We start from the raw sequence: 57,402 nt of genomic DNA on the forward strand, positions 1-57,402 counted from the left end.
AAAGACAAGGCCACCGGCAAGCAGCAGTCCATCGTGATCAAGGCCAACTCCGGTCTGTCCGAGGAAGAAATTCAGCAGATGGTTCGCGATGCTGAAGTCAACTCCGAAGAAGATCGCAAGTTCGAAGAGCTGGCCTCTGCCCGTAACCAGGGTGATGCGCTGGTCCACTCGACTCGCAAGATGATCGCTGACGCGGGTGACAAGGTCACTGCTGAAGAGAAGACTGCGGTAGAAGCTGCACTGGTTGCTCTGGAAGCCGCTATCAAAGGCGACGACAAGGCCGCCATTGAAGCCAAGGTTGAAGAGCTGTCCAAGGTTTCCGCGCCAATCGCTCAGAAGATGTACGCCGAGCAGGCTGAAAACCCGGACGCTGCGGCCAAGCCAGCTGAAGAAACTGCCAAGGCTGACGATGTTGTCGACGCCGAGTTTGAAGAAGTAAAAGACCACAAGTAAGCGCAGGCTCACTTGAAAGCCGGTTGACCTCTTTCGAGCGCTGACTGGTAGGATGTCGCCGCGCGGGAGCTTGCTCCCGCGTTGGCGTGTCTGGAACAAGCAAAAATTTCGGCGTGCGGAGTTGCTCCGCAAGCCACGTGGCAAGATCGCGACGCTCCTGCGTGGCGAATCATTCTGCCGCTTTCTCGGCCGGATGCATCTGGCTCTGAACGAAGACCAGGATCGTTGAATCGACGTGAGTTGGGTCCGGGCCTGTATGGGGCTCAACGAGTTTGGTGTGGCTCAGGAGAGCTTTCGCCGAACGTCCTCAAGAGTGCGGAAGAATTATGGCAAAGCGTGATTATTACGAAGTGTTGGGAGTGGAGCGAGGCTCCAGCGAGGCGGACCTGAAGAAGGCTTATCGCCGTCTGGCGATGAAGCATCACCCTGACCGCAACCCTGATGACAAAGCATCGGAAGAGCTGTTCAAAGAGGCCAACGAGGCCTACGAAGTGCTTTCCGACGCCAGCAAGCGCGCGGCCTACGATCAGTATGGCCATGCCGGTGTCGACCCGAGCATGGGTGGCGGCGGTGGTTTTGGTGGCGGTGCCGGTGGCGCCAACTTCTCCGATATCTTCGGCGATGTGTTCAGCGACTTCTTTGGCGGCGGCCGTGCCGGTGGCGGCGGTGGTCGTGGCGGCGCTCAGCGCGGCAGCGACCTGCGCTATACGCTGGAGCTGAATCTGGAGGAGGCAGTTCGCGGTACTAACGTGAATATCCGCGTTCCGACGCTGGTCAACTGCAAGCCATGCGACGGCAGCGGTGCCAAGAAGGGTTCTTCGCCTGTCACATGCCCTACGTGCGGTGGTATTGGTCAGGTGCGCATGCAGCAGGGTTTCTTCTCTGTGCAGCAAACCTGCCCGCGCTGTCACGGCCACGGCAAGATCATTTCCGATCCGTGCGATTCCTGCCATGGCGAAGGCCGCGTCGAAGAGTCCAAGACGCTTTCTGTCAAAGTGCCGCCAGGTGTCGATACCGGTGACCGCATTCGTCTGTCTGGCGAAGGCGAGGCGGGTACCCAGGGTGGCCCGACCGGCGACCTGTATGTTGTGATCAATGTGCGCGAACACGCGATCTTCCAGCGTGACGGCAAGCACCTGTTCTGCGAAGTGCCTATCAGCTTCACCGATGCAGCGCTGGGCGGCGAGCTTGAAGTGCCGACGCTCGACGGTCGCGTCAAGCTGAGAATCCCCGAAGGTACCCAGACCGGCAAGCAGTTCCGCTTGCGTGGCAAGGGCGTCGCTCCAGTGCGTGGCGGCGGTGCCGGTGACTTGATGTGCCGTGTTGCAGTCGAAACCCCGGTCAACCTGAGCAAGCGCCAGCGCGAGCTGCTTGAAGAGTTCCGCACCTCGCTTGAAAACGACGAGTCTCACTCTCCGAAAGCCAGTGGCTGGTTTGAGGGTGTGAAGCGTTTCTTCGGCGATCTGTAAGGCTATCAACGGGAGCAGGGCATGCGACGTATTGCTGTAGTAGGCGCCGCCGGGCGTATGGGCAAGACCTTGATCGAGGCGGTTCAGCAGGCGCCGGGCGCCGGCTTGACCGCCGCTATTGATCGTCCTGACAGCACGCTGGTGGGCGCTGATGCGGGCGAACTGGCTGCGCTGGGTCGTATCGGCGTGCCGCTGTCGGGTGATCTGGCAAAGGTGGCGGACGAGTTCGACGTTTTGATCGACTTCACTCATCCTTCGGTGACGCTGAAAAATCTGGCGTTCTGTCGCAAGGCAGGCAAGGCGATGATTATCGGTACCACCGGTTTCAGTGCGGAAGAAAAGCTGCGTCTGGAAGAGGCGGGTAAAGACATTCCGATCGTCTTTGCTGCCAACTTCAGCGTCGGTGTGAATCTGTGTCTGAAGCTGCTCGACACCGCTGCGCGCGTTCTGGGTGATGAGGTTGATATCGAAATCACCGAGGCGCACCATCGGCACAAGGTCGACGCGCCGTCCGGCACCGCCTTGCGCATGGGTGAAGTGGTTGCCAATGCGCTGGGTCGTGATCTGGAAAAGGTTGCGGTCTACGGTCGTGAGGGGCAGACCGGTGCGCGTGATCGCCAGACCATCGGGTTTGCGACCATTCGTGCCGGTGACGTGGTGGGTGATCACACCGTGCTGTTCGCCGCGGACGGTGAGCGGGTCGAGATCACGCACAAGGCATCCAGTCGCATGACCTTCGCCAAGGGTGCCGTTCGGGCTGCAATGTGGCTTGACGGCAAGGCACCTGGGCTTTACGACATGCAGGATGTGTTGGGTCTGCATTGATTTCATACAGGGCCATTCGTGGCCCTGTCGCATTTCCCCGCATTTCAGGCTCATTGGTGGTAGACCAAAATGGGCCTTTTCTGTAAGCTACAGCTTTAGTGTGTCCACTAAAAGCGCGCAGATGATTCCATAAGAAAGCGGGGTGACGTAACTACGTCATTCCGCTTTTTTGCAGCCTGCGATCGCCCTTTCAGGTTTTATTTACGGGAGGTCTTCTTGACTAAGCCAGCCATACTCGCCCTTGCTGATGGCAGCATTTTTCGCGGCGAAGCCATTGGAGCCGACGGTCAGACCGTTGGTGAGGTGGTGTTTAACACCGCAATGACAGGCTATCAGGAAATTCTTACCGATCCTTCCTACGCCCAGCAGATCGTTACCCTGACTTACCCGCATATCGGCAACACCGGCACCACCCCTGAAGACGCAGAGTCGGATCGCGTCTGGTCCGCCGGCCTGGTCATTCGCGACCTGCCTCTGGTAGCCAGCAACTGGCGTAACAAGCTGTCCCTCGGTGATTACCTGAAAGCCAACAACGTCGTTGCCATCGCTGGCATCGACACGCGTCGCCTGACCCGCATCCTGCGTGAGAAAGGCGCCCAGAACGGCTGCATCCTGGCCGGTGATAACATCACCGAAGAGGCGGCCATTGCCGCTGCTCGCAGCTTTCCGGGCCTCAAGGGCATGGATCTGGCCAAGGAAGTCTGCACCAAGGATACCTACGAGTGGCGCTCCAGCGTCTGGGATCTGAAAACTGACAGCCACCCTGAAATCGCCGCGTCCGAGCTGCCTTATCATGTGGTCGCCTACGATTACGGCGTCAAGGTCAACATCCTGCGCATGCTGGTCGAGCGCGGTTGCCGCGTAACCGTGGTGCCTGCACAAATGCCTGCCAGTGAAGTGCTCGCCTACAAGCCGGACGGCGTTTTCCTGTCCAACGGCCCAGGTGACCCGGAGCCGTGCGATTACGCCATCAAGGCGATCAGGGAAGTGCTGGAAACCGACATTCCGGTGTTCGGCATCTGCCTGGGCCACCAGTTGCTGGCGCTGGCCGCGGGTGCCAAGACCGTGAAGATGGGCCACGGCCACCACGGTGCCAACCATCCGGTCCAGGATCTGGACACCGGTGTGGTCATGATCACCAGCCAGAACCACGGTTTTGCGGTGGATGAGGCGACCCTGCCGAGCAACGTTCGCGCCATTCACAAGTCGCTGTTCGACGGAACCCTGCAGGGTATCGAGCTGACCGACAAGAGCGCATTCAGCTTCCAGGGTCACCCTGAAGCGAGCCCGGGCCCGAACGACGTCGCGCCTTTGTTCGATCGCTTTATCGAAGCCATGGCCAAGCGCCGCTGACCGGTTGCCTTGAGACGGTAATACGCAGGTGCCCAGGGCGGCCCCGGACTCAATGTCCGGTCGCTGCCGCCCAGGCCACCTCAGACAAATGTTCAAGACGGCTTGCCGACTGACCTGCGGATTTGAGTGACAACCCATGCCAAAACGTACAGATATTAAAAGCATCCTGATTCTCGGCGCCGGCCCCATCGTGATCGGCCAGGCTTGTGAATTCGACTACTCCGGCGCCCAGGCCTGCAAGGCTCTGCGCGAGGAGGGTTACCGCGTCATCCTGGTGAACTCCAACCCGGCCACCATCATGACTGACCCGGCCATGGCCGACGCCACCTACATCGAGCCGATCAAGTGGCAGACCGTGGCCAAGATCATCGAAAAAGAGCGTCCTGACGCACTGCTGCCAACCATGGGCGGCCAGACGGCTCTGAACTGCGCACTGGATCTGGAGCGCGAAGGCGTTCTGGAGAAGTTCGGCGTCGAAATGATCGGCGCCAACGCCGACACCATCGACAAGGCAGAAGACCGTTCGCGTTTCGATAAGGCGATGAAGTCCATAGGCCTGGCGTGCCCGCGCTCCGGTATCGCGCACAGCATGGAAGAAGCCAACGCGGTGCTTGAAAAGCTCGGCTTCCCTTGCATCATCCGTCCTTCGTTCACCATGGGTGGTACCGGCGGCGGTATCGCTTACAACCGTGAAGAGTTCGAAGAAATCTGCGCCCGTGGTCTGGACCTGTCGCCAACCAAGGAGCTGCTGATCGACGAATCGCTGATCGGCTGGAAAGAGTACGAAATGGAAGTTGTCCGCGACAAAAAGGACAACTGCATCATCGTCTGCTCGATCGAAAACTTCGACCCGATGGGTGTGCACACCGGTGACTCGATCACCGTGGCGCCTGCACAGACCCTGACCGACAAGGAATACCAGATCCTGCGTAATGCCTCGTTGGCAGTGCTGCGCGAGATCGGCGTTGAAACCGGTGGTTCCAACGTTCAGTTCGGCATCTGCCCGAACACCGGCCGTATGGTCGTGATCGAGATGAACCCGCGTGTATCGCGCTCCTCGGCGCTGGCCTCCAAGGCGACCGGCTTCCCGATCGCCCGCGTTGCCGCCAAGCTGGCCGTTGGCTACACCCTCGACGAGCTGTCGAACGAAATCACTGGCGGCAAGACCCCGGCTTCGTTCGAGCCGTCGATCGACTACGTCGTCACCAAGCTGCCGCGCTTTGCCTTCGAGAAATTCGCCAAGGCGGACGCGCGTCTGACCACTCAGATGAAGTCGGTCGGTGAAGTGATGGCCATCGGCCGTACCTTCCAGGAATCCCTGCAGAAAGCCCTGCGCGGTCTGGAAGTCGGTGTGTGCGGTCTTGATCCGAAACTGGATCTGAGCCATCCGGAAAGCATGAGCACGCTCAAGCGCGAGCTGACCGTGCCGGGCGCCGAGCGTATCTGGTACGTCGCCGATGCCTTCCGCGCCGGTATGACGGTCGAAGAAATCTTCGCCATGAACATGATCGACCCGTGGTTCCTGGTGCAGATCGAAGACCTGATCAAGGACGAAGAGAAGATCAAGACCCTGGGTCTGTCGGCGATCGACCGCGACCTGATGTTCCGTCTCAAGCGCAAGGGCTTCTCTGACGCGCGTCTGGCCAAGCTGCTGGGCGTTACCGAGAAAAACCTGCGGACTCATCGTCACAAGCTGGAAGTGTTCCCGGTCTACAAGCGCGTCGACACCTGTGCCGCCGAGTTCGCAACCGACACCGCGTACCTCTACTCGACCTACGAGGAAGAGTGCGAAGCCAACCCTTCGACGCGTGACAAGATCATGATCCTGGGTGGCGGCCCGAACCGTATTGGCCAGGGTATCGAGTTCGACTACTGCTGCGTGCACGCCGCGCTGGCACTGCGTGAAGACGGTTACGAGACCATCATGGTCAACTGCAACCCGGAAACCGTCTCCACTGACTACGACACCTCGGACCGCCTGTACTTCGAGCCTGTTACCCTGGAAGACGTGCTGGAAATCGTCCGTGTCGAGAAGCCGAAAGGTGTGATCGTCCAGTACGGTGGCCAGACGCCTCTGAAACTGGCGCGGGCTCTTGAGGCCGCCGGCGTACCGATCATCGGTACCAGCCCTGATGCCATCGACCGTGCCGAAGACCGCGAGCGTTTCCAGCACATGGTCGAGCGTCTGAACCTGCGTCAGCCGCCAAACGCCACTGTGCGCAGCGAAGACGAAGCGATTCGTGCCGCAGCGAAGATCGGTTATCCACTGGTGGTGCGTCCGTCCTATGTACTGGGTGGCCGTGCGATGGAAATCGTTTACCAGGAAGACGAACTCAAGCGTTACCTGCGCGAAGCGGTTCAGGTGTCCAACGACAGCCCTGTGCTGCTGGACCACTTCCTGAACTGCGCAATCGAGATGGACGTCGATGCGGTCTGCGACGGTACTGATGTGGTGATCGGCGCGATCATGCAGCACATCGAGCAGGCGGGCGTTCACTCCGGTGACTCCGCGTGCTCGCTGCCGCCTTACTCGCTGCCGGCTCACATCCAGGACGAAATGCGTGAGCAGGTCAAGAAGATGGCGCTGGAACTGGGCGTTGTCGGCCTGATGAACGTGCAGCTGGCGCTTCAGGGCGAAGACATCTACGTCATTGAAGTCAACCCGCGCGCATCGCGTACCGTGCCGTTCGTTTCCAAGTGCATTGGTGTTTCCCTGGCGATGGTCGCTGCCCGCGTGATGGCAGGCAAAACCCTGAAAGAGCTGAACTTTACCAAGGAAATCATTCCGAACTTCTACAGCGTGAAAGAGGCAGTGTTCCCGTTTGCCAAATTCCCTGGCGTTGACCCGATCCTCGGCCCGGAAATGAAATCGACCGGTGAAGTGATGGGTGTGGGTGATACCTTCGGTGAAGCGTTTGCCAAGGCCCAGATGGGCGCGAGCGAAGTGCTGCCAACTGGTGGTACCGCGTTTATCAGCGTACGTGACGATGACAAGCCTCTGGTTGAAGCGGTCGCTCGTGACCTCATCAATCTCGGTTTCGAGATCGTTGCCACCGCAGGCACTGCCAAGCTGATCGAAGCGGCAGGCCTGAAAGTGCGTCGCGTCAACAAGGTGACCGAAGGCCGTCCGCATGTGGTCGATATGATCAAGAATGACGAAGTCACCCTGATCATCAACACCACCGAAGGTCGCCAGTCGATCGCGGATTCCTACTCCATCCGTCGCAACGCCCTGCAGCACAAGATTTACTGCACCACTACCATTGCAGCAGGCGAAGCGATTTGTGAAGCGCTCAAGTTTGGTCCGGAGAAGACCGTACGTCGCTTGCAGGATCTCCATGCAGGATTGAAGGCATGATCAAATACCCAATGACCGTCCAGGGCGCTCGCGCCCTGGAAGAAGAACTGACCCACCTGACCAAGGTGGTCCGTCCCAAGTTGAGCCAGGACATCGGTACTGCGCGCGAACTGGGCGACCTCAAGGAAAACGCCGAATACCATGCTGCCCGCGAGCAGCAGGGGATGGTCGAGGCGCGTATACGTGATATCGAAGGCCGCATGCAGAACGCTGTGATCATCGACGTCACGACTATTCCGCACACCGGCAAGGTGATTTTCGGCACGACAGTCGAAATCGCTAACGTCGAGACTGACGAAAGCGTGGTCTATCAGATCGTGGGCGAGGACGAAGCGGATATCAAGAAAGGCAAGATTTCAGTGGGCTCGCCCATTGCCCGTGCCTTGATTGCCAAGGAAGAAGGTGATGTCGTCGTGGTGAAAACGCCGAGTGGCGTTATCGAGTACGAAATCATCGAAGTACGTCACATCTGATGCTGGCGCCCGTTTTACGGGCGCTTTCAGCGGCAAAAAAGAGTCAGGGCGCGCTTTTGGCGGCCCTGACTTCTGTTTTTATCCGTGTGCGCGGTGGACGTTGGACAGTTGCTTGTTTACCTTTGGGTTCTTGCGATAGATCAACGCCATTTTGCCGATGACCTGAACCAGGTCGGCAGAACCGGCCTTGCACAGTTCTGCGATGGCACCGAGACGGCTTTCGCGGTCGAGGATGTTGAGCTTGATCTTGATCAGCTCATGATCGCTCAGTGCGCGTTCAAGCTCTGCAAGTACACCTTCAGTCAAACCATTGTCAGCCACGATCAATACCGGTTTCAGATGGTGGCCAATGGATTTGTATTGTTTCTTCTGCTCTGGAGTGAGCGGCATAATCTGACCTCTGCGTCTGATCTTTTAAAAGCGGCGGCCAGTTTACCCGAGCGAGTCCGGGACCGCCCAGTTAATCACGACTCGTTTATTTTTGAGGTGCCCCGTGGCCCGTTCCAAGACAAGCCATAACTGGCTCAAAGAACACTTCGACGACAAGTACGTCAAAATGGCGCAGAAGGACGGTTACCGTTCGCGTGCCAGTTACAAGCTGCTGGAGATTCAGGAAAAGGACAAGCTCATCCGTCCTGGCATGACCGTGATCGACCTCGGCGCAGCGCCGGGAGGCTGGTCACAGGTGACCAGTCGTCTGATCGGCGGTCAAGGTCGTCTGATCGCTTCCGACATCCTTGAAATGGACAGCATCCCCGATGTGACCTTCATTCAGGGGGATTTTACCGAGGATGCGATTCTTGAGCAGATCCTGGAGGCAGTCGGTAATACGCAGGTAGACCTTGTGATTTCCGATATGGCCCCCAATATGAGTGGATTGAGCGCTGTAGATATGCCGCGTGCAATGTTTCTCTGCGAATTGGCGCTCGATCTTGCTGGTCGGGTACTACGTCCCGGTGGCGATTTTCTGATCAAGGTCTTCCAGGGTGAAGGCTTCGATGTCTACCACAAGGATATTCGCAAGCTGTTCGACAAGGTGCAGATGCGCAAACCGTCGTCGTCCCGCGACAGGTCACGCGAGCAATACCTGCTGGCTCGCGGCTTTCGCGGGATTGATGGCGCAGCCAGCATCGAGCGTTTTTGACAAGGTGCGATAGCTTTTTTCAAATGGCGTTGCCGATGCAGCATGACTGAACATTATGTTGTCAAAGTTTCACAAAGGGTTACAGACGGTGTCTGCCGTATCTGTAGGTTCTGTAGTAAGTTAGGCCGGTGAATATCATGCGAGGCACGCTTGCTGCGTGGAGCTTGCTTCAGAGGGTAGCTAATTGAACGATATGGCAAAGAATTTGATCCTGTGGTTGATCATCGCGGCTGTCCTGGTGACGGTGATGAACAACTTCTCCAGCCCTAACGAGCCGCAGAACCTCAACTATTCCGAGTTCATCCAGCAGGTCAAGGATGGCAAGGTCGAGAAGGTTTCTGTCGACGGCTACGTCATTACGGGCAAGCGCAGCGATGGCGACACCTTCAAGACCATCCGCCCGAACATCCCGGACAATGGCCTGATCGGTGATCTGGTCAGCAACAACGTCGTGATCGAAGGCAAGCAGCCTGAGCAGCAGAGCATCTGGACCCAGTTGCTGGTGGCCAGCTTCCCGATACTGGTGATCATCGCGGTGTTCATGTTCTTCATGCGCCAGATGCAGGGCGGGGCAGGCGGCAAGGGCGGCCCGATGAGCTTCGGCAAGAGCAAGGCGCGTCTGCTGTCCGAAGATCAGGTCAAGACCACCCTGGCTGACGTTGCCGGTTGCGACGAGGCCAAGGAAGAAGTCGGCGAGCTGGTCGAATTCCTCCGTGATCCGGGCAAGTTCCAGCGCCTGGGCGGTCGAATCCCGCGCGGTGTGCTGATGGTCGGCCCTCCGGGTACCGGTAAAACGCTGATCGCCAAGGCCATTGCTGGCGAAGCGAAGGTTCCGTTCTTTACGATTTCCGGTTCCGACTTTGTCGAGATGTTCGTGGGTGTCGGTGCGAGCCGCGTTCGCGACATGTTCGAGCAAGCCAAGAAGCACGCGCCGTGCATCATCTTCATCGACGAAATCGACGCAGTCGGTCGCCATCGTGGTGCCGGCATGGGCGGTGGTCACGACGAGCGCGAGCAAACGCTCAACCAGTTGCTGGTCGAGATGGACGGTTTTGAAATGAATGACGGCATCATCGTCATTGCCGCAACCAACCGTCCTGACGTACTGGACCCGGCGCTGCTGCGTCCAGGTCGTTTCGACCGCCAGGTAGTTGTAGGTCTGCCGGACATTCGTGGCCGCGAGCAGATCCTCAAGGTTCACATGCGCAAGGTTCCGATGGGCGAAGACGTCAACGCAGGCGTTATCGCTCGCGGTACGCCGGGCTTCTCCGGTGCGGATCTGGCCAACCTGGTCAACGAAGCGTCGCTGTTCGCTGCTCGCTCCGGCAAGCGCGTTGTAGAAATGAAAGAGTTCGAACTGGCCAAGGACAAGATCATGATGGGCGCCGAGCGCAAATCGATGGTCATGTCCGATAAGGAAAAGCGCAACACGGCTTACCACGAGGCGGGTCACGCTATCGTTGGGCGCTTGGTGCCAGAGCATGATCCGGTCTACAAGGTCTCCATCATCCCGCGCGGTCGTGCGCTGGGTGTGACGATGTTCCTGCCGGAAGAAGACCGTTACAGCCTGTCCAAGCGTGCGTTGATCAGCCAGATCTGCTCGCTGTACGGTGGTCGTATCGCGGAAGAAATGACCCTTGGTTTCGATGGCGTCACAACCGGTGCCTCCAATGACATCATGCGTGCCAGCCAGATTGCCCGGAACATGGTCACCAAGTGGGGGCTGTCTGAAAAACTCGGCCCGCTGATGTACTCGGAAGACGAAGATGCAGGTTACCTGGGGCGCGGCAGCAGCCAGAACTCCAGTGTTTCCGGCGATACTGCCAAGCTCATCGACTCCGAAGTGCGCAGCATCATCGACCACTGTTACGGCACCGCCAAGCAGTTGTTGACGGATAATCGCGACAAACTGGAAGCGATGGCCGACGCGTTGATGAAGTACGAAACGATTGATGCCGACCAGATCGACGACATCATGACCGGTCGTACTCCGCGTGAGCCGCGTGACTGGGGTGGTGGTTCGGGGACCAACGGTACTCCGATCACGCCTGACCCTCGTCCGGAAACTCCGATTGGCGGCCCTGCTGCCGAGCACTAAGGTCTGACATGACATCTGCGCTGTATCCAACCCGGTTGCCTTGCGGCAACCGGGTTCTTGATTTGGCCCATACGCATGTAATGGGTATCCTCAACGCAACCCCAGACTCATTTTCCGATGGTGGCCGCTATAGCCAGCGCGATGCTGCGTTGCGTCATGCCGAGGCAATGGTGCAGGCCGGCGCCACGCTTATCGATGTCGGTGGCGAGTCAACCCGGCCGGGTGCGCGTGCTGTCTCTGCGTCGGAAGAGGTGGAGCGTGTGGCTCCGGTGGTCGAGGTCATCGCGCGCGAGCTGGATGTGATTATCTCTGTGGATACCTCCACGCCTGAGGTCATGCTGGCGACGGCTGCGCTGGGTGCAGGGCTTATCAACGACGTTCGCTCGCTGCAGCGCCCTGGCGCGCTTGAGGCGGCTGCAAGCACCGGTTTGCCGGTCTGTCTCATGCACATGCTCGGCGAGCCCGGAACCATGCAGAATGACCCGCACTACGAAGACCTGGTGGGCGAGGTTTGTGCCTTCCTGGCTGAGCGGATGAAACAGTGTGTTGCGGCGGGAATTGGTCAGCAGCAGATCATTCTTGATCCGGGCTTTGGCTTTGCCAAGACACTGGAGCACAATCTGAGCCTGTTCAAGCATATGGAAGCGCTGCATGCGCTCGGCCGCCCTTTGCTGGTGGGTGTTTCGCGCAAGAGCATGATCGGTGCTGTGCTGGGGCGTCCCGTCGACCAGCGTCTGTCCGGCGGGCTCGCCCTGGCGGTTCTGGCGATGGCCAAGGGGGCAAGAATTCTGCGTGTGCATGATGTCGCCGAAACGGCTGACGTGGTGCGCATGATCGCAGCTGTCGAAGCAGCTGAATAACAACAGTGGGGCATCCATGACTACCAGAAAATATTTCGGAACCGACGGCATTCGCGGTCGCGTAGGGCAATTTCCGATCACGCCCGAGTTCATGCTGAAACTGGGCTGGGCGGCGGGCATGGCTTTCCGCAAGATGGGCGCCTGCCGGATTCTCGTCGGCAAGGACACGCGCATCTCCGGCTACATGTTCGAGTCCGCTCTCGAGGCTGGTCTCTCCGCTGCGGGTGCTGACGTTCTCTTGCTGGGGCCGATGCCGACACCGGCCATCGCCTACCTGACACGTACCTTCCATGCCGAGGCTGGCATCGTCATCAGCGCCTCGCATAACCCGCACTACGACAACGGCATCAAGTTCTTCTCCGGTCAGGGCACCAAGCTGCCTGACGAGATCGAAATGATGATCGAAGAGTTGCTCGACGCGCCGATGACCGTGGCCGAGTCCGAGAACCTCGGCAAGGTCTCGCGGATCAACGATGCGGCCGGCCGTTACATCGAATTCTGCAAAAGCAGCGTGCCTACCAGCACCGATTTCGCCGGCCTCAAGGTTGTCATCGACTGCGCCCACGGTGCGACCTACAAGGTGGCACCCAACGTATTTCGTGAACTGGGCGCGCAGGTAGTGGTGCTTTCCGCGCAGCCTGACGGGCTCAACATCAACAAGGCCTGTGGCTCCACGCATATGGAAGCCCTGCAGGCGGCCGTGCTTGCCGAGCATGCGGACATGGGCATCGGTTTCGACGGTGATGGCGACCGCGTGTTGATGGTCGATCACACCGGGACCATCGTCGATGGTGATGAATTGCTTTACATCATCGCCCGCGACCTGCACGAGCGGGGACGTTTGCAGGGCGGCGTAGTGGGCACATTGATGAGCAACCTGGGGCTTGAACTGGCCCTGGCTGAACAAGGTATTCCCTTTGTTCGGGCCAATGTCGGTGACCGTTATGTGATCGCCGAGTTGCTCGAGCGCAACTGGCAGATCGGCGGTGAAAACTCCGGTCATATCGTCTGTTTCCAGCACGCCACCACCGGTGATGCGATTATCGCCTCATTGCAGGTGATATTGGCTCTGCGCCGCAGTGGCGTAAGTCTGGCCGAAGCGCGTCTGAAATTGCGCAAATGCCCGCAGATCCTGATCAACGTGCGCTTCGCCGGGTCGGGTGTAGACCCGGTTTCGCATCCGTCGGTCCAGGAAGCCTGCGCCCGCGTAACCGAGCAGATGGCCGGGCGTGGCAGGGTGCTGCTGCGCAAATCGGGTACCGAGCCGCTGGTGCGCGTGATGGTCGAAGGCGAGGACGAAACGCAGGTCAGGGCGTACGCCGAAGAACTCGCAAAACTGGTTACTGAAGTTTGCGCCTGATTTCGGCTTGCCAGTGTCGGAACTGTTGGGTAACATCTGCGCCCACTTTGACCCACGAGGTGTAGCATGCGTCGCCCAATGGTAGCTGGTAACTGGAAAATGCACGGTACCCGCGCCAGCGTCGCTGAGCTGATCGAGGGTTTGTGCAAGCAGTCGTTGCCAGGCAGCGTCGATATCGCCGTGATGCCTGCCAGTCTGTTTACCCATCAGGTGATCGAGGGGCTCAAGGCAACATCGATCATCGTTGGTGCGCAGGATGCAGCCATTCAGGCTGAGCAAGGCGCGCTGACAGGTGAGGTTGCATCGAGTCAGCTGGCTGATGCAGGTTGCAAGCTGGTACTTGTCGGGCACTCCGAGCGTCGTCAGTTGATTGGCGAACAGGATGATGTCTTGAACAAGAAGTTTGCGGCGATCCAGGCGAAAGGTCTGACACCTGTGCTCTGCGTAGGTGAAACGCTTGAAGAGCGCAAGGCGGGGCAAACGCTCGAAGTGGTAGGTCGTCAGCTGGACAGTGTCATCGCCGAGTTTGGTGTCAATGCACTGGTCAATGCTGTCATTGCCTACGAGCCGGTCTGGGCCATTGGCACCGGATTGACTGCTTCGCCTCAGGAAGCGCAGGAAGTGCACGCAGCCATCCGTGCGCAACTGGCAAAAGAGAATGCCGAAGTCGCACAAGGCGTGCGACTTCTCTATGGCGGCAGCGTGAAGGCGGCCAATGCGGTCGAGCTCTTCAGCATGCCGGATATCGATGGGGGGCTCATTGGTGGGGCTTCCCTGAATGCAGATGAGTTCGGTGCGATCTGTCGCGCCGCGGGAAACTGAAAAAATGCTGGAAACAGTCGTAATCGTTTTTCACCTGTTGGGCGCTCTGGGCGTTGTCGCTCTGGTATTGCTGCAGCAGGGTAAAGGTGCTGACGCAGGCGCGTCGTTCGGAGCAGGTGCATCAAATACTGTCTTCGGAGGTCAAGGAACCTCTACCTTTCTCAGTAAGTTTACTGCTATACTTGCCGCATGTTTTTTCATAACCAGCTTGGGGTTAGGTTACTTTGCTAAAGAGAAAGCTCAACAGCTGACTCAAGTAGGTTTGCCAGACCCGGCAGTACTGGAAGTGAAGCAAAAACCGGCAGCAGACGATGTACCGGTTCTCGAAGGGCAAAAGCCAGCCGCTGTTCCAGCTGACGTACCTCAAGCCCCAGAGAAGAAGTAAGACAGAGTTCGGCGATGTTCGTGAGGTCGCCTAAAAGAGTTGTAATGCCGAGGTGGTGGAATTGGTAGACACGCAACCTTGAGGTGGTTGTGCCCATAGGGTGTAGGGGTTCGAGTCCCCTTCTCGGTACCAATTAAGCAGGAGAGCCCGCGCTAGCGGGCTTTCTTGTAGGTGGATGTTGGATTGACCCAGCAATGGATCGGTCGTATACTTCCGCCCCAGCTTTGTCGCGGGGTGGAGCAGTTTGGTAGCTCGTCGGGCTCATAACCCGAAGGTCGTTGGTTCAAATCCAGCCCCCGCAACCAGTTTTAGCGGAGCCCCTTTTAAGGGGCTTTTTGTTAGCTGGACAGTACATGACGTCGATGTTCAGCGGCGTTTTCAGGGATGGGCTTTTGCCCATTTTTTTATTTCTAAAGCATGCACGAGGGGGTTCAGGTGTCGAGCAAGCTAGAACAGTTGCAGGACTTGTTGGCCTCAGTGGTCGTGGCCCTTGGCTATCAGTGCTGGGGAATTGATTTCAGTTCCCAGGGCAAGCATTCGGTGCTGCGCATTTATATCGACAAGGAAGGGGGCGTTCTGGTCGACGACTGCGCAATCGTCAGTCGCCAGATCAGCGGTGTGTTGGACGTAGAAGATCCAATCAGCACCGAGTACACCCTTGAAGTATCTTCTCCTGGCATGGAGCGCCCGCTGTTCACTATTGAGCAGTTTGCTTCGTACGCCGGGGAACAAGTGAAAATAAAGCTGCGTTCACCTTTCGAAGGTCGACGCAACTTTCAAGGCCTTCTCCGCGGGGTGGAGGAGCAGGATGTCGTGGTGCAGGTTGAAGACCATGAGTTCCTGTTGCCGATCGACATGATCGACAAGGCCAACATTATTCCCACGTTTGACTGAGACGTGCCGGTTACTGCGGATCCCGCGGATCCAATGGCTTGCGAAAGGCGAGGCGTACGATGAGCAAAGAAGTACTGCTGGTTGTTGAGTCGGTGTCCAATGAAAAGGGCGTTCCGGCAAGTGTAATTTTTGAAGCGCTGGAGCTGGCTCTTGCCACCGCTACCAAGAAACGTTTTGAAGATGAAGTAGAACTGCGCGTAGAGATCAATCGCCAGACAGGCAACTACGAGACTTTCCGTCGCTGGACAGTTGTCGAAGACGAAGATCTGGACGATCCTGCGCACGAATTTGCTGTGGATCAGGCCCAGGCGAAAAAGCCGGGTGCTGTTGCCGGCGACCTGATCGAAGAAAAAATCGAATCCATCGAATTCGGTCGTATCGCTGCGCAGACCGCCAAGCAAGTCATTGTGCAGAAAGTTCGCGAAGCCGAGCGTGCTCAGGTGGTCGATGCCTACCGTGAGCGTCTGGGTGAAATCATTTCTGGTACTGTTAAAAAGGTTACACGTGACAATGTCATCGTTGACCTGGGTAACAATGCCGAAGCCTTGCTGGCTCGTGAAGACATCATTTCCCGGGAAACTTTCCGGGTCGGTGTTCGCGTCCGTGCTTTGCTGAAGGAAATTCGTACTGAAAACCGTGGTCCTCAGCTGATTCTGTCGCGTACTGCGCCAGAGATGCTGATCGAGCTTTTCCGCATTGAAGTGCCGGAAATTGCCGAAGGTCTCATCGAGGTGATGGCTGCCTCCCGTGACCCGGGTTCTCGTGCGAAAATCGCTGTTCGCTCCAAGGATAAACGAATCGATCCGCAAGGTGCCTGTATCGGCATGCGCGGTTCGCGAGTTCAGGCTGTTTCCGGCGAGCTGGGTGGCGAGCGTGTGGATATCGTTCTTTGGGACGATAACCCGGCGCAGTTCGTGATCAATGCAATGTCTCCTGCAGAAGTAGCGGCAATCATCGTAGATGAAGACGCGCATGCAATGGACATCGCAGTGGGAGCGGACAACCTGGCCCAGGCTATTGGTCGTGGCGGTCAGAACGTGCGTCTGGCGAGCCAGTTGACTGGCTGGACCCTGAACGTAATGACCGAATCGGACATCCAGGCCAAGCAGCAAGCTGAAACCGGTGACATCCTGCGCAATTTCATCGAAGAACTCCAAGTCGAGGAAGAATTGGCGCAGGTGCTGGTTGATGAAGGCTTCACCAGCCTGGAAGAGATTGCCTACGTACCGTTGGAAGAAATGCTCAACATCGACGGCTTTGACGAAGAAATCGTCAACGAGCTTCGCGCTCGTGCCAAGGATTGTTTGTTGACTAAAGCCATCGCTACAGAGGAAAAGCTGGCAGACGCCCATCCGGCCGAAGACCTGCTCTCGCTTGAGGGTATGGACAAGGATTTGGCGATGGAACTGGCGGTGCGCGGCGTAATTACCCGCGAAGACCTGGCCGAGCAGTCTATAGATGACCTGCTCGACATCGACGGCATTGACGATGATCGTGCCGGCAAGTTGATCATGGCCGCCCGAGCCCACTGGTTCGAGTAATTGGGCGCGGCCTGAGGAGAGAAGTGCATGACGCAAGTCACGGTGAAAGAACTGGCCAAAGTGGTCGACACACCGGTAGAGCGCCTGTTACAGCAGATGCGTGAGGCAGGTCTGCCGCACACCGCCGCCGAGCAAGTTGTGACCGATAACGAAAAACAAGCCTTGTTGACGCACCTGAAAAGCGGTCACAAGGCCAAGGTGGAAGAGCCTCGCAAGATTACCTTGCAGCGCAAGACCACCAGCACCCTGCGCGTTGCTGGCAGCAAGAGCATCAGCGTTGAAGTGCGCAAGAAGAAAGTCTTTGTGCAGCGTAGCCCGGAAGAGATCGAAGCCGAGCGCAAGCGCGAGATGGACGAACGCCGTGCGGTAGAAAATGCCGCTCGTCAAAAGGCTGAAGAAGAAGCCAAGCGTCGCGCTGAAGAAGATGCGCGCAATCAGCCTGCTGCAAGCCAGCCCGCTTCGGCTGCTGCCGAGCCTGTTGTTGCCGCCGAGCCTGTGCGTGAAGCATCGCCAGCCGCTGCTCCGGCACCGGCCAGCGCAGCGCCTTCTGCCGATGCTCGCAAGCGTGACGAACAACGTCGCCCTGACAAGCCTCGTGCTGACGACCGCAACGCCCGTGGCGGCGACGGCGAGCGTAAAAACGCTCCGCATCGCGCTTCGGTCAAGGAGAAGGCTCCGGCCCCTCGCGTTGCTCCTCGCACTACCGACGAAGAAAGCGACAGCTTCCGTCGCGGTGGCCGTGGCAAGTCCAAGCTGAAGAAGCGCAATGCTCACGGTTTCCAGAGCCCTACCGGCCCCGTCATCCGTGACGTTGCCATTGGCGAGACCATCACTGTCGGCGAATTGTCGGCACAGATGTCGGTCAAGGCTGCGGAAGTCATCAAGTTCATGTTCAAGATGGGCACCCCGGTGACCATCAATCAGGTACTGGATCAGGAAACTGCCCAGTTGATCGCCGAAGAGCTGGGCCACAAGGTCACGCTGGTCAGCGACAACGCCCTGGAAGATTCCCTGGCCGAATCGCTGAAGTTCGAAGGTGAGTCGTTCTCCCGTGCACCGGTTGTGACCGTAATGGGCCACGTCGACCACGGTAAGACCTCGCTGCTCGACTACATTCGTCGTGCCAAGGTTGCAGCTGGCGAAGCCGGCGGCATCACCCAGCACATCGGTGCCTACCACGTTGAAACCGAACGCGGCATGGTCACGTTCCTCGACACCCCTGGTCACGCCGCGTTTACCGCCATGCGTGCCCGTGGTGCCAAGGCAACGGATATCGTGATTCTGGTGGTTGCAGCTGACGACGGCGTGATGCCGCAGACCATCGAAGCTGTTCAGCACGCTGTTGCGGCTGGCGTTCCGCTGGTTGTTGCGGTGAACAAGATCGACAAGCCTGGTGCTGACCTCGATCGTATCCGCAGCGAGCTGTCGGTCCATGGCGTGACGTCCGAAGAGTGGGGCGGTGATACGCCTTTCGTTTCGGTCTCCGCGAAAATGGGTACTGGCGTCGACGAGCTGCTGGAAGCTGTTCTGCTGCAGGCCGAAGTCCTGGAACTCAAGGCAACCCCGTCGGCCCCGGGTCGTGGTGTTGTTGTCGAGTCCCGTCTGGACAAGGGCCGTGGTCCGGTCGCTACTGTTCTGGTTCAGGACGGTACGCTGCGTCAGGGCGACATGGTGCTGGTCGGTTCGAACTTCGGCCGCATCCGCGCCATGCTCGACGAGAACGGCAAGCCGGTCAAAGAAGCAGGTCCTTCGATTCCGGTCGAAATCCTGGGTCTTGACGGTACTCCGGATGCTGGCGACGAAATGTCGGTGCTGGCTGACGAGAAGAAAGCCCGTGAAGTCGCACTGTTCCGCCAGGGCAAGTTCCGCGAGGTCAAACTGGCTCGCGCTCATGCCGGCAAGCTGGAGAACATCTTCGAGAACATGGGTCAGGAAGAGAAGAAGACGCTTAACATCGTCCTCAAGTCCGACGTCCGCGGTTCTCTGGAAGCATTGCAGGGCGCCCTTGGCGGCCTGGGTAACGACGAAGTGCAAGTGCGCGTAGTGGGCGGCGGTGTCGGTGGTATCACCGAGAGCGACGCCAACCTGGCACTGGCCTCCAACGCTGTACTGTTTGGCTTCAACGTGCGTGCCGATGCTGGCGCGCGCAAGATCGTCGAGCAGGAAGGTCTGGACATGCGTTACTACAACGTGATCTACGACATCATCGAAGACGTCAAGAAAGCCCTTACCGGCATGCTTGGCAGCGACGTCCGGGAGAATATCCTGGGTATCGCCGAAGTCCGCGATGTGTTCCGTTCGCCGAAATTCGGCGCGATCGCAGGGTGTATGGTTCTGGAAGGCACTGTCTACCGTAACCGTCCGATTCGTGTTCTGCGCGAAGACATCGTTATCTTTGAAGGCGAGCTGGAATCCCTGCGCCGCTTCAAGGACGACGCTGCCGAAGTACGTGCAGGCATGGAATGCGGTATCGGCGTCAAGAGCTACAACGACGTCAAGGTTGGTGACAAGATCGAAGTCTTCGAGAAGGTCCAAGTGGCTCGCAGCCTCTAAATCGCGAGCTTCAGGAGTCATGGTGGGAGCCTCGCATGCAAATGCCCTGCTTTCCCCATGGGCTCTAAACGCAACGCCCGGTCTGGCAATTGTCAGGCCGGGCGTTTGCCGCTTTCAGACTGTCAGGGTTTGGTCCCGGATCAGTAACAGGTAACAAGCATGGCAAAAGAATACAGCCGTACCCAACGTATCGGCGATCAGATGCAGCGCGAACTGGCGCAGCTGATCCGTCGCGAAATCAAGGACCCGCGTGTGGGTCTGGTCACCATCACCGCCGTAGACGTCAGCCGTGACGTGGGTCATGCGAAGATTTTCATGACCGTCATGGGCCAGGACAGCGCGGAAGAAATCGCGCAGACCATCAAGGTGCTCAACGCTGCCGCAGGCTTCCTGCGCATGCAGTTGGCCCGCGAAATGAAGCTGCGCAGCGTACCGCAACTGCACTTCCACTATGACGAAAGCGTCGTGCGTGGCGCGCATCTCTCGGCACTGATCGAGCGTGCCGTTGCAGAAGACGGTCAGCATCAGGAAGGCCCCGCATCGACGGATGCAAAGCCTGAAAGTACCGAGGAATAAAGAGTGGCTCAGGTCAAGCGTATACGCCGCAATGTCAGCGGGATCATCCTGCTCGACAAGCCACTGGGTTTCACGTCCAACGCCGCTCTGCAAAAGGTTCGCTGGCTGCTCAATGCCGAGAAAGCCGGGCATACCGGCAGCCTTGATCCTCTGGCAACGGGTGTTCTGCCGTTGTGTTTTGGTGAAGCGACCAAGTTCTCTCAGTACCTGCTCGATTCGGACAAGTCCTACGAGACCCTGGCGCAACTGGGCAAGACCACGACCACTGCCGATTCTGAAGGCGAGGTTTTGCTCACGCGTCCGGTGACCGTTGGTCGCGACGATATCGAAGCGGTTCTGCCGCATTTTCGCGGACAAATCAGCCAGATACCTCCCATGTACTCGGCCCTCAAGCGTGATGGCCAGCCACTTTACAAGCTGGCGCGTGCAGGGGAAGTAGTGGAGCGCGAGCCCCGTTCTGTTACTATTACGCGCCTGGAATTACTTGATTGCGAAGGCGACACTGCACGTCTGTCCGTCGATTGCAGCAAAGGCACCTATATTCGCACGCTGGTCGAGGATATCGGTGAGAAGCTCGGTTGTGGTGCTTATGTCGCAGAATTGCGTCGTACCCAGGCCGGGCCTTTCACGCTGGCTCAGACAGTGACGCTGGAAGAGCTCGAGCAGGTGCATGCCGATGGCGGTAATGAAGCGGTCGACCGTTTCCTGATGCCATCGGACAGCGGTCTGCTGGACTGGCCGCTGTTGAAGTTTTCGGAACACAGTTCGTTTTACTGGTTGCATGGTCAGCCAGTACGCGCGCCGGACGCACCGAAATTCGGTATGGTTCGCGTGCAGGATCACGAAGGTCGCTTCATCGGTATCGGTGAAGTCGCCGAAGACGGGCGCATTGCGCCGCGTCGCTTGATTCGGTCAGAGTGACCGAAACCACTCCAGGCGTCGGCTTGCCGGCGAGTGGGGTGGAACGAGGATGGCTGTCAACAGGCACGGTCATACCTCATTTTTTAATACGAGGATCTGTCCTCGGCCTGTTGGAAACGTTTCTCCGGAAGCGCTTCCTTGCACAAAAGGATTGCCCACATGGCACTCAGCGTTGAAGAAAAAGCTCAGATCGTAACCGACTACCAGCAAGCTGTTGGTGACACTGGTTCGCCAGAAGTGCAAGTTGCACTGCTGACCGCCAACATCAACAAACTGCAAGGCCACTTCAAGGCCAACGGTAAGGACCACCACTCGCGTCGTGGTCTGATCCGTATGGTAAACCAGCGTCGCAAGCTGCTGGATTACCTGAAAGGTAAGGACGTTAGCCGTTACAGCGCCCTGATCGGTCGTCTGGGTCTGCGTCGCTAATAACGACGTTGCTAGAGGTTGGTTGTCTGTCACGATCCGTCGGGTTTGCCCGGTGGTTCTGGCAGGCTCCCAGCCTCAAGTTTTATCTGGGCTGTGGAAGGGGCCGATTCCCCACGCTGCCCAAGAATTCGCAAGAAACCAGTTCCCCAAGAGCCACAAAGAAAGGTAGGAAACCGTGAACCCGGTAATCAAAAAGTTTCAGTTCGGTCAATCGACCGTAACCCTCGAGACAGGCCGTATCGCCCGTCAAGCCTCTGGTGCAGTATTGGTCACCGTTGACGACGACGTCAGCGTACTCGTGACTGTGGTCGGCGCCAAACAGGCTGACGCTGGCAAAGGCTTCTTCCCTCTGTCCGTGCACTATCAGGAAAAAACCTACGCTGCCGGCAAGATCCCTGGCGGTTTCTTCAAGCGTGAAGGCCGTCCTTCCGAGAAAGAAACCCTGACTTCGCGCCTGATCGACCGCCCGATCCGCCCGTTGTTTCCAGAAGGCTTCATGAACGAAGTGCAGGTTGTCTGCACCGTCGTCTCCACCAGCAAGAAAACCGATCCGGACATCGCTGCGATGATCGGTACTTCGGCTGCCCTGGCCATCTCCGGTATCCCGTTTGACGGTCCGGTTGGTGCTGCCCGCGTTGCTTTCCACGAAAGCACCGGCTACCTGTTGAACCCGACTTACGAGCAGCTGCAGGCTTCGAGCCTGGACATGGTCGTTGCCGGTACTTCCGAAGCCGTCCTGATGGTTGAATCGGAAGCCAAAGAGCTGACCGAAGACCAGATGCTGGGCGCTGTGCTGTTCGCGCATGACGAATTCCAAGTCGTGATCAACGCCATCAAGGAACTGGCTGCCGAAGCCGCCAAGCCTACCTGGGCCTGGCAGCCTAAGCCTGAAGCGACTGAACTGCTGAGCGCTATCCGCTCCGAGTTCGGCGAAGCGATCTCCCAGGCTTACACCATCACCGTCAAAGCCGACCGTTATGCGCGTCTGGGCGAGCTGAAAGATCAGATCGTTGCCAAACTGGCTGTGGAAGAAGGCAGCCCGTCTGCCAGCGAAGTCAAAGCCGCTTTCGGTGAAATCGAATACCGCACCGTTCGCGAAAACATCGTTAACGGCAAGCCGCGTATCGATGGCCGTGACACGCGCACCGTACGTCCTCTGAACATCGAAGTCGGTGTTCTGCCAAAGACCCACGGTTCGGCACTGTTCACCCGTGGCGAAACTCAGGCGCTGGTTGTTGCCACGCTGGGTACTGCACGTGACGCACAGCTGCTCGATACGCTCGAAGGCGAGAAAAAAGACCCCTTCATGCTGCACTACAACTTCCCTCCGTTCTCGGTGGGCGAGTGTGGCCGCATGGGCGGCGCAGGTCGTCGTGAAATCGGTCACGGCCGTCTGGCCCGTCGCAGTGTCCAGGCCATGCTGCCAGGCGCAGACGTGTTCCCGTACACCATCCGTGTTGTGTCGGAAATCACCGAGTCCAACGGCTCCAGCTCCATGGCTTCGGTCTGTGGTGCTTCTCTGGCTCTGATGGACGCTGGTGTGCCGATGAAGGCGCCGGTTGCCGGTATCGCCATGGGCCTGGTCAAGGAAGGCGAGAAGTTCGCCATTCTGACCGACATCCTGGGTGACGAAGACCACCTGGGCGACATGGACTTCAAGGTAGCCGGTACCTCCAAAGGTGTTACCGCGCTGCAGATGGACATCAAGATCAAAGGCATCACCGAAGAAATCATGGAGATCGCCCTGGGCCAGGCCCTGGAAGCTCGCCTGAACATCCTCGGTCAGATGAACCAGATCATTGGTCAGTCGCGTAATGAACTGTCGGCCAACGCTCCGACCATGATCGCGATGAAGATCGACACCGACAAGATCCGTGACGTGATCGGCAAGGGTGGCGCAACCATCCGTGCCATCTGCGAAGAGACCAAGGCTTCGATCGACATCGAAGACGACGGCTCGATCAAGATCTTCGGCGAGTCCAAGGAAGCGGCTGAGGCAGCACGTCAGCGCGTTCTGGGTATCACCGCAGAAGCGGAAATCGGCAAGATCTACGTCGGTAAGGTTGAGCGCATCGTCGATTTCGGCGCATTCGTCAACATCCTGCCGGGCAAGGATGGTCTGGTTCACATCTCGATGCTGAGCGATGCTCGCGTAGAGAAAGTGACCGATATCCTCAAGGAAGGTCAGGAAGTCGAAGTACTGGTACTGGACGTGGATAACCGCGGCCGTATCAAGCTGTCGATCAAGGACGTAGCCGCAGCGAAAGCGTCGGGCGTCTGATTGATCTGAGCTGCAGATGAAAAAGGACTCTTCGGAGTCCTTTTTTTATGAGCGCAATTAGAGGCTTACACATGGAGCATGCAAACTGCTCGGTACAAACATGCATCTTGCAAGCCCGGGTTTGGGCGAACGGGCAATCTGCACGACTCAGCAAAACAAAGAAAAACATAAGCAATTGATTTTAAAGGCTATTTTAACTGTCTCGTTTTTGGCACACCGCTTGCGATATACCTGTTAACCCTGCCACCACATGCTGGTGCAGATTTTGAGAAAAACAGGAGTTATCGTATGAAGAAGTTCGCTATTGCCGCTGCTACCGCTACTGCCCTGACTCTGACCATGGCCAACGCTGCTTTCGCACAGACCTCGGCTCAAGCGCCAATGGTTCTGGCAGCTAACACCACTACTCAAGAAGTCAAAGAAGACACTTCTGACACCTGGATCACCACCAAAGTCAAAGCTGATCTGCTGACTGAAAAAGGCATCCCAGGTTCGGACATCAAGGTTGAGACCAACAAAGGCGTGGTTTCCCTGTCCTCCATGGTAAAAGTTACCGAAGCTCAGAAAAACACTGCCGTCGCTATCACCAAGAAAATCAAAGGTGTTAAAGACGTATCGGCTGCTGGCCTGAAAGCCGAGTAATCGAATACTGCTCATGAACACCCGCAGTCATTGATTGATGGAAGGTTCATGCGAGGCTACAAGGATGTAGCCATTAAAGGCCCCGACTGAAGAGTCGGGGCCTTTTCTATGGGCGCTACGAAACACATGAAGGGAAGGGGAGCCGGGGGATCAGTTGCGGCGTTTGCTCTCGATGCCTACCAGGCGACCGCCTTCAAAGCGCAGGTACTGATACATGCCGTTATCAGGACCGTAGATCCATTCCTCGATCTTCACGGCTTCTGACCTTCGATAATTACTACTAAAGGTTTCCCGAGTGCCGAGTACTTCCTGGCTGACCGGTTCGCCGCATTTCTGCTGGACCTCGAACGTCCGGTCGCCGGTGCTGACCAGCTGGCTGCCGCAACGCAGGGTCGAGGTGGCATACGCTGATGCGACAACTGACCCGGCCATGGCGGCGAGGGTCAGGTTGATCAGCCGTTTGATTCGGGTGTGTGCCAATGGCTTCATTCGCTGTCGAGGTGGAGGGGGCTGATGACTTTACCATCCGGTTGGGCCTGACCCAGTTGCGCGTCGACGAAGTACACGCGAGCGTCTTCTAGCTTGCCCTTGTCCACCAGGTAATCCTTGATGCTGCTGGCTCTGCTCTGGCCCAGTTCGCGCAGCAGCACCTCATTGCTGCTCCAGAACTTGAGTACGGCGGCACGCATCTGGGCAGCACGCTGCTCCTTGCCCAGACTGGCCCACTCAGCGGGAGGTTGCTGTTTCAGGCGTGTCCTGTAGATACCTTCGAGCATAGGCGCCTTTTCCTCTTCCGGGACCTCTATCAAACCGGCCCTGGCTGGAACCTTGTCGCCGCGCCGCTGGAGGATCTTGTAGTACGTATACTGGTATTCGCGCTCCAGTCTTTGCTGAGCGATCAATGGACCGTCACTGCTGGCGGCGCTGGTGCCTTCGATCTCCAGCTTCAGGTCCGGACGTTCCTTGAGCGCCACCGAGAGCTTGTCCAGGGCCTTTTGCGCCTCTGCCGACAAGTCACTGGAGCCTGGCGCGAAACTTACGCTGCCGAGGTCCTCGGAGCTTCCACCGGCAACCAGCCCGCCGAGCATCTTGAACGGGGCCTGTGCTGCACGCAGCACCAGGTTACGCAGGGTCTGCCAGACAATCGGCATGACGCTGAACTGCGGGTTGTTCAAGTCGCCTTCGATGGGCAGCTCCAGGGAAATGCGCCCCTGGGTATCCTTGAGCAGCGCGACCGCCAGACGAATAGGCAGGTCCAGCGCATCCGGGCTGTCGACCCGTTCACCCAGCTGTAGCTGCTCCACCAGCACCTTGTTCTGGGCCTTGAGCTGGCCCTTGGTAATCAGGTAGTGCAGGTCGAGATTGAGCCGGCCCTTGCGGATCCGGAAACCTGCGAACTTGCCGGAGTAGGGGGTGAGGTTGGTCAACTCGACGCGCTTGAAGCTGGTGGTGATATCCAGACTGGCCATCGGGTCGAACGGGTTGAGGCTGCCCTTGATGGTGACCGGCGCATAGCGATCGACCTTGCCCTCGATATTCACGGGGGCCGGTGTAGGCTTGCGATTGTCGATGGTGCCGATACGACCGTTGAGCTGCTGCACCGCGGTGGCGAAGTTGGGGGTCAGGGTCATGTCGGCAAAGTTTGCCGAGCCATCGTTGATATTCACTTCACCCACGTAGATCGCCAGCGGGTTTTCCTTCTTGCCTGCCCCTTGGGTTTTGGCTGCCTTTGGCTGGGCGGCGGTCTTGCCAGTAGCTGCGTCGGCTGGCTGCGGGATCAACAGATCGTCGATGTTGGTGGTCCGGTCCTCATTGATCATGAAGCGCGCGTAGGGCTGATCCATGTTCACTTTGGCAATCGACAGGCCCTTGCCATGCTGGTAGTCCAACCCCTCCAGCGCCAATTGCTGCCACTTCAGGAAGTCGCGCTGCTTGAGCGTATCCAGCGTGTGCAACTGATTGACCTGTGCTTTACCGGTGACGCTGAACGCCAGTGGCTCGGTGCTTTTCAGATCGACCGCCAGATCGCTGCCGAGCATGCCACTGCGCAGCTCCAGACGAATGAACGGGCTGATGTAGGCCTGAGCGAGGCGCAGGTCGATGTCGCGGGTGGTTACGTTGAGTCGTGCGCTGACCGGGTTGAGGTTCACGTCACCGGCGGCAGTGAGATTGCCCTGTTTGCCCAGCCCGGTATCCAGCTTGAGCGTGAAGGGCGCCTTGTTCAGGCTGTCGAAGTTCTGGATGTCCAGATTCAGTGGGCCAACGTCCAGCGCGACCGGCTCTTGAGGTACGCGATCTGCCAGATGGACCATGTAGTTGCGCAACTGCACATCCCGCAACAGGACTTGCCAGGGTTTGCTCTGCGCCACGGGTTGATCGCTGGCTTTGGCTGAGGCCTCGGTGGCAGGCGCCGGCTCGGCGGCTTTTTCGTCCACCGCTGGCGTGTGCGTTGCTGCGGGCTTGCCAGGTTGGCTGGCAAACAGTTTTTGCCAGTCCAGTTGCCCGTCGGTTTCACGTGCGGCCCAGGTTTCCAGCTTCTGGCTGCGGACCTTGCCTACGGTAACCAGCTGCTTTGCGAGGTCGACCGATGTTTCGCTGACGTCCAGGCGTTGCAGGCGTACCAACGGGCGACCGTCGGGAGCGTTGAGCGCGAAAGGCGCGACACTGGCCGAGACGTTGGTCAACTTGAGCTCGGTCTTCTTGGACAGGTTCAGTGTGTAGGCCGTGCTGAAATTCAGCACGCCGTCCTCAAGCGCCAGCGGCAAGGCATCACGTACGTAAGGCCACCACAGTTTCATCTTGCTGTCGGTGACCTTCAGCGTGCCCTCGGAGGTGATCGGGATCAGGCTGATGCGGCCGACCCAGTCGATCTGCCCACCGTCCGGACCCGCCGCGACCAGGGTCATGTCGGCATTGTCTTCAGGCAGTGTGCTGAGGTTCTTGAGCTCGAAATCCAGCGCGTCGTAGAGAAACTCGATGGGCTGGCTGGGGCGCAGGTCCTGGAAGTGAACGTAGCCTCCCGCCAATTTGATTTCGTCGATACGCAGCGGGAATGGCTTGGTGGCGGGTTCGTCCTTTGTCGGTTCGCTGGCGGGCAGCTTGAACAGCTGTGCCAGATTGAGCTTGCCCTGTTTGTCGAACAGCAACTCGGTGCGTGGTTTGATCAGCTCGACGCGTTGCAGATGCAGGGCCCGCGTCCACAGGCTGTTGATTTGCAGATTGGCATAAAGCTTTTCAAACGCCACCTGCTCCTTGCCTGGCGTGCCGATGTTCAGGCCCCAGAGCGTCAGCTCCAGCGTGAAGGGGTTGAATTCCAGGCGTTCGAGCTTTGCCGGCACTGTGGCGTAATTGGCCAGTTGCTGGTTCGCGATCCGCAGAGCGACGCCGGGAAGAATGAAAAAACCCAGCAAACTGTAGAGCGCGATCACAGCCAGCAGGGAGCCAAGTGTGCGTTTCAATCCTCTGGACATGGGCAGCGGCGTCTCTCTCTTTTGGAAGCCCTTGGAGTATGGCATGCCTGTTCGGTTCCGAAGGCACTGCCGTCGCGGCTTGTAGGAACTTTCCGGTTGTACGTTAAGCTATCAAGCGCCGGATCAGAGTTGCAGAATCAGCGTTTTCAGCGGCGGTTGATTGTCCTGAGACGGGAAGTCTGCAGCGGGACGCATCTCCTGGCAGTCGCGCACCGGACGCCCGGCCTTGGTGGCACAGCGCAGTACCTGTTCACGCCAGTCCTGCATGCTGACTTTCGCCAGATTGTTGCAGCAGATCAGCACGCCATCGTCTGCCGTGGTCAACAGCGCAGGTTTGAGCAGGCTTTGATAGTCGCGCAGCAGGTCAACGGTGCCGAACGCGCTCTTGGCCCAGGCGGGTGGATCAAGCAGGACCAGATCATATTGGCGCTGTTGCAGTTTCACGTAGCTGGGCAATTGCTGGCTGCGGCGTGCGGCAATGGGCAGCCCGGCCAACTGACGGATTGCCGGAAAATAATCCGACTGGATGAATTGCATCGGCGGCAGTTGCGGATTGAGCGCGCCATTCTCGCGACCCACCGCCAGATTGCCTTCGGCGAAGTCCAGATTGCACACTTCACTCGCGCCACCGGCCGCAGCACTGAGGCCGACGCCGCAGGTGTAGGCGAACAGATTCAGCACGCTTTTCCCGGCGCTGTGCCGCTTGACCCAGCCGCGGGCGTTGCGCAGGTCGAGAAACAACAGCGGGTCCTGGCCTGCATGCCGGCCGCGGACCCGGTAATTGAGCCCCCATTCGTGGCCGACATGATCGGCCAGAGCCGCTTCTTCAGCCTTGTACACGGTGTCATGGCGATCCACGCGCGAGTTGCCTTGCGAGCGATCGTTATAGACCAGCAGGGTATCCAGGCCCAGACGCGTGTTGGCCTGTTCATGCAGTGCCAGCAGGGCATCGCGATCCAGGCGGGTATGAAAGCTCTGCACCAGCAATTGCGGGCCGTAGCGGTCGATGGTCAGCCCGCTGGCGCCCTCCTGGCTGCCGTGAAACAGTCGATAGCAGTCCGTCCCCTGCCCATGCAATTGGTCAAGCAACGCCTGGCGATTATCGAGGGCGACGCTGAGCGCCTGATTCAAGGAAGACATGCTGAGCGCCTCGGGCTGGAATAAGGCGCGGGAGTTTACCAGTTACCGGACGCCGGGGGTTTTTGAAGTCTGCCATGCGCTTGATCTCCTGCGTTGTCATACAGCGCCAATATTCCCCTGCTACGGTGCTTTTTTGCCTGTCAGCGAGGGGATAACCGTGAGCCAGTTCGATCTCAAGCGTCGCCGTGTCATCCAGGCCGTTGGAACGGTAGGTGCCGGTCTGCTGTTACCGGGTGTTGCGCCGGCGGTCATCGCCTCGGTGCAGGATCGTCCGAAGATGATGGATGGCGTGCAGTCCGGCAATGTGTTCGGCGACAAGGCGATCGTCTGGAGCCGAAGCGACCGGCCTTCGCGCATGGTCGTCGAGTGGGACACGCGCAGCATGTTCACCCAGCCACGCCGCGTGGTGTCGGCGCTGGCCGATCAGCGTAGCGACTTTACCGCGCGGGTCGAGTTGAGCGGGCTGCCGGTCGATCAGGCGATTTTCTACCGGGTGTCTTTCGAGGATGCGCAGAGCGGTGTCGTCAGTGAACCGTGGTTCGGCCATTTGCGCAGCACACCGCAGCAGCGCCGCGACATCCGCTTCGTCTGGAGCGGCGACACGGTCGGGCAGGGCTTTGGCATCAACCCCGATATTGGCGGCATGCGTATTTATGAAGCCATGCGTTTGCGCTTGCCGGACTTTTTTATCCACAGCGGTGACACCATCTACGCCGACAGCCCGGTGCCGGAGCAGCTCAACACGGAGGACGGGCGTATCTGGCGCAACATCACCACCGAGGCGAAGAGCAAGGTGGCGGAGACCCTTGACGAATACCGGGGCAATTACCGCTACAACCTGATGGATGAAAACCTGCGTCGCTTCAACGCCGAAGTACCGCAGATCTGGCAGTGGGATGATCACGAAGTCACCAACAACTGGTCGCCCAGCAAACAGCTCGATGATCGCTACAAGGTCAAGGACATCAGCCTGCTGTCCTCGCGTGCCCGCCAGGCTTATCTGGAATACGCGCCATTACGCTTGCAGGAAGCCGACAACGGCGGACGCATTTATCGCAAGATCCCTTACGGTCCGATGCTCGACGTCTTCGTCCTCGACATGCGCAGCTATCGCGCCGGCAACGATGCCAACCTGGCTGACAAACCGGGTCCGACCACTGCGTTTCTGGGCCGTGAGCAACTGGACTGGCTCAAGCGCGAGCTCAATGCGTCGCGCGCGCAGTGGAAAGTCATCGCGGCGGACATGCCCATCGGCCTGGGCGTTCCGGATGGTGAGGTCAGCCCCGGCGTACAGCGTTGGGAGGCCATCGCCAACGGCAATGACGGGCCGGCCTCGGGGCGCGAGCTGGAGGTCGCCGAATTGCTGGCGTACCTGCGCGCGCAGAAGATTCGCGATTGTGTCTGGCTGACGGCCGACGTGCATTACTGCGCTGCGCATCATTACCAGCCGGATCTGGCCGTGTTTCAGGACTTCGACCCGTTTTGGGAGTTCGTCGCCGGGCCTTTGAATGCCGGTAGCTATGGTCCCAATGTGCTGGACAAGACCTTTGGCCCCGAGCTGGTGTTCCAGAAGGCGCCTCCTGCGCAGAACACCTCGCCATTTGCGGGTTTTCAGTTCTTTGGTGAAGTGAATATCGACGGACAGACCGGTGAGATGACCGTGACGCTGCGCGATCTCGACGGGGTGTCGGTCTTCGAGCGCAGGCTCCAGCCTGAGAAGGCAGTCAGCCGCATCGTCTGATAAACAACCGCTGTGGCGGGTTGATCAGGGCTTCGGAAATTCCGTGCAACATGCTTGTCGTCGGTGGCCTATCATGAGCTACCTAACGACGGGACCGGATGCGTTGCATGCTGGCTATTTTTCTCGAAACCCTGAACATCACCGCCCCGGTGTTTGCCATGCTGTTTCTGGGCGTGTTTCTCAGGCGTATCGGCGCGATCAATGATGGTTTCATCGTTGCGGCTTCCGGGCTGGTGTTCAACGTCACCATGCCTGCGCTGCTGTTTCTGGGCATTATTCACGCCGACCTGCGCACCGCATTGCAGCCTAAACTGCTGATTTTTTTCAGCGTTGCGACGCTCCTGAGTTTCGCGTTCGCCTGGGGATGGGCGATCTGGCGTTGCCCGTACGAAGAGCGCGGGATCTACGTTCAGGGCGCGTTTCGTGGCAATAACGGGGTCATCGGTCTGGCCCTGGCGGCCAGCATGTACGGGCCTGATGGCATTTCACTGGGCGCCATTCTCGCCGCGTTGGTCATCGTCTTTTACAACACGTTATCGACGGTGGTATTGGCGGTTTACAGCCCGGTGATCAAGTCCGACCCCTGGAGCATCTTCAAAAGCGTGCTGGCCAACCCGCTGATCATCAGTGTGATCATCGCCTCGCCCTTCGCTTACTTCGCCATCGGCTTGCCCAAATGGCTGGAAACCTCCGGCAGCTATCTTGCCCAGATGACCCTGCCGCTGGCACTGATCTGCATCGGTGGCACGCTGTCGCTGGCGTCGTTGCGCAAGAGTGGAAAACTGGCTGTCAGCGCCAGCGTCATGAAGATGATCACGCTGCCAGTGCTGTGCACGCTGGCCGCTTGGCTGGCCGGTTTTCGCGGCGCTGAACTGGGGATTCTGTTCCTGTATTTCGGCAGCCCGACAGCGGCTGCCAGCTACATCATGGCGCGTACGGCCAACGGCAATTACGAGCTGGCCGCTGCGATCATCGTCATCACCACGCTGGCTGCCGCGGTCACGACCAACGTGGGGATTTTCATCCTGCAATGGGGCGGCTGGATCTAATCGGTTTTGACGTAGCTGTCGATCACTTCCTGGGCCGCCCGAAACGCATCGATGGCCGCTGGCACGCCGGCGTACACCGCGCAGTGCAGCAGGGCTTCGCGAATCTCCTCGACCGTGCAGCCATTGTTCAGTGCGCCACGAACGTGGCCCTTCAGTTCTTGCGGGCATTTCAGGGCGGTGAGGGCGGCCAGGGTGATCAGGCTGCGGGTTTTCAGCGGCAGACCTTCGCGACTCCAGACGCTGCCCCAGGCGTGCTCGTTGACGAAATCCTGCAGCGGCTGGCTGAAATCGGTGGCGTTCGCCAGCGCACGGTCGACGAAGACATCGCCCATCACCTGGCGACGGATCTGTTCGCCATCGCTGATCGTTTTGTCTGTCATGGCCTTGCTCCTTGTATCGATGCGGGTTGGAGGTCAGTGCTGGCGTCGCCACGCGCGAATCGTGCCCCAGACAACCACGGCACCCAGCACAGGCAACACCAGCGTGAGCATTTTGCTTTCAAGCCGTTCGGCCAGCGCCATGCCGGTGCTGATCGACAGGATATGCAGCCCGTAGGTCAGGTACAACGACAGCAGAAACAGGCCTTCCAGACGGTCTATCCGGTATCCGGAATAGAACAGCGGCACGCACAACAGCGAGACGCCGAGCATGATCGGCAGGTCGAACACCAGCGCATTTGGCGAGATCGTCAGCGGCACCGGGGCGATCAGTGCGGTCAGCCCCAGTACGCCCAGCAGGTTGAACAGGTTGCTGCCGATGACGTTACCCACGGCAATATCGCGTTCACCACGGAACGCTGCGATCAGCGAGGTCATCAGTGCCGGCAATGATGTACCGATGGCAATGATGGTCAGGCCGACGATGCGTTCGGAAAGCCCCAGGTGGATGGCAATCACCACTGAAGCGTCGACCAGCAGGTGTCCGCCAGCGGTCAGCAGCAGCAAGCCCGTGGCAAGCATGAGCATGCGTGTGAAGGTACGAGGTTTTTCGGCTGTCTCGGCATGCCCGTGGCGCGGCGCATGGCCACCCTGACGGATGATGATAATCAGGCAGGCCAGCAACCCGGCAAGCAGCAGTGCGCCGTCCAGTTTGCTGAATTCGCCGTTCCACGAAAGACCGATAGCCAGCAGGCAGGCACCGATCATCAACGGAATATCGATGTGCAGTACCTGACGGGCAACGCGTAGCGGAATGATCAGCGCGCAGAGGCCAAGGATCACCAGTACATTGAAAATGTTGCCGCCGATGACACTGCCCACGGCGATGTCGGTGTTATCGGCAAACGCGGCTTGCAGGCTGACCGCCATCTGCGGCGCACTGGTGCCCATCGCCACGACGGTCAGACCGACGATCAGTGGCCGGACCTTGAAAATCGCCGCCAGATGTACCGCTGCACGCACTGACAGTTCCGCCCCGATCAGCAGCAATAACAAGCCGCTGAGCATTTGGATAAGCGCGGGGGCGGGCAGGGCCGATAGCTGGAGAATACGAGTGTCCTTGTCGGAGGTGATCGGAGGTTGGGGTTAATCCAGGGCCTGCACGCGGACTGGCGCTGTCCCGCTGCGCAGCATACCCAGTTGTTCGGCCGCTTCGCGAGAGACATCGATCAGACGGCCGCGCGTGTGAGGGCCGCGATCATTGACGCGTACGACTACCGACCTATCGTTGTCCAGGTTGGTGACCTTGACGCGCGTGCCGAAAGGCAGTTGTCGGTGCGCAGCGGTCAGCGCATTCTGATTGAACGGCTCGCCGCTGGCAGTGCGGTTGCCATGATGGCGGGCGCCGTAATAGGCGGCGGTGCCGGTCTCGTCGTAACCATGGGGGTCGATGATGTGGTTGGCGCACCCTGCCAGTAAGGTCAGCAGGCTGCAGGCAAAAATAAGGCGGCGCATGGGGTGGGTTCCTGAGTGCCGGAGTAGTTGTGGTTGACGCTCGTGCCAATCCTCCATGCTGGCATGCATTTCGTGACGTTCCGAGTACTCAACAGCGGACGCAGAGCGTCCGGAACTGCATTCCCACGCGGAGCGCTCAGCGTTATACATAAGTCATGAAGAGCCCAGAAGGCGGGGTCTTTGACCGCAATCGCGATGTGAATAAAGATCTCCGTGGGAGTGAGCTTGCTCACGAAGACCTTGGTCCAAACGCCCTGTCTCTAGAGGCTGTACCGGCCTATTCGCGAGCAAACTCGCTCCCACAAGACTCGTGTATAACGCTGATCGCATAGCATGGGAACGTGAGTGACGAGGATCAGCCCTCCAGCTTGGTCTTCAGCAATTCGTTGACCTGCTGCGGGTTGGCTTTGCCTTTGGAAGCTTTCATCGCCTGACCAACGAAGAAACCGAACATCTTGCCGCGCTTGGCTTCATCGGCGGCGCGATATTGTTCGACCTGCTCCGCGTTGGCTGCCAGCACCTCGTCGAGCATCGATTCAATGGCACCGCTGTCGGTGACCTGCTTCAGGCCGCGCTTTTCGATGATTTCATCGGCGCTGCCTTCACCATTGGCCATCGCCTCGAAGACCATTTTCGCGATCTTGCCGGAAATGGTGTTGTCAGTGATGCGCTTGAGCATGCCGCCCAACTGCTCGGCACTGACCGGCGACTGGTCGATCTCCAGGCCCTGCTTGTTGAGCAGGCTGCCCAGCTCGACCATGACCCAGTTGGCTGCCAGTTTGGCGTCACCACTGATGCTCACCACCTGTTCGAAGTAGTCAGCCTGCTCGCGGCTCGAAGCCAGCACGCTGGCGTCGTAGGTCGAGAGGCCGAACTGGCTCTGGAAGCGTTCGCGTTTCTGTGGTGGCAGCTCCGGCAAGGTGGCGCGGGTTTCTTCGAGGAAAGAATCCTCGATGATCACCGGCAACAGATCCGGGTCGGGGAAGTAACGGTAGTCGTTGGCTTCCTCCTTGCTGCGCATGGCGCGGGTTTCGTTGGTGTTCGGGTCATACAGGCGCGTTTGCTGGATAACCTTGCCACCGTCTTCGATCAGATCGATCTGGCGCTGAATCTCGCTGTTGATCGCCTTTTCGATAAAGCGGAACGAGTTGACGTTCTTGATCTCGCAGCGCGTGCCGAACTCGACCTGGCCCTTCGGACGAATCGATACGTTGCAGTCGCAGCGCAGCGAACCTTCGGCCATGTTGCCATCACAGATGCCCAGGTAGCGCACGATCGCGTGGATGGCCTTGACGTAAGCCACGGCTTCCTTGGCGCTGCGCATGTCCGGCTCGGAAACGATCTCCAGCAGCGGCGTGCCAGCACGGTTCAGGTCGATACCGGTCATGCCCTGGAAGTCTTCGTGCAGGCTCTTGCCTGCATCCTCTTCCAGGTGCGCACGGGTGATGCCGATGCGCTTGACCGTGCCGTCTTCAAGGGGGATGTCCAGGTGGCCCTTGCCGACGATCGGCAGCTCCATCTGGCTGATCTGATAGCCCTTGGGCAGGTCCGGGTAAAAGTAGTTCTTGCGGGCGAACACGTTGTGCTGGCCGATTTCGGCGTTGACGGCCAGGCCGAACTTGACGGCCATGCGCACGGCTTCCTTGTTCAGCACCGGCAATACGCCAGGCATGCCCAGATCGACGAGGCTGGCCTGCGTGTTGGGCTCGGAGCCGAACGTGGTCGCGCTACCGGAAAAAATCTTTGATTGGGTCGAAAGCTGGGTATGAATCTCCAGCCCGATGACGACTTCCCATTGCATGTGTTTCTCCTCAGAAGCCTTCAGGTGCGCGAGTGTGCCAGTCGGTGACTTGCTGATACTGATGCGCCACATTCAAGAGACGGCCTTCCTGGAAATACGGAGCGAGCAGCTGCACGCCGACCGGTAGCCCGTCGACGAAGCCTGCAGGCATGGACAAGCCGGGCAGGCCCGCCAGGTTGGCGGTGATGGTGTAGAAGTCTTCCAGGTATTCGGCAATCGGATCGTTGGTCTTGGCGCCGATCTTCCAGGCCGGGTTGGGCGTGGTCGGACCGAGAATCACGTCGACATCGGCGAACGCGCTCATGAAGTCGTTCTTGATCAGGCGACGGATTTTCTGCGCCTGCAGGTAATAGGCGTCGTAGTAACCCGCCGACAGCGCGTAGGCGCCGACCATGATGCGTCGCTGGACTTCCGGGCCGAAGCCTTCGGCGCGCGAGCGCTTGTACAGGTCGGTCAGGTCTTTCGGGTCTTCGCAGCGGTAGCCGAAACGCACACCGTCAAAGCGCGACAGGTTGGACGAGGCTTCAGCCGGGGCGATGACGTAGTAGGCCGGGATCGCGTGCTGAAGGTTCGGCAGGCTGATTTCCTTGACGATCGCGCCGAGCTTTTCCAGCTCCTTGACGCTTTCATGCACCAGCTGCGCGATGCGCGGGTCCAGACCTGCGCTGAAATACTCTTTCGGCACACCGATACGCAGGCCCTTGAGCGAGGTATTGAGGCTGGCGGAGTAGTCCGGAACCGGCTCGTCGATACTGGTCGAGTCCTGCGGATCGAAACCGGCCATGCCTTGCAGCAGCAGTGCGCAGTCTTCGGCCGTGCGTGCCATCGGACCCGCCTGATCGAGGCTGGAGGCGTAGGCAATCATGCCCCAGCGCGATACGCGGCCGTAGGTCGGCTTGAGGCCCGTGAGGTTGGTCAGTGCCGCAGGCTGGCGAATCGAGCCGCCCGTGTCGGTGCCGGTCGCGGCGGGCAACAGGCGTGCAGCGACAGCGGCTGCCGAACCACCCGAAGAACCGCCAGGGACGCATTCCAGGTTCCACGGGTTTTTCACCGCGCCGTAATGGCTGGATTCGTTGGCCGAACCCATGGCGAATTCGTCCATGTTGGTCTTGCCCAGTGTCACAGTACCGGCCGATGCCAGACGCGAAACAACCGTGGCGTCGTACGGTGCCTTGAAATTGTCGAGCATCAGCGAGCCGCAACTGGTGCGGATGCCCTGGGTGCAGAACAGGTCCTTGTGCGCCAGCGGAGCGCCGAGCAGCGGGCCGTTTTCACCAGCGGCGCGGCGCGCGTCTGCCGCCTGCGCCTGGGTGATGGCCAGGTCTTCGGTGAGGCTGATGAAGCTGTTGAGCTGCGGGTCGAGCGTCGCGATGCGCGACAGCAGAACGCGAGTCAGCTCTTCGGAAGAAAACTTTTTATCGGCGAGTCCGCGAGCGATCTCGGCCAGAGTCATTTGATGCATGCAGGCGCTTTCCCTTACTCGATGACTTTCGGAACCAGATAGAGGCCGTCTTGGACCGCTGGTGCGATGGCTTGGTAAGTGTCACGACGATTTCGCTCGGTGACGGCGTCTTCGCGCAGGCGCTGGGTGGCTTCCAGCGGGTGAGCCAGCGGCTCGATGCCAGTGGTGTCGACTGCTTGCATCTGATCGACCAGCCCAAGAATGCTGTTAAGTGCTTCGGTGGTACGCGGGATATCGGCGTCATTGAGACCCAGTCGGGCCAGATGAGCGATCTTTTCCACGTCGGAGCGTTCAAGCGCCATGGGGTATCTCCAGTGGAATGCTTATGGATTTGCTTTGTTGCCAATTGCGGAACACTATCGCGTTATTACTGTCTCAAGCCGCTAACGTCGAGGGTGGTGTTCGGAAAACCGCCAATTTAGCATATTGGCTCCTTGCCCAAAATCCCTGTCGTTGTTAGAGTTTGCCGCACTTTTTTTACCACGCGTTCCCTAGGGTCCCTTTCCCATGTTCAAGAAACTGCGTGGCATGTTTTCCAGTGATCTATCCATCGACCTGGGCACTGCCAACACCCTTATTTACGTGCGTGAGCGCGGTATCGTTCTGAATGAACCCTCTGTCGTTGCCATTCGTACTCACGGCAACCAGAAGAGTGTCGTGGCCGTCGGTACCGAAGCCAAGCGCATGCTGGGCCGTACTCCAGGCAACATCGCAGCCATTCGTCCAATGAAAGACGGCGTTATCGCCGACTTCAGCGTCTGCGAAAAAATGTTGCAGTACTTCATCAACAAGGTTCATGAAAACAGCTTTCTGCAGCCCAGCCCTCGTGTGCTGATCTGCGTTCCGTGCAAATCCACCCAGGTTGAGCGTCGCGCGATTCGCGAGTCGGCCCTGGGTGCAGGCGCACGCGAAGTCTTCCTGATCGAAGAGCCGATGGCCGCAGCAATCGGTGCCGGTCTGCCGGTGGAAGAAGCTCGCGGCTCGATGGTTGTCGACATCGGCGGCGGCACCACCGAAATCGCCCTGATCTCCCTGAACGGTGTGGTGTATGCCGAATCCGTACGGGTTGGCGGTGACCGTTTCGACGAAGCGATCATCACCTATGTGCGCCGCAACTACGGCAGCCTGATCGGCGAATCCACTGCCGAGCGCATCAAGCAGGAAATCGGTACTGCCTATCCGGGCGGTGAAGTGCGTGAAGTCGACGTCCGTGGCCGTAACCTGGCTGAAGGCGTTCCGCGTGCGTTCACGCTGAACTCCAACGAAGTTCTCGAAGCACTGCAGGAGTCGCTGGCGACCATCGTTCAGGCGGTCAAGAGCGCTCTGGAGCAATCGCCTCCGGAACTGGCCTCGGACATCGCCGAGCGTGGTCTGGTCCTGACCGGTGGTGGTGCGTTGCTGCGTGATCTGGACAAGTTGCTGGCGCAGGAAACCGGCCTGCCGGTCATCGTTGCCGAAGATCCGCTGACCTGTGTAGCGCGTGGCGGTGGCCGTGCGCTGGAAATGATGGATAAGCACACCATGGATCTGCTCTCCAGCGAATAATTCGCCGGGGTGCCTTTCACGGAGTCTTTTGTATGCAGGTAGCGGATATGCTACCTGTATGCTTCAGGCTGACGCCGAAACAGGGTGCCTATCTCTTTCATTTGTCCGGGCCGGTTACATACCGCATGAATAATTGCCAATCGAAGTTCGATCCAACGATCGCATGCCCCGGAGGAGCGGCCCATTAAACCGCTTTTCTCAAAAGGCCCTTCGCTGGGCGTACGTCTGCTGGTGCTCGCCGTTCTGTCGGTTGCGTTGATGGTTGTCGACGCCCGCTTTACGATCCTCAAGCCCGTGCGCAGCCAGATGTCGATGGTGCTCATGCAGTCCTACTGGATCGTCGACCTGCCACAGCGTCTGTATCAAGGCGTCGCCAGTCAGTTCGGCAGCCGCACAGAGCTGATCGCCGAAAACGAAAAACTCAAGACCGAAGCCCTGCTCCTGCAAGGTCGCCTGCAAAAGCTGGCGGCACTGACCGAGCAGAACGTCCGGCTGCGTGAGTTGCTGAACTCCTCGGCGCTGGTCAACGAAAAGGTCGAGGTCGCCGAGCTGATCGGCATGGACCCGAACCCCTTCACCCATCGCATCATCATCAACAAGGGCGAACGCGACGGCGTGGTGCTCGGTCAGCCTGTGCTCGATGCACGCGGCCTGATGGGGCAGGTGGTCGAGTTGATGCCCTATACCTCACGCGTCTTGTTGCTGACCGACACCACCCACAGCATCCCGGTGCAGGTCAACCGCAACGGTCTGCGTGCCATCGCCAGCGGCACCGGTAATCCGGAACGTCTGGAGCTTCGGCATGTGGCGGACACCGCAGACATCAAGGAAGGCGACCTGCTGGTTAGCTCGGGCCTTGGCCAGCGATTCCCGGCCGGCTACCCGGTGGCAACGGTCAAGGAAGTGATTCACGACTCCGGCCAGCCGTTCGCGATCGTTCGGGCAGTGCCCACCGCTGCGTTGAATCGCAGTCGCTATCTGTTGCTGGTGTTCTCTGACGGCCGCTCGCCGGAAGAGCGCGCTGCCGATGCGGCGCAAGCGCAGGAATCCCTCGACAAGGGCATCGAGCCTTCCGTGATGGCGACGTTGCCTCCGCCGACACCCGCCTTCCCGATGTGGCCACAGGCAGTCGTTCCGGTCTTTCCGGGCAGTACGCTGACGCACAAGCCGGCGTCGCAATCGACAACCCCTGCACCGGCGGCAACGCCTGCGACACCGGCAAGACCTGCCTCCCGGCCTGCGGCGTCACAGCCGCCTGCCTCAAGATCTTCCACCGCTCGGGAGCCTATCGATGGTTAGTCATGTTTCCGGGCGCAATGGCTGGGTGGTCTGGCTGACGTTTGCGATCGGTCTGTTGCTGAGCGTTTCGCCGCTGCCGCAATTCATGGAAATTTTCCGCCCGCTGTGGCTGGCCCTGCTGCTGACCTTCTGGGTTCTGGCGCTGCCGCACAAATACGGTATGACCACCGCGTGGATACTGGGCCTGATGGAGGATGTGCTGTACGGCACACTGCTCGGCCAGAATGCCCTGATCCTCAGCCTGATTACCTTTTTGGTGATGTCCCTGCAGCAGCGCCTGCGCATGTTTCCCATGTGGCAACAGTGCCTGGTGCTGTTGGTGGTATTCGGTCTGGCGCAGCTTGCGCAACTCTGGCTGAGCGCATTGACCGGCAACCGTCAGCCTACGCTGGCGCTGGTGCTGCCCGCGTTGGTCAGCGCTCTGTTGTGGCCCTGGATCAGTTATGGCCTGCGTGGATTGCGCAAACGTTTGAAAATCAATTAAGCGCAAGGTGAGCGCGACGCCCCGCTGCGTCCCTCGCGCTCACCCGCACAGACACGGAGATGTCCTTATGCCCTCGCTTTATCTGGCTTCTGGCTCGCCGCGCCGCCGCGAACTTCTGACTCAGATCGGTGTGCCGTTTACCGTACTGAGCGCTCAGATCGACGAAACCCCCTTCGACCATGAAACCCCCGCTGCCTATGTCGAGCGTCTTGCGCTGGGCAAGGCTCAGGCCGGGCTGTCCGTGCTGCCAGCCGAACACCAGGCCTGCGTGATGGGGGCCGACACGGCGGTGGTGCTCGATGGACGCATTCTTGGCAAGCCGGTCGATGAGTCAGATGCCTTGGCGATGTTGATGGCCCTGTCCGGGCGCGAGCATGACGTGCTGACGGCTGTCGCGCTCAGTGATCGGCAACGCAGCGAAACCCGTATTGTTACCAGTCGTGTGCGCTTTCGCCCGATTCAAACCCATGAAGCCCACGCCTACTGGACCAGTGGCGAGCCCGCCGACAAGGCCGGCGGCTATGCCATCCAGGGGTTGGCAGCGATTTTCGTCGAGGGTCTGCAAGGCAGCTATTCTGGGGTGGTGGGGCTGCCCCTGTGCGAAACCGCAGAACTGCTCGGCCATTTCGGCATACCCTGCTGGCAATGCCTGGAAGGTGACAAGTCATGAGTGAAGAGATTCTGATCAACATCACGCCGATGGAATCGCGCGTGGCAGTGGTGGAAAACGGGGTTCTGCAAGAGGTGCACGTCGAGCGCACCCAACGTCGCGGCATTGTCGGCAATATCTACAAAGGCAAGGTTGTGCGGGTGCTTCCCGGCATGCAGGCGGCGTTCATCGACATTGGTCTGGACCGCGCGGCGTTCATTCATGCGTCGGAAATCTCCATGCGGGAAGGGCCAGCGGTCGAGAGCATTGCGTCGCTGGTACATGATGGCCAGAGCCTTGTCGTGCAAGTCACCAAAGACCCGATCGGCAGCAAGGGCGCACGGCTGACCACGCAACTCTCCATTCCGTCACGTTATCTGGTGTACATGCCGCGCACTGCGCATGTGGGCATCTCGCTGAAAATCGAGGACGAAGCCGAGCGCGAACGACTCAAGAAAGTGGTCAGCGATTGTGTTGCCCAGGAAGGTATCAAGGAAGCCGGAGGTTTCATTCTGCGCACCGCTGCGGAAGGCGCCGGTGCCGACGAAATCCTCATGGACATCCGCTATCTGCGCAGGCTCTGGGATCAGATCGGCGAGCAGATCAAGACCGTCAGTCCGCCCACGGTGATTTACGAAGACCTGGGCCTGGCGCTGCGCACCTTGCGCGATCTGGTCAGCCCGCGCATCGAGAAGATCCGTATCGACTCGCGGGAGACCTTTCAGAAAACCACCCAGTTCGTGGCCGAGCTGATGCCGGAAATTGCCGACAGGCTTGAGCACTATCCGGGCGAGCGGCCGATCTTCGACCTCTATGGGGTCGAGGACGAAATCCAGAAGGCCCTCGAGCGCAAGGTGCCGCTCAAGTCGGGTGGCTATCTGGTAATCGACCCGGCCGAAGCGATGAGCACCATCGACGTCAATACCGGCGCGTTCGTGGGGCATCGCAACCTCGAAGAAACCATCTTCAAGACCAATCTGGAAGCCGCCACGGCCATCGCCCGGCAGCTGCGCCTGCGCAATCTGGGCGGCATCATCATCATTGATTTCATCGACATGGAAGACGGTGAGCATCAGCGTCAGGTGCTGCGCACGCTGGAGAAACAACTGGAACGCGATCACGCCAAGACCAACATCATCGGTATCACTGAGCTGGGTCTGGTGCAGATGACGCGCAAGCGCACCCGCGAAAGCCTCGAGCAGGTGCTGTGCGAACCGTGTCATTGCTGCGCAGGGCGGGGCAAGCTGAAGACCCCCGAGACCATCTGCTACGAAATCTTCCGGGAAATCCTGCGCGAGGCCAGGGCCTATCAGGCAGTGGGCTATCGCGTTCTGGCCAATCAGCGCGTGGTGGATCGCCTGCTTGACGAAGAGTCCGGCAACGTGGCTGAGCTGGAGAGCTTTATTGGCCGCACTATCCGTTTTCAGGTAGAAACCATGTACTCGCAGGAACAATACGACGTGGTGCTGCTCTGAGGGTGCTGATCGTTTGAAATATATGAAAAGTGCCCTACGGGTTTCTGGCAGGTATGCCGTTTTATCGAGAATGATGCGTGGCGAATGAGCAAAACCTGTACCTGACCGCACCTGCACCTCCGAGCCGGAATCCGTTCGCCGATTCCGCTCCTCGCACCCCGCAGTGGAGGGCTTCCTGAGATGGGACGTCTTCCTCGCCTTGTCGCAACCCTGACCCGCTGGGGGCTGAGCCTGTGCGCACTGATTCTGGTGCTTGCGGCGCTGTACGTGAGTCTCGGCCGTCAATTGACGCCGCTGGTTGCCGAATACCGTGTTGATGTGGAAACCCGTGCCAGCAGCGCGTTGGGTATACCGTTGAGCATCGGCAGCCTGGAAGGCAGCTGGAGCCGCTTTGCTCCGGTGTTGCTGGCCAACGATGTGATGGTCGGCGAGGGCACCAGTGCCCTGCGTCTGGATCGTGTAAGGGTTGTTCCCGACCTTTGGGAAAGCCTGCTGGCGCGTGACGTGCGCATCGCTCATCTTGAAGTGGACGGCCTGCAGTTCAGCCTCAGGCAGGACAAGGACGGCGCATGGTCGGTTCAGGGCTTGCCGGTGCACAACGACAGCCCCTTCGACCCCGAGCAGGTGCTCAGGCAGATGCAGATGGTCGCGCATTTGTCGCTGCTCGACAGCCAGGTCACGGTGCAACCGTTTGACGCCGCGCCGCTGACCCTCACCTATGTAAACCTCAGCCTGGACACCGGCAGCTATGCCCAGCGACTTGACGCACGCCTGACCCTGCCGGATGGTCAGCCGGTCGCGCTCAACGTGCGTTCGCGCATTCAGGCCAGTCAGTGGAAGGACGGCGAGGCCGATGTCTACGCCAGCCTGCCGCAAAGCGACTGGGCCAAGTGGCTGCCGAAAAGTCTCACGCGCGAATGGACACTGTCGAAGCTGCAGGCCGGGGGCGAGGTCTGGTTGAATTGGGGCAAGGGCACCGTGCAAAGCGCGACGACGCGCCTCAATGCACCGCAGGTCAAAGGCGTTTATGCCGGTCGCAAACCGGCGACGATCGATAATCTCGCGCTGAACGCATGGTTTGCACGGACTGAAACAGGTTTCGACCTGAACCTCGATTCACTGGCGATGAGCCTTGGCGACACGCGCTGGGAAAGCCGTGTGCAACTGACGCAAACCGCCGCGACGCCCGACAGCGAAGAGCTCTGGCACGTACAGGCTGATCGTCTGGACCTGACTCCCGTCACGCCGCTGATCGACTCCCTCGCGCCCCTGCCTGACAAGGCCATGGCAGTGGTCGATGGCCTCAAAGTGACAGGCGGGCTGCATAACGTGCTGCTCGACTACCGGCCACAGGCAGTGGGCGACAAGCGCCTGAGCTTTGCCGCCAATCTGGACAAGGTGGGTTTCAACGCGTATCGCGGCGCTCCGGCGGCCGGAAACGTCACCGGTGCCATCAGCGGCGATCTGGGGCAGGGCGAGCTGCGCCTCGACACCGATGATTTCATGCTGCACCTGGACCCGATCTTCGCCAAACCCTGGCGTTACCAGAAGGCCAATGCCCGTCTGACCTGGAAACTGGATGATCAGGCGTTCACGCTGATCGCCCCGTATATCAAGGTGCTTGGCGACGAAGGCAAGATTGCGGCGGACTTTCTGATCAAGATTCATCTCAGTCATGATCAGGAAGATTACATGGACCTGCGGGTCGGCATGGTTGACGGCGATGGCCGTTACACCAGCAAGTACCTGCCGACAGCGCTCAGTCCGGAGCTTGATCACTGGTTGCGCACCGCGGTGGTAAGTGGCGCGGTCAAGCAGGGGTTCTTCCAGTATCAAGGGTCGCTGAACAAGAATTCGCCCGATACGGCGCGTGTCATCAGTCTGTTCTTCGATGTCAGTAACGCAACGCTGGCGTTCCAGCCGGGCTGGCCGTCGCTGACCGGGGTGGATGGCAAGGTCTACGTCGAAAACAGCGGTGTACGTGTCAAGGCGAGCAAAGGCCAGTTGCTCGATACCAAGGTCAGCAACGTGCTGGTCAATATTCCTCATGTGCCGTCAGGTCAGGACAGTCACCTGCTGGTGGACGGTAATTTCTCCGGAAACCTGATCGACGGCCTGAAGATTCTCCAGCAGGCGCCCATTGGCACGGGCAGCACATTTGCCGGATGGCAGGGCGAAGGCCCGCTGGACGGCAAACTGAAGCTGGATATCCCGCTGGCCAAGGGCGTCGAGCCAAAGGTCGTGGTGGATTTCAGCACCGACAATGCGCGTCTGAAACTGGCTGACCCGGTGCTGGAGCTGACTCGCCTGAAGGGCGATTTCCGTTTCGACAGCGCCAGTGGCCTGAGTGGCAAAGGCATCAAGGCCCAGGCATTCGATCGTCCTGTGACCGCAGAAATCGCCGCCGAGGGCAAGCCAGGCGACAACGTGACACGCATTGTGGCGAACGGGCAAATCACCGTGAAGCGGCTGACCGACTGGCTGAACGTGACCCAGCCGCTGCCGGTCTCCGGTGACCTGCCGTATCAGTTGCAGTTGATTCTGGACAGCAAGGACAGCCCGCTGGTAATCAACTCCACGCTCAAGGGCGTGGCGATCGATTTGCCCGCACCGTTTGGCAAAACCGCCGAACAGGAGCGTCCCAGCGAGTTCCGCATGACTCTGCAAGGCGCGGAGCGCAGGCTCGGCGCGGCGTATAACGATCAGGCCAACTTTGCTTTCGCTGCACCGAATGGCAAGTTTGCCGAAGGTCGAGGCGAACTCTATCTGGGGCGCGGCGGGGCGATCGTGCCGGACGCCAAAGGCTTGCGGATCCGTGGCGAGTTGTCCGAGCTGGATATCGCGCCCTGGCAGGAACTGGCCGCGCGTTACACCGGGAATGATCCGGGCGGCAACGCGAAGCAACTGCTTAACAGCGTTGACCTGCAGATCGGCAAGCTGACCGCGATGGGCACCACACTCAATGACGTGCGTGTTCAATTGCAGCGCAACGCGGCAGCCTGGGCCCTGTCGCTGGACAGCGCGCTGGCCAAGGGCACGGCAACGCTGCCCGACGCCAAGTCTGCCCCGATCGGCATCAACATGCTCTACGTTCGACTGCCTGCATCCGATCCGACAGCGACCGTGGTGGAAAACGCACCTGACCCTCTGGCGGATATCGACCCGCACAATATCCCTGCGCTGGACGTGAAGATCTCCCAACTGTTTCAGGGCGATCAGTTGCTGGGGGCCTGGGCGTTGAAATCCCGGCCGACGCCTGCCGGCATGCGCATGTCGGACATGAGCCTGGGGCTCAAAGGCATCCTGCTGGAGGGTGACGCTACCTGGGAGGGCACGCCCGGGGCCAGCAGCAGTTCGTTCAAAGGCCGCCTGGCGGGCAAGAACCTGGCGGATGTGCTCAAGGCGTGGAACTTCGCCCCCACCGTCACCAGTGAACGCTTCGAGATGAACGTGGACGGACGCTGGCCGGGTTCGCCTGCCTGGGTCGGTCTGAAGCGCTATTCCGGCAGTCTGGATGCCACGCTCAACAGAGGCCAGTTTGTCGAAGTCGAGGGCGGTGCTCAGGCGTTGCGGGTATTCGGGCTGTTGAACTTCAACTCCATCGGCCGGCGTCTGCGCCTGGACTTCTCCGACCTGCTGGGCAAAGGCCTGAGTTACGACCGGGTCAAAGGGCTGCTGGTCGCCAGCGACGGTGTCTATGTGACGCGCAACCCGATCACCCTGACCGGGCCTTCGAGTAATCTGGAGCTCAACGGTACCCTGGACATGGTTCGTGATCGCGTCGATGCGAAGCTGCTGGTGACCTTGCCGGTCACCAACAACCTGCCTATCGCTGCTTTGATTGTCGGCGCACCCGCCATTGGCGGGGCGCTGTTTCTGGTCGACAAGCTGCTGGGCGACCGGGTTGCGCGTTTCGCCAGCGTTCAATACAAGGTCGAAGGGCCTTGGAAAGAGCCGAAGATCACGTTCGACAAGCCATTTGAAAAGCCTCAATAGCGTCTCATGGAGTACAGTGGTGGCCATGTCATTCAGGAGCGGGTTGCCATGTCTTTCGCGGTGATTCAGATGGTCAGCCAAAGCGATGTAATGGCTAATCTGGGCAGTGCTCGGCGTTTGCTGGAACAGGCGGCTGAAGGTGGCGCGCGGTTGGCGGTACTGCCCGAAAACTTCGTCGCGATGGGGCGCCGTGACGTTGCCGATATCGGTCGTGCCGAGGCTCAGGGGCACGGACCGATCCTGCCATGGTTGAAACTGGCCGCTCGCGACCTCAAGTTATGGATTGTTGCCGGAACCTTGCCACTGCCGCCGGATGATCGGCCGGATGGCAAGGTGACGGCGTGTTCGCTGTTGATCGACGAGCACGGTGAGCAGGTGGCCCGTTATGACAAACTGCATCTGTTCGATGTAGACGTCGCTGACAACCGTGGCCGCTATCGTGAATCGGATGACTATGCTCATGGGAGCAGCGTGGTGGTAGCCGATACGCCCGTGGGGCGTCTGGGGCTGACCGTCTGCTACGACCTGCGCTTTCCCGAGCTGTACACCGCGTTGCGTGAAGCCGGTGCTGAACTGATAACCGCGCCGTCAGCGTTCACTGCGGTAACGGGGGCTGCGCACTGGGACATTCTGATCCGCGCGCGTGCCATCGAAACCCAGTGTTACGTGCTGGCGGCAGCACAGGGCGGGGTCCATCCGGGGCCTCGCGAGACTTACGGACACGCGGCCATCGTTGATCCATGGGGACGCGTACTGGCCGAGCAGGCACAGGGTGAAGCGGTGCTGCTGGCCACACGAGACAGTCAAGAACAGGCGTCCATACGGGCGCGGATGCCGGTGTCCAGTCACCGGCGCTTTTTTTCGCAGGACGCCATGCGGCCTGCTTCGGAGTGAATATGAGTGATCTGTCCTCAGTCAGCGAACACCTTCTGGCACCCGGCGGCCTGAACCTCGACAGCCTGCAGTCCGTGCTGGGCGATCTGGCCGGGCCAGGAATCGACGCGGCCGATCTGTATTTTCAGGGCATGATCTCCGAGTCCTGGTCGCTCGAAGACGGGATCGTCAAGGAAGGCAGTTTCAATCTCGATCAAGGCGTGGGCGTGCGTGCCCAGTCGGGTGAGAAAACCGGCTTTGCGTACAGCAACGCGATCACCGCCGAGGCACTGCGCACCGCCGCGCAGGCCGCGCGTTCCATCTCCCGCGCTGGCCAGAATGGTCGCGTGCAGGCTTTCACCTCGCAGGACGTGGCGCAGTTGTACGCCCCGGATAACCCGCTGGAAGTGTTGAGCCGCGCCGAGAAGGTCGAGTTGCTCAAGCGCATCGACGTTGCGACGCGTGCGCTGGACTCGCGTATCCAGCAGGTTTCGGTGAGCATGGCCGGCGTCTGGGAGCGCATTCTGGTGGCCGCCGCGGATGGCAGCCTTGCCGCCGATGTGCGCCCGCTGGTGCGCTTCAATGTCAGTGTCATCGTCGAGCAGAATGGCCGTCGCGAGCGGGGCGGGCATGGCGGCGGGGGGCGTACCGACTACCGTTATTTCCTGACCGACGATCGCGCCATGGGCTATGCCCGTGAGGCCCTGCGTCAGGCACTGGTCAACCTGGAAGCGATTCCCGCCCCGGCAGGCACCTTGCCGGTAGTACTTGGCTCTGGCTGGTCTGGCGTGCTGCTGCACGAAGCAGTGGGTCACGGCCTTGAGGGCGACTTCAACCGCAAGGGCAGTTCGGCCTACAGCGGGCGCATGGGCGAGATGGTTGCGTCGAAACTCTGCACCATCGTCGACGACGGCACCCTGGCGGGGCGTCGTGGCTCGCTGAGTGTCGATGACGAGGGCACACCGACCGAATGCACCACGCTGATCGAGAATGGCGTGCTCAAGGGCTACATGCAGGACAAGCTCAATGCGCGCCTGATGGGCGTGGCACGTACCGGCAACGGCCGTCGCGAGTCCTATGCCCACCTGCCGATGCCGCGCATGACCAACACCTACATGCTGGGCGGGCAGAGCGATCCGCAGGAAATCATCGCCTCAGTGAAGCGCGGCATCTACTGCGCCAATCTGGGCGGTGGCCAGGTGGATATCACCAGCGGCAAGTTCGTGTTTTCAACCAGTGAGGCCTATCTGATCGAAGACGGCAAGATCACCGCGCCGGTCAAAGGCGCGACCTTGATCGGTAACGGGCCGGAAGCCATGAGCAGGGTGTCGATGGTGGGTAACGATCTGTCGCTGGACAGCGGCGTCGGTACGTGCGGGAAAGATGGCCAGTCGCTGCCGGTCGGTGTGGGTCAGCCTACGTTGAAAATCGACGCGATCACCGTGGGTGGCACCGGTAGCTGAATGTGAGTCGGGGCCGGCTGCCTCTGCTGCCGGCCCCGAGGGCGAAATCAACGCAGACCGCGTTGAAGTTCGTCCAGCTCACGGATGTATTTGAAGATTTTGCGGCTGGTGGCCGGCGGTTTGTTGCGTGCAACTTCGTGTTGCGCCTGACGGATCAGCGAACGCAGCTGCTGACGGTCAGCATCGGGGTATTCGACCACGAATTTCTCGAGGTCGGCGTCATCGCCCGCAATCAGGCGATCACGCCAGCGCTCCAGATTGTGGAAACGTTCATTGTATTGGCGAGTGGAGGCATCGAGTTGGTCCAGCAACACCAGAATGGCTTCCTGGTCCTGATCGCGCATCAGCTTGCCGATGAACAGAATGTGCCGCTTTCGCGCGATGTTCGCCGTGTGCTTGGGCGCTTCGGCCAGGGCCTTGCGCAAAGCGTCGGTCAGCGGCAGCTTGGCCAGCACATCGGCTTTGAGTGTTGTCAGTCGCTCGCCGAGGTCGACCAGAGCATGCAGCTCTCGTTTGACCTGGGTTTTGCTTTTCTCCCCGTCGAGGGAGTCGTCGTAAGAATCAACCATGGGGGCAGTCCGCAAAGAAACGCCGCCATGATAACCAGTCGTGGGCCGCTTGTCCGGCCCGGTCGGTATTCGGCCTGTGCTGAAAGAAGAATTTGATGGAGAAAGTCATGAGTGCAACCCAAAGCGTCGGCCCACAAGCCTTGCCCGAACTGCAGGAACAGGTCGAGCAGATCATCGCCGAAGCCCGGCGTCAGGGTGCCAGCGCCTGCGAAGTCGCGGTGTCGGTGGACCAGGGGCTGTCGACATCGGTCCGTCAGCGTGAAGTCGAAACCGTCGAGTTCAACCGCGATCAGGGCTTTGGTATCACCCTGTATGTCGGGCAGCGCAAGGGCTCGGCCAGCACGTCGGCAACCGGCGCCGATGCGATTCGTGAAACGGTCGCCGCTGCACTGGCGATTGCCGAACACACCTCCGAGGATGAAAGCTCCGGGCTGGCCGACGCTGCGCTGATGGCCAAAGAGGTCATGGATTTTGACCTTTATCACACCTGGGACATCACGCCCGAGCAGGCCATCGAGAAAGCGCTGATCTGCGAAGCGGCGGCCTTCGATGCCGACAGCCGCATCAAGAACGCCGATGGCACTACGCTCAATACCCATCAGGGCTGCCGCGTGTATGGCAACAGCAATGGCTTCATCGGTGGCTATGCCTCAACGCGTCACAGCCTCAGCTGTGTGATGATTGCCGAGGGTGAAGGCCAGATGCAGCGCGATTACTGGTATGACGTCAACCGCCAGGGCGAGCTGCTGGCCGATGCGCAGAGCATTGGCCGCAAGGCCGCGTTGCGTGCGGCAAGCCGTCTGGGTGCGCGTCCGGTGCCGACCTGTGAAGTGCCAGTGCTGTTTGCTGCGGAACTGGCGGGCGGCCTGTTCGGCAGCTTTCTCGGCGCCATTTCCGGTGGCACGCTGTACCGCAAATCGTCGTTCCTCGAAGGCGCGCTGGGTCAGCGCCTGTTCCCTGAGTGGATGACCATCGATGAGCGCCCGCACCTGAAGCATGCGATGGGCAGTTCGGCGTTCGACAGCGACGGTCTGGCGACCTTCGCCAAGCCATTCGTGGCAGGTGGGGATCTGGTTTCCTATGTGCTGAGCACGTATTCCGGCCGCAAGCTGGGCATGCCGAGCACCGCCAACGCGGGCGGTGTACATAACCTGTTCGTCACCCATGGTTCGGACGACCAGGCTGCGCTGATTCGGCGCATGGGGCGCGCCTTGCTGGTCACCGAGCTGATGGGCAGCGGTTTGAACATGGTCACCGGCGACTATTCGCGTGGCGCGGCAGGCTTCTGGGTCGAGAATGGCGAGATTCAGTTCCCGGTTCAGGAAGTGACCATCGCCGGCAACATGCGCGACATGTTCAAGCAGATCGTCGCCGTTGGCAGCGATCTTGAGCTGCGCAGCAACATCCGCACCGGCTCGGTACTGATCGAGCGAATGACCGTAGCGGGTAGCTGACAGGCCCCCGATTTCGGCTATCGTGCCCATAAATGCAGAGCGTGGGCACGATAGTTGCGATCATCGTTCCCTACGCTCCAGCGTGGGAATGCAGTTCACGACGCTCTGCGTCGTCAAAAGGACGCAGAGCGTCCGGAACGGCATGCGACGCGGAGCGCCGCACGATAGTTGAGGTTATCTTTCCCTACGCTCCAGCGTGGGAATGCAGTTCACGACGCTCTGCGTCGTCAAGAGGACGCAGAGCGTCCGGAACGGCATGCGACGCGGAGCGCCGCACGATAGTTGAGGTTATCGTTCCCTACGCTCCAGCGTGGGAATGCAGTTCACGACGCTCTGCGTCGTCAAAAGGACGCAGAGCGTCCGGAACGGCATGCGACGCGGAGCGCCGCACGATAGTTGAGGTTATTGTTCCCTACGCTCCAGCGTGGGAATGCAGTTCACGACGCTCTGCGTCACCCATCCGCTTGCGGCTTTGACAGCCAATAACCTCCCTCCGAACCCGCGTTTTACGTTTCCCTCAAAGCATGTTCACGCTCACCGGCGCAAGGCGGTGAAGCGATTGGGCTTGTGTTGATTCTGTATCTCATTTAATAATGAATATCATTTATAAAATGAGCTGCGATCATGGGGTCTGCCCTGAACGAGTTGTCTTCGCTGGAAACCAGCGTGGCTTGAGTCTGCGGATTCGTTGTGCGCTTTAAACCGACGAGCCTCTGCTGATCGAGCATTACCTCGTCAAGAGGCGTTCCTGACGCGATTGACCGCCACGCCCTGGCCCATGATCGCTGCCTAGCCAACGTTCCTGGAGGTATGTCATGCAGCATTGGAAACGCACCATTGAGCAGGCCAATCGCTGTTTCAATCTCGGCGAGTGGGTCGAGGCCCGCGAGTTGTACCTTCAGGCGCTGGCGTTGGCGCAAGTCCTGTTCGAACGCTGGGCGGATGCCGACGAAGCGGTCGCGGCCTGTGTGATTTCTCACCATAACCTGGCGGATCTGCACCTGAGTCTGGGCCAGCCGGAGGAGAGCGCCGAGTACCTGTGTGCCATCCACCAGCACCTGTTGCGGACCCTACAGGATCAGCGCCTCCCGCCCGCCCTGCGCGAGGCGGCCTTGCGTCATAGCAGCAAAACCTACGCCGAGCTGCTGAGTTTCATCAGCGAACATGGCGAATACCCGCGCACCCATCGGTTGCTGAACAGCAGCGGTGAGCATACGCGCTCAGCGCTGCAACGCCATTCGGGAGCCCCTTCCGGACTTTTCTACGGAGCACACTGACATGCCATACACCTTGCCCGCACTGCCTTACGCATACGATGCCCTTGAACCGCATATCGATGCGCAAACCATGGAAATCCACTACACCAAGCATCACCAGACGTACATCAACAATCTCAATGCAGCGGTGGAAGGCACGGAGTTTGCGGACTGGTCTGTCGAGAAACTCGTCGCCAGTGTCCAGCAATTGCCTGAAAACCTGCGTCCAGCGGTGATCAATCAGGGTGGCGGCCATGCCAATCATTCGTTGTTCTGGGAAGTCATGGTGCCGGGCGGGGGAGGCTTGCCCACAGGCGCTGTCGCGTTGGCGATTGACGAACAACTGGGCGGCTACGAAAGCTTCAAGGAGGCGTTCACCAAGGCCGCGTTGACCCGATTCGGCAGTGGCTGGGCATGGCTGAGCGTCACGCCTGACAAGAAGCTGGTGGTGGAAAGCAGCGGTAATCAGGACAGCCCGCTGATGAACGGCAACACGCCGATTCTAGGGCTGGACGTGTGGGAGCACGCTTACTACCTGCGCTATCAGAACCGTCGTCCCGAATACATCAACGCGTTCTACAACGTGATCAACTGGGATGAGGTGTCCCGCCGTTATCAGGCCGCCCTGGCCTGAGCCTGGCAACCGGACCCAAGGCAGCCCATGCGCTTCGGATTCCTTACGCTCAGTACTGCGCGGTTATTTCGGCTGGTAGTGGGTAGCGTGCTGTTGTTGGCGGGTATGGCGCTACTGGTTGCCCATGGGCTGAGCTGGATGCACTTGCAAGGCTGGTGGTGACGTATACCGCGTTTGTCCGAGGGCTTATTCGCCCTCATCAAACCGGTTGTTGATCAGCTCGACCAGGCCATCGAGCGCTTCCTGTTCGAATTCGCCTTCAGTGTGCAGGTGGATCTCGGTGCCCTTGCCGGCAGCCAGCATCATCACGGCCATGATGCTTTTGCCGTCAACCATGCTCTCCGGAGTGCGGCCGACCCTGATCTTGCAGGGGAACTTGCCTGCGACGCCGACGAATTTGGCGGCAGCGCGGGCATGCAGGCCCAGTTTGTTGATGATGGTGATTTGACGAGCGGGCATCGCAGTGAAAATCCTTCAGCTGAGGTCGCGGTGGCGGACCTGAACGTTCTTGAGTGATTGTTGCAAAACCTGACCAAGCCGCTCGGTCAGGTAGACCGAACGGTGGTGTCCGCCGGTGCAGCCGATGGCAATGGTAACGTAGGAACGGTTACTGGCTGCAAACCGGGGTAGCCATTTGTTCAGGTAGGCAAAGATGTCCTGAAACATTTCTTCGACATCAGGCTGCACCGACAGGTAGTCGATAACAGGCTGTTCAAGCCCTGAATGGTCGCGCAGTTCTGGTTTCCAGTAGGGATTGGGCAGGCAGCGCACATCGAATACCAGGTCTGCATCGATGGGCATGCCACGCTTGAAACCAAATGACTCGATCAGAAACGCCGTGCCTGGCTCGGGCTTGTTCAGCAGGCGAAGCTTGAGCGCGTCGCGCAACTGATAGAGGTTCAGGTGGGTGGTGTTGATCTTCAGGTCGGCCAGATCGATGATCGGGCCAAGCAGTGCGGTCTCGTCGCGTATCGCTTCGGCCAGCGAACGATCGGCCGTGCTCAGGGGGTGGCGGCGCCGGGTTTCCGAGAAGCGCTTGAGCAGTGTGGTTTCGTCTGCATCCAAGTAGAGCACGTCGCACTGAATATTGCGCGCGCGGACTTCATTCAGCATCTGCGGAAAACGGGTCAGATGGCTGGGCAGGTTGCGCGCATCTATCGAAACCGCCAGCAGCGGTTCGGCGAGTTCGGTGTTGATCAGCGCGCGTTCCGCCAGCTCTGGCAACAGACCTGCCGGCAGGTTATCGACACAGTAAAAACCGTTGTCTTCCAGCACATCGAGCGCCGTACTCTTGCCTGAGCCGGAGCGACCGCTGACGATGATCATGCGCATGGTCAGTTTCCGTTCTGCACGTCCAGCACCACTTGATAAAGCGCCTGAGCGCTTTCGGCACTGCGCAGGCGCTTACGCACATCTTTGTCGTCGAGCATGCTGGCGATCTGGCGCAGCAGCTCCAGGTGCTCATCGGTAGCGGCTTGCGGGACCAGCAGGACGAACAGCAGGTCAACCGGCGCGCCATCGATGGCGTCGAAATCCACGGGTGTAGCGAGGTGAATGACTGCACTGACAGGCTCGCTGCAGTCAGCAAGGCGGCAGTGGGGAATGGCAATACCGTTGCCAAAACCGGTCGAGCCCAGTTTTTCCCGGGCAACGAGGCTTGCGAATACTGTATCCGAGACCATGCCCGGCACTTCACGGCCGATCAGGTTGGCAATTTCTTCGAGTACACGCTTTTTGCTGCCACCCGGCACGTTCACGAGGGAGCGGCCGGGGGTCAGGATATTTTCGATTCGGATCATTAAATGGGCGTTAGCGAGCGGCCGCACCTTTGAGGATGCTTTGCTGCTTTTCCTTATGCTTGAGCAATTGTCGGTCTAGCTTGTCAGTGAGCAGGTCGATGGCAGCGTACATGTCATCATGTTCAGCATTGGCAACGACCTCTCCACCATGGATGTGCAACGTGGCTTCGATCTTTTGCTTGAGCTTTTCGACCGTCATCGTGACCTGCACGTTGGTAATCTTGTCAAAATGCCCTTCGAGCTTCTTGAGCTTGAGCTCAACGTATTCACGAAGGGGTTTGGTCACTTCCAGTTGGTGTCCACTGATGTTGACTTGCATACAGCTTTCTCCTTTGCCAGTGCATAAAGAGGCAGGCATGGCGCCTGCCACTGGGACGCTGTGGCTCGGCCTGCATCACATCAGTCGCTTACGCTCACTGGAAGGGGCGATCCCGAGAGACTCACGGTACTTGGCGACTGTGCGACGGGCTACTTGAATGCCTTGTGCCTCCAGTAAACCAGCGATCTTACTATCACTCAACGGCTTTTTCTGATTTTCCGCCGCAACCAGTTTTTTGATGATTGCGCGAATTGCCGTGGACGAGCATTCTCCGCCCTCGGAGGTGCTCACATGGCTTGAGAAGAAGTATTTCAGCTCGTAAATGCCACGTGGGGTGTGCATGAATTTCTGCGTGGTCACCCGCGAGATAGTCGATTCGTGCATGCCAACTGCCTCGGCAATGTCGTGCAGGACGAGCGGCTTCATGGCCTCGTCGCCGTACTCGAGGAAACCGCGCTGGTGTTCGACGATCTGCGTGGCGACCTTCATCAGTGTTTCGTTGCGGCTTTGCAGGCTTTTGATGAACCAGCGCGCTTCCTGCAACTGATTGCGCATGAAGGTGTTGTCTGCGCTGGTGTCAGCGCGCCGCACGAAGCCCGCGTATTGCGGATTGACCCGCAGGCGTGGCACCGACTCCTGATTGAGTTCGACCAGCCAGCGTTCGTTGTCCTTGCGCACGATCACGTCCGGAATGACGTATTCGGCTTCGGTGGATTCGATCTGCGAGCCTGGACGCGGGTTGAGGCTTTGCACCAGCTCGATGACCTGGCGCAGCTCGTCTTCCTTGAGCTTCATGCGCCGCATCAGCTGGCCGTAGTCGCGGCTTCCGAGCAGATCGATGTAGTCGCTGACCAGGCGCTGTGCTTCTGTCAGCCACGGCGTTTTCGCTGGCAGCTGGCGCAGTTGCAGCAGCAGGCATTCGCTCAGATTGCGAGCACCGATGCCGGCAGGTTCGAACTGCTGGATGCGATGCAGTACGGCTTCGATCTCGTCGAGCTCGATGTCCAGCTCAGGGTCGAACGACTCGAGAATCTCATCGAGCGTCTCGTCGAGGTAGCCCTGATTGTTGATGCAGTCGATCAGCGTGACCGCTACCAAACGGTCCTTGTCGGACATCGGCGCAACATTCAGTTGCCACAGCAGGTGGCTTTGCAGGCTTTCACCGGCGGAGGTGCGTGTGGTGAAGTCCCACTCGTCGTCATCGTTGCTTGGCAGGCTGCTGGCGCTGGTCTGGTAGATGTCTTCCCATGCAGTATCCACGGGCAGCTCGTTGGGAATGCGCTCGTTCCATTCACCGTCTTCAAGATTGTCCACGGTAGGCGCGGATTCCTGATAGGTCGGTTCCTGAACGTCGGGGTTGGGCTTTTGTTCGATGTTGTCGGCAAGCGGGTCGGAGTTGTCGAAGTCGTCGCCTTCTTCCTGCCGCTCCAGCATAGGGTTTGACTCCAGCGCTTCCTGGATCTCCTGCTGAAGATCCAGAGTTGAAAGCTGAAGTAAGCGGATTGCCTGTTGCAGCTGCGGTGTCATCGTCAGCTGCTGGCCCATTCTCAAGACTAGCGATGGTTTCATGGCAGGGGCTAAACACCTTATTCGCCGGCGCGCATGCGCCATCTACTACAGGCGCCGTGGCGCCAACTTAAGCAAATTATATGCCTGAAACCTGTGCATTTGCCTAGAGTGATATGACAAATAAAATGTTGTCAATACACTGCGTAGGCATCAATCGGCTGCGAAGCGCAAAGGGGCAGTCGATTAAAGGCGGAACTCGTGGCCGAGGTAGACCTCTTTCACCAGCTGGTTCGCCAGAATGGTCTCGGAGTCGCCTTCCGCAATCAGCTGTCCATCGTTGACGATGTAGGCCGTTTCGCAGATATCCAGTGTTTCCCGGACGTTGTGGTCGGTGATCAGTACACCGATGCCCTTGGCCTTGAGATGGTGAATGATCTGCTTGATGTCGCCTACCGAAATAGGGTCGACACCTGCGAATGGTTCATCCAGCAGGATGAATTTCGGCGCGGTGGCCAGGGCTCGGGCGATTTCCACACGGCGACGTTCACCACCCGACAGGCTCATGCCCAGGTTGTCGCGGATATGGGTGATGTGGAACTCCTGCAGAAGGCTTTCCAGTTCCTTGCGGCGTGCACCGGCGTCGAGCTCCTTGCGGGTCTCGAGAATCGCCATGATGTTGTCGGACACCGAGAGCTTGCGGAAGATCGAGGCTTCCTGTGGCAGGTAGCCGATACCCGCGCGGGCGCGACCGTGCATGGGTTGATGGCTGACATCCAGATCGTCAATCAGCACACGACCCTGATCAGCCTGCACCAGACCCACGATCATGTAGAAGCAGGTGGTCTTGCCGGCGCCGTTCGGGCCCAGCAGGCCGACGATCTGGCCGCTGTCGATGGAGATGCTCACATCGCGCACGACCTGCCGGCTTTTGTAGCTTTTAGCCAGATGCTGGGCTTTGAGCGTCGCCATTTACTGGGCCTTCTGAGGTTGATCGGTTTTCTTTTTCGGCTGGATGACCATGTCGATACGCGGACGTGGTGTAGTCACCTTGGCACCGCCATTGGCCCGACCGGCACTGACGACCTG

At 59.3% G+C, this 57,402-nt stretch carries 52 protein-coding genes and 2 tRNA genes (2 of these 54 only partly in view); 36 read left to right on the top strand and 18 right to left on the bottom strand.

Annotation, left to right across the window (positions count from 1 at the left end):
- From dnaK to greA, 6 genes are all read left to right on the top strand, one after another.
- A protein-coding gene (dnaK, locus tag LCH65_RS01950) for a molecular chaperone DnaK (RefSeq protein WP_003431542.1) crosses the window boundary here: on the top strand, window positions 1-453 show its 3' end. 1,464 nt of this gene lie to the left of the window's left edge; 453 of the gene's 1,917 nt are visible here — the last part of the coding sequence; its start codon lies beyond the left edge, outside the window; its stop codon occupies window positions 451-453.
- A 326-nt stretch (window positions 454-779) separates the two neighbouring features.
- Entirely contained in the window at window positions 780-1,922 is a 1,143-nt protein-coding gene (gene dnaJ / locus LCH65_RS01955; protein WP_226439096.1) for a molecular chaperone DnaJ, read from the top strand.
- 21 nt (window positions 1,923-1,943) lie between these two features.
- Window positions 1,944-2,747 (top strand): 4-hydroxy-tetrahydrodipicolinate reductase, encoded by an 804-nt coding sequence (gene dapB / locus LCH65_RS01960; protein WP_003431540.1) that lies wholly within the window; start codon window positions 1,944-1,946, stop codon window positions 2,745-2,747.
- A 216-nt stretch (window positions 2,748-2,963) separates the two neighbouring features.
- Entirely contained in the window at window positions 2,964-4,100 is a 1,137-nt protein-coding gene (carA, locus tag LCH65_RS01965; RefSeq protein WP_003418841.1) for a glutamine-hydrolyzing carbamoyl-phosphate synthase small subunit, read from the top strand.
- A gap of 136 nt (window positions 4,101-4,236) precedes the next feature.
- Window positions 4,237-7,458 carry a carbamoyl-phosphate synthase large subunit gene (gene carB, locus LCH65_RS01970; RefSeq protein ID WP_003431538.1) on the top strand — a complete coding sequence of 1,074 codons (3,222 nt, stop codon included), beginning with the start codon at window positions 4,237-4,239 and terminating at the stop codon, window positions 7,456-7,458.
- A complete protein-coding gene (greA, locus tag LCH65_RS01975; RefSeq protein WP_003400161.1) occupies window positions 7,455-7,931 on the top strand; it encodes a transcription elongation factor GreA in 477 nt (158 codons plus the stop codon). Before carB ends, greA begins: the two co-directional genes overlap by 4 nt.
- 78 nt (window positions 7,932-8,009) lie before the next feature.
- Here the strand turns inward: greA and LCH65_RS01980 are convergent, their stop codons facing one another.
- On the bottom strand, window positions 8,010-8,321 hold the full coding sequence (locus LCH65_RS01980) for a YhbY family RNA-binding protein (protein ID WP_003340569.1): 312 nt from the start codon (window positions 8,319-8,321) through the stop codon (window positions 8,010-8,012).
- A 103-nt stretch (window positions 8,322-8,424) separates the two neighbouring features.
- Between LCH65_RS01980 and rlmE the strand changes: the two genes are divergently transcribed.
- The 16 genes from rlmE to LCH65_RS02060 all read left to right on the top strand — a co-directional run bounded on the left by rlmE (window position 8,425) and on the right by LCH65_RS02060 (window position 24,437).
- Window positions 8,425-9,075, top strand: coding sequence for a 23S rRNA (uridine(2552)-2'-O)-methyltransferase RlmE (gene rlmE / locus LCH65_RS01985; RefSeq protein WP_003313635.1), 651 nt, complete (start codon window positions 8,425-8,427; stop codon window positions 9,073-9,075).
- Between the two features lie 193 nt (window positions 9,076-9,268).
- Window positions 9,269-11,173 (top strand): ATP-dependent zinc metalloprotease FtsH, encoded by a 1,905-nt coding sequence (gene ftsH, locus LCH65_RS01990; protein ID WP_003364143.1) that lies wholly within the window; start codon window positions 9,269-9,271, stop codon window positions 11,171-11,173.
- A gap of 8 nt (window positions 11,174-11,181) precedes the next feature.
- The gene (gene folP, locus LCH65_RS01995; RefSeq protein ID WP_003364141.1) at window positions 11,182-12,033 is read left to right on the top strand and encodes a dihydropteroate synthase; all 852 of its coding nucleotides are present in this window, start codon (window positions 11,182-11,184) and stop codon (window positions 12,031-12,033) included.
- 16 nt (window positions 12,034-12,049) lie between these two features.
- The gene (gene glmM, locus LCH65_RS02000) at window positions 12,050-13,393 is read left to right on the top strand and encodes a phosphoglucosamine mutase (protein ID WP_003431534.1); all 1,344 of its coding nucleotides are present in this window, start codon (window positions 12,050-12,052) and stop codon (window positions 13,391-13,393) included.
- A gap of 66 nt (window positions 13,394-13,459) precedes the next feature.
- Entirely contained in the window at window positions 13,460-14,215 is a 756-nt protein-coding gene (gene tpiA, locus LCH65_RS02005; protein WP_003364135.1) for a triose-phosphate isomerase, read from the top strand.
- 4 nt (window positions 14,216-14,219) lie between these two features.
- A complete protein-coding gene (secG, locus tag LCH65_RS02010; protein WP_003313628.1) occupies window positions 14,220-14,600 on the top strand; it encodes a preprotein translocase subunit SecG in 381 nt (126 codons plus the stop codon).
- Window positions 14,601-14,646: 46 nt separating this feature from the next.
- A tRNA-Leu gene (locus LCH65_RS02015) sits at window positions 14,647-14,732 on the top strand.
- A 96-nt stretch (window positions 14,733-14,828) separates the two neighbouring features.
- A tRNA-Met gene (locus LCH65_RS02020) sits at window positions 14,829-14,905 on the top strand.
- A gap of 130 nt (window positions 14,906-15,035) precedes the next feature.
- Window positions 15,036-15,494, top strand: a complete 459-nt coding sequence (rimP, locus tag LCH65_RS02025; protein WP_226439097.1) for a ribosome maturation factor RimP — start codon at window positions 15,036-15,038, stop codon at window positions 15,492-15,494.
- Between the two features lie 59 nt (window positions 15,495-15,553).
- Window positions 15,554-17,035 carry a transcription termination factor NusA gene (gene nusA / locus LCH65_RS02030; RefSeq protein ID WP_003364132.1) on the top strand — a complete coding sequence of 494 codons (1,482 nt, stop codon included), beginning with the start codon at window positions 15,554-15,556 and terminating at the stop codon, window positions 17,033-17,035.
- 27 nt (window positions 17,036-17,062) lie between these two features.
- The gene (infB, locus tag LCH65_RS02035) at window positions 17,063-19,588 is read left to right on the top strand and encodes a translation initiation factor IF-2 (protein WP_003431531.1); all 2,526 of its coding nucleotides are present in this window, start codon (window positions 17,063-17,065) and stop codon (window positions 19,586-19,588) included.
- Window positions 19,589-19,747: 159 nt separating this feature from the next.
- Window positions 19,748-20,164 (top strand): 30S ribosome-binding factor RbfA, encoded by a 417-nt coding sequence (rbfA, locus tag LCH65_RS02040; protein WP_003364128.1) that lies wholly within the window; start codon window positions 19,748-19,750, stop codon window positions 20,162-20,164.
- A 3-nt stretch (window positions 20,165-20,167) separates the two neighbouring features.
- A complete protein-coding gene (truB, locus tag LCH65_RS02045; RefSeq protein ID WP_054082032.1) occupies window positions 20,168-21,085 on the top strand; it encodes a tRNA pseudouridine(55) synthase TruB in 918 nt (305 codons plus the stop codon).
- A gap of 159 nt (window positions 21,086-21,244) precedes the next feature.
- Entirely contained in the window at window positions 21,245-21,514 is a 270-nt protein-coding gene (gene rpsO / locus LCH65_RS02050) for a 30S ribosomal protein S15 (protein ID WP_002555121.1), read from the top strand.
- Window positions 21,515-21,689: 175 nt separating this feature from the next.
- A complete protein-coding gene (gene pnp / locus LCH65_RS02055; RefSeq protein WP_003431526.1) occupies window positions 21,690-23,795 on the top strand; it encodes a polyribonucleotide nucleotidyltransferase in 2,106 nt (701 codons plus the stop codon).
- Window positions 23,796-24,083: 288 nt separating this feature from the next.
- Window positions 24,084-24,437, top strand: coding sequence for a BON domain-containing protein (locus LCH65_RS02060; protein ID WP_002555119.1), 354 nt, complete (start codon window positions 24,084-24,086; stop codon window positions 24,435-24,437).
- Between the two features lie 150 nt (window positions 24,438-24,587).
- Here the strand turns inward: LCH65_RS02060 and LCH65_RS02065 are convergent, their stop codons facing one another.
- The 3 genes from LCH65_RS02065 to LCH65_RS02075 all read right to left on the bottom strand — a co-directional run bounded on the left by LCH65_RS02065 (window position 24,588) and on the right by LCH65_RS02075 (window position 29,047).
- Window positions 24,588-24,926, bottom strand: coding sequence for a DUF2845 domain-containing protein (locus tag LCH65_RS02065; RefSeq protein ID WP_003364124.1), 339 nt, complete (start codon window positions 24,924-24,926; stop codon window positions 24,588-24,590).
- Entirely contained in the window at window positions 24,923-27,907 is a 2,985-nt protein-coding gene (locus tag LCH65_RS02070) for a DUF748 domain-containing protein (RefSeq protein ID WP_226439098.1), read from the bottom strand. Before LCH65_RS02070 ends, LCH65_RS02065 begins: the two co-directional genes overlap by 4 nt.
- A 123-nt stretch (window positions 27,908-28,030) precedes the next feature.
- Complete coding sequence (locus tag LCH65_RS02075; protein WP_003364119.1) at window positions 28,031-29,047, bottom strand: class I SAM-dependent methyltransferase; 1,017 nt, start codon at window positions 29,045-29,047, stop codon at window positions 28,031-28,033.
- 157 nt (window positions 29,048-29,204) lie between these two features.
- Between LCH65_RS02075 and LCH65_RS02080 the strand changes: the two genes are divergently transcribed.
- Complete coding sequence (locus tag LCH65_RS02080) at window positions 29,205-30,788, top strand: alkaline phosphatase D family protein (RefSeq protein WP_226439099.1); 1,584 nt, start codon at window positions 29,205-29,207, stop codon at window positions 30,786-30,788.
- Between the two features lie 107 nt (window positions 30,789-30,895).
- Window positions 30,896-31,837, top strand: coding sequence for an AEC family transporter (locus LCH65_RS02085; protein ID WP_003431519.1), 942 nt, complete (start codon window positions 30,896-30,898; stop codon window positions 31,835-31,837).
- Here the strand turns inward: LCH65_RS02085 and LCH65_RS02090 are convergent.
- The 6 genes from LCH65_RS02090 to gatC form a co-directional block, all read right to left on the bottom strand.
- The gene (locus tag LCH65_RS02090; protein WP_003431517.1) at window positions 31,834-32,217 is read right to left on the bottom strand and encodes a carboxymuconolactone decarboxylase family protein; all 384 of its coding nucleotides are present in this window, start codon (window positions 32,215-32,217) and stop codon (window positions 31,834-31,836) included. The genes LCH65_RS02085 and LCH65_RS02090 overlap by 4 nt on opposite strands.
- 33 nt (window positions 32,218-32,250) lie before the next feature.
- A complete protein-coding gene (locus LCH65_RS02095; protein ID WP_003431514.1) occupies window positions 32,251-33,282 on the bottom strand; it encodes a calcium/sodium antiporter in 1,032 nt (343 codons plus the stop codon).
- A gap of 78 nt (window positions 33,283-33,360) precedes the next feature.
- Window positions 33,361-33,729 (bottom strand): septal ring lytic transglycosylase RlpA family protein, encoded by a 369-nt coding sequence (locus LCH65_RS02100; protein ID WP_003307318.1) that lies wholly within the window; start codon window positions 33,727-33,729, stop codon window positions 33,361-33,363.
- A 355-nt stretch (window positions 33,730-34,084) separates the two neighbouring features.
- Window positions 34,085-35,530, bottom strand: a complete 1,446-nt coding sequence (gatB, locus tag LCH65_RS02105; RefSeq protein WP_058398014.1) for an Asp-tRNA(Asn)/Glu-tRNA(Gln) amidotransferase subunit GatB — start codon at window positions 35,528-35,530, stop codon at window positions 34,085-34,087.
- A 10-nt stretch (window positions 35,531-35,540) separates the two neighbouring features.
- The gene (gatA, locus tag LCH65_RS02110; RefSeq protein WP_004411689.1) at window positions 35,541-36,992 is read right to left on the bottom strand and encodes an Asp-tRNA(Asn)/Glu-tRNA(Gln) amidotransferase subunit GatA; all 1,452 of its coding nucleotides are present in this window, start codon (window positions 36,990-36,992) and stop codon (window positions 35,541-35,543) included.
- A gap of 14 nt (window positions 36,993-37,006) precedes the next feature.
- Window positions 37,007-37,294 carry an Asp-tRNA(Asn)/Glu-tRNA(Gln) amidotransferase subunit GatC gene (gene gatC / locus LCH65_RS02115; protein ID WP_002555109.1) on the bottom strand — a complete coding sequence of 96 codons (288 nt, stop codon included), beginning with the start codon at window positions 37,292-37,294 and terminating at the stop codon, window positions 37,007-37,009.
- A 205-nt stretch (window positions 37,295-37,499) separates the two neighbouring features.
- Between gatC and mreB the strand changes: the two genes are divergently transcribed.
- The 8 genes from mreB to tldD all read left to right on the top strand — a co-directional run bounded on the left by mreB (window position 37,500) and on the right by tldD (window position 48,776).
- Window positions 37,500-38,537 carry a rod shape-determining protein MreB gene (mreB, locus tag LCH65_RS02120; RefSeq protein ID WP_002555108.1) on the top strand — a complete coding sequence of 346 codons (1,038 nt, stop codon included), beginning with the start codon at window positions 37,500-37,502 and terminating at the stop codon, window positions 38,535-38,537.
- Window positions 38,538-38,720: 183 nt separating this feature from the next.
- Window positions 38,721-39,836 carry a rod shape-determining protein MreC gene (mreC, locus tag LCH65_RS02125; protein WP_083515774.1) on the top strand — a complete coding sequence of 372 codons (1,116 nt, stop codon included), beginning with the start codon at window positions 38,721-38,723 and terminating at the stop codon, window positions 39,834-39,836.
- A complete protein-coding gene (gene mreD, locus LCH65_RS02130; RefSeq protein ID WP_003364106.1) occupies window positions 39,829-40,320 on the top strand; it encodes a rod shape-determining protein MreD in 492 nt (163 codons plus the stop codon). Before mreC ends, mreD begins: the two co-directional genes overlap by 8 nt.
- A 67-nt stretch (window positions 40,321-40,387) precedes the next feature.
- Window positions 40,388-40,990: a Maf family protein gene (locus LCH65_RS02135; protein ID WP_003431505.1), complete on the top strand. Its 603-nt coding sequence runs from the start codon at window positions 40,388-40,390 to the stop codon at window positions 40,988-40,990.
- Complete coding sequence (gene rng, locus LCH65_RS02140; protein WP_003364105.1) at window positions 40,987-42,444, top strand: ribonuclease G; 1,458 nt, start codon at window positions 40,987-40,989, stop codon at window positions 42,442-42,444. The genes LCH65_RS02135 and rng overlap by 4 nt, the downstream gene beginning before the upstream one ends.
- A 180-nt stretch (window positions 42,445-42,624) precedes the next feature.
- The gene (locus tag LCH65_RS02145; protein WP_058416189.1) at window positions 42,625-46,440 is read left to right on the top strand and encodes a YhdP family protein; all 3,816 of its coding nucleotides are present in this window, start codon (window positions 42,625-42,627) and stop codon (window positions 46,438-46,440) included.
- 48 nt (window positions 46,441-46,488) lie between these two features.
- Window positions 46,489-47,334: a carbon-nitrogen hydrolase family protein gene (locus LCH65_RS02150; protein ID WP_058398011.1), complete on the top strand. Its 846-nt coding sequence runs from the start codon at window positions 46,489-46,491 to the stop codon at window positions 47,332-47,334.
- A gap of 2 nt (window positions 47,335-47,336) precedes the next feature.
- Window positions 47,337-48,776 carry a metalloprotease TldD gene (gene tldD, locus LCH65_RS02155; protein ID WP_003400228.1) on the top strand — a complete coding sequence of 480 codons (1,440 nt, stop codon included), beginning with the start codon at window positions 47,337-47,339 and terminating at the stop codon, window positions 48,774-48,776.
- A gap of 47 nt (window positions 48,777-48,823) precedes the next feature.
- Here the strand turns inward: tldD and yjgA are convergent, their stop codons facing one another.
- Window positions 48,824-49,345 carry a ribosome biogenesis factor YjgA gene (yjgA, locus tag LCH65_RS02160; protein ID WP_003364101.1) on the bottom strand — a complete coding sequence of 174 codons (522 nt, stop codon included), beginning with the start codon at window positions 49,343-49,345 and terminating at the stop codon, window positions 48,824-48,826.
- A 107-nt stretch (window positions 49,346-49,452) separates the two neighbouring features.
- Between yjgA and pmbA the strand changes: the two genes are divergently transcribed.
- From pmbA to LCH65_RS26170, 4 genes are all read left to right on the top strand, one after another.
- Window positions 49,453-50,799 (top strand): metalloprotease PmbA, encoded by a 1,347-nt coding sequence (gene pmbA / locus LCH65_RS02165; RefSeq protein ID WP_226439100.1) that lies wholly within the window; start codon window positions 49,453-49,455, stop codon window positions 50,797-50,799.
- A gap of 815 nt (window positions 50,800-51,614) precedes the next feature.
- Window positions 51,615-52,076 carry a tetratricopeptide repeat protein gene (locus tag LCH65_RS02170; protein WP_054082039.1) on the top strand — a complete coding sequence of 154 codons (462 nt, stop codon included), beginning with the start codon at window positions 51,615-51,617 and terminating at the stop codon, window positions 52,074-52,076.
- A gap of 1 nt (window position 52,077) precedes the next feature.
- Window positions 52,078-52,689: a superoxide dismutase gene (locus LCH65_RS02175; protein WP_003364098.1), complete on the top strand. Its 612-nt coding sequence runs from the start codon at window positions 52,078-52,080 to the stop codon at window positions 52,687-52,689.
- Window positions 52,690-52,716: 27 nt separating this feature from the next.
- Window positions 52,717-52,851, top strand: coding sequence for a hypothetical protein (locus tag LCH65_RS26170; RefSeq protein ID WP_255301235.1), 135 nt, complete (start codon window positions 52,717-52,719; stop codon window positions 52,849-52,851).
- Between the two features lie 24 nt (window positions 52,852-52,875).
- Here the strand turns inward: LCH65_RS26170 and LCH65_RS02180 are convergent, their stop codons facing one another.
- From LCH65_RS02180 to lptA, 7 genes are all read right to left on the bottom strand, one after another.
- The gene (locus LCH65_RS02180) at window positions 52,876-53,148 is read right to left on the bottom strand and encodes an HPr family phosphocarrier protein (protein WP_003364097.1); all 273 of its coding nucleotides are present in this window, start codon (window positions 53,146-53,148) and stop codon (window positions 52,876-52,878) included.
- A gap of 15 nt (window positions 53,149-53,163) precedes the next feature.
- On the bottom strand, window positions 53,164-54,021 hold the full coding sequence (rapZ, locus tag LCH65_RS02185) for an RNase adapter RapZ (RefSeq protein ID WP_226439101.1): 858 nt from the start codon (window positions 54,019-54,021) through the stop codon (window positions 53,164-53,166).
- 2 nt (window positions 54,022-54,023) lie between these two features.
- The gene (gene ptsN, locus LCH65_RS02190; protein ID WP_003364094.1) at window positions 54,024-54,488 is read right to left on the bottom strand and encodes a PTS IIA-like nitrogen regulatory protein PtsN; all 465 of its coding nucleotides are present in this window, start codon (window positions 54,486-54,488) and stop codon (window positions 54,024-54,026) included.
- Between the two features lie 10 nt (window positions 54,489-54,498).
- On the bottom strand, window positions 54,499-54,807 hold the full coding sequence (gene raiA, locus LCH65_RS02195; protein ID WP_002555091.1) for a ribosome-associated translation inhibitor RaiA: 309 nt from the start codon (window positions 54,805-54,807) through the stop codon (window positions 54,499-54,501).
- A 75-nt stretch (window positions 54,808-54,882) separates the two neighbouring features.
- Window positions 54,883-56,376: an RNA polymerase factor sigma-54 gene (locus LCH65_RS02200; protein WP_003364093.1), complete on the bottom strand. Its 1,494-nt coding sequence runs from the start codon at window positions 56,374-56,376 to the stop codon at window positions 54,883-54,885.
- Window positions 56,377-56,559: 183 nt separating this feature from the next.
- Window positions 56,560-57,285 (bottom strand): LPS export ABC transporter ATP-binding protein, encoded by a 726-nt coding sequence (lptB, locus tag LCH65_RS02205; RefSeq protein ID WP_002555089.1) that lies wholly within the window; start codon window positions 57,283-57,285, stop codon window positions 56,560-56,562.
- Window positions 57,286-57,402 carry the 3' portion of a lipopolysaccharide transport periplasmic protein LptA gene (gene lptA, locus LCH65_RS02210; RefSeq protein ID WP_002555088.1) on the bottom strand. 432 nt of this gene lie beyond the right edge of the window, so the window shows 117 of its 549 coding nt (coding positions 433-549); the start codon falls outside the window, past its right edge; it ends in the stop codon at window positions 57,286-57,288.

This window comes from Pseudomonas sp. MWU16-30316 (assembly GCF_020515645.1).
GTDB classification, from domain to species: Bacteria; Pseudomonadota; Gammaproteobacteria; order Pseudomonadales; family Pseudomonadaceae; genus Aquipseudomonas; species Aquipseudomonas cerasi.

Excerpts from the sequence above, each read along its gene's own strand:
- LCH65_RS02060 (WP_002555119.1), top strand. The coding sequence starts at position 24,084 with ATGAAGAAGTTCGCTATTGCCGCTGCTACCGCTACTGCCCTGACTCTG.
- carB (WP_003431538.1), top strand. The coding sequence starts at position 4,237 with ATGCCAAAACGTACAGATATTAAAAGCATCCTGATTCTCGGCGCCGGC.
- ftsH (WP_003364143.1), top strand. The coding sequence starts at position 9,269 with ATGGCAAAGAATTTGATCCTGTGGTTGATCATCGCGGCTGTCCTGGTG.
- rbfA (WP_003364128.1), top strand. The coding sequence starts at position 19,748 with ATGGCAAAAGAATACAGCCGTACCCAACGTATCGGCGATCAGATGCAG.
- nusA (WP_003364132.1), top strand. The coding sequence starts at position 15,554 with ATGAGCAAAGAAGTACTGCTGGTTGTTGAGTCGGTGTCCAATGAAAAG.
- LCH65_RS02090 (WP_003431517.1), bottom strand. The coding sequence starts at position 32,217 with ATGACAGACAAAACGATCAGCGATGGCGAACAGATCCGTCGCCAGGTG.
- LCH65_RS26170 (WP_255301235.1), top strand. The coding sequence starts at position 52,717 with ATGCGCTTCGGATTCCTTACGCTCAGTACTGCGCGGTTATTTCGGCTG.
- yjgA (WP_003364101.1), bottom strand. The coding sequence starts at position 49,345 with ATGGTTGATTCTTACGACGACTCCCTCGACGGGGAGAAAAGCAAAACC.
- glmM (WP_003431534.1), top strand. The coding sequence starts at position 12,050 with ATGACTACCAGAAAATATTTCGGAACCGACGGCATTCGCGGTCGCGTA.
- LCH65_RS02100 (WP_003307318.1), bottom strand. The coding sequence starts at position 33,729 with ATGCGCCGCCTTATTTTTGCCTGCAGCCTGCTGACCTTACTGGCAGGG.
- tldD (WP_003400228.1), top strand. The coding sequence starts at position 47,337 with ATGAGTGATCTGTCCTCAGTCAGCGAACACCTTCTGGCACCCGGCGGC.
- raiA (WP_002555091.1), bottom strand. The coding sequence starts at position 54,807 with ATGCAAGTCAACATCAGTGGACACCAACTGGAAGTGACCAAACCCCTT.
- LCH65_RS02180 (WP_003364097.1), bottom strand. The coding sequence starts at position 53,148 with ATGCCCGCTCGTCAAATCACCATCATCAACAAACTGGGCCTGCATGCC.
- infB (WP_003431531.1), top strand. The coding sequence starts at position 17,063 with ATGACGCAAGTCACGGTGAAAGAACTGGCCAAAGTGGTCGACACACCG.
- LCH65_RS02095 (WP_003431514.1), bottom strand. The coding sequence starts at position 33,282 with ATGCTCAGCGGCTTGTTATTGCTGCTGATCGGGGCGGAACTGTCAGTG.
- greA (WP_003400161.1), top strand. The coding sequence starts at position 7,455 with ATGATCAAATACCCAATGACCGTCCAGGGCGCTCGCGCCCTGGAAGAA.
- LCH65_RS02070 (WP_226439098.1), bottom strand. The coding sequence starts at position 27,907 with ATGTCCAGAGGATTGAAACGCACACTTGGCTCCCTGCTGGCTGTGATC.
- dapB (WP_003431540.1), top strand. The coding sequence starts at position 1,944 with ATGCGACGTATTGCTGTAGTAGGCGCCGCCGGGCGTATGGGCAAGACC.
- LCH65_RS02135 (WP_003431505.1), top strand. The coding sequence starts at position 40,388 with ATGCCCTCGCTTTATCTGGCTTCTGGCTCGCCGCGCCGCCGCGAACTT.
- LCH65_RS02065 (WP_003364124.1), bottom strand. The coding sequence starts at position 24,926 with ATGAAGCCATTGGCACACACCCGAATCAAACGGCTGATCAACCTGACC.
- LCH65_RS02170 (WP_054082039.1), top strand. The coding sequence starts at position 51,615 with ATGCAGCATTGGAAACGCACCATTGAGCAGGCCAATCGCTGTTTCAAT.
- mreB (WP_002555108.1), top strand. The coding sequence starts at position 37,500 with ATGTTCAAGAAACTGCGTGGCATGTTTTCCAGTGATCTATCCATCGAC.
- LCH65_RS02200 (WP_003364093.1), bottom strand. The coding sequence starts at position 56,376 with ATGAAACCATCGCTAGTCTTGAGAATGGGCCAGCAGCTGACGATGACA.
- rapZ (WP_226439101.1), bottom strand. The coding sequence starts at position 54,021 with ATGCGCATGATCATCGTCAGCGGTCGCTCCGGCTCAGGCAAGAGTACG.
- dnaJ (WP_226439096.1), top strand. The coding sequence starts at position 780 with ATGGCAAAGCGTGATTATTACGAAGTGTTGGGAGTGGAGCGAGGCTCC.
- mreD (WP_003364106.1), top strand. The coding sequence starts at position 39,829 with ATGGTTAGTCATGTTTCCGGGCGCAATGGCTGGGTGGTCTGGCTGACG.
- tpiA (WP_003364135.1), top strand. The coding sequence starts at position 13,460 with ATGCGTCGCCCAATGGTAGCTGGTAACTGGAAAATGCACGGTACCCGC.
- gatB (WP_058398014.1), bottom strand. The coding sequence starts at position 35,530 with ATGCAATGGGAAGTCGTCATCGGGCTGGAGATTCATACCCAGCTTTCG.
- gatA (WP_004411689.1), bottom strand. The coding sequence starts at position 36,992 with ATGCATCAAATGACTCTGGCCGAGATCGCTCGCGGACTCGCCGATAAA.
- LCH65_RS02175 (WP_003364098.1), top strand. The coding sequence starts at position 52,078 with ATGCCATACACCTTGCCCGCACTGCCTTACGCATACGATGCCCTTGAA.
- folP (WP_003364141.1), top strand. The coding sequence starts at position 11,182 with ATGACATCTGCGCTGTATCCAACCCGGTTGCCTTGCGGCAACCGGGTT.
- rng (WP_003364105.1), top strand. The coding sequence starts at position 40,987 with ATGAGTGAAGAGATTCTGATCAACATCACGCCGATGGAATCGCGCGTG.
- LCH65_RS02150 (WP_058398011.1), top strand. The coding sequence starts at position 46,489 with ATGTCTTTCGCGGTGATTCAGATGGTCAGCCAAAGCGATGTAATGGCT.
- gatC (WP_002555109.1), bottom strand. The coding sequence starts at position 37,294 with ATGGCGCTTGAACGCTCCGACGTGGAAAAGATCGCTCATCTGGCCCGA.
- secG (WP_003313628.1), top strand. The coding sequence starts at position 14,220 with ATGCTGGAAACAGTCGTAATCGTTTTTCACCTGTTGGGCGCTCTGGGC.
- LCH65_RS02145 (WP_058416189.1), top strand. The coding sequence starts at position 42,625 with ATGGGACGTCTTCCTCGCCTTGTCGCAACCCTGACCCGCTGGGGGCTG.
- LCH65_RS02075 (WP_003364119.1), bottom strand. The coding sequence starts at position 29,047 with ATGTCTTCCTTGAATCAGGCGCTCAGCGTCGCCCTCGATAATCGCCAG.
- pmbA (WP_226439100.1), top strand. The coding sequence starts at position 49,453 with ATGAGTGCAACCCAAAGCGTCGGCCCACAAGCCTTGCCCGAACTGCAG.
- ptsN (WP_003364094.1), bottom strand. The coding sequence starts at position 54,488 with ATGATCCGAATCGAAAATATCCTGACCCCCGGCCGCTCCCTCGTGAAC.
- LCH65_RS02085 (WP_003431519.1), top strand. The coding sequence starts at position 30,896 with ATGCTGGCTATTTTTCTCGAAACCCTGAACATCACCGCCCCGGTGTTT.
- LCH65_RS01980 (WP_003340569.1), bottom strand. The coding sequence starts at position 8,321 with ATGCCGCTCACTCCAGAGCAGAAGAAACAATACAAATCCATTGGCCAC.
- rpsO (WP_002555121.1), top strand. The coding sequence starts at position 21,245 with ATGGCACTCAGCGTTGAAGAAAAAGCTCAGATCGTAACCGACTACCAG.
- lptB (WP_002555089.1), bottom strand. The coding sequence starts at position 57,285 with ATGGCGACGCTCAAAGCCCAGCATCTGGCTAAAAGCTACAAAAGCCGG.